Annotated in this window: 49 protein-coding genes (1 of these 49 running past the window's edge); 40 read left to right on the forward strand and 9 right to left on the reverse strand. The window is 60.5% G+C overall.

What is annotated here, in order from left to right; genetic code table 11:
• The first annotated feature begins 560 nt into the window (after positions 1-560).
• The 8 genes from yajC to B2696_RS09035 all read left to right on the forward strand — a co-directional run bounded on the left by yajC (position 561) and on the right by B2696_RS09035 (position 12,034).
• A complete protein-coding gene (gene yajC, locus B2696_RS09000) occupies positions 561-941 on the forward strand; it encodes a preprotein translocase subunit YajC (protein ID WP_286955055.1) in 381 nt (126 codons plus the stop codon).
• Between the two features lie 202 nt (positions 942-1,143).
• Positions 1,144-3,066, forward strand: a complete 1,923-nt coding sequence (gene secD, locus B2696_RS09005) for a protein translocase subunit SecD (protein WP_286955056.1) — start codon at positions 1,144-1,146, stop codon at positions 3,064-3,066.
• A 3-nt stretch (positions 3,067-3,069) separates the two neighbouring features.
• Positions 3,070-4,275, forward strand: a complete 1,206-nt coding sequence (gene secF / locus B2696_RS09010) for a protein translocase subunit SecF (protein ID WP_286955057.1) — start codon at positions 3,070-3,072, stop codon at positions 4,273-4,275.
• Between the two features lie 254 nt (positions 4,276-4,529).
• Positions 4,530-6,089 (forward strand): ABC transporter substrate-binding protein, encoded by a 1,560-nt coding sequence (locus B2696_RS09015; RefSeq protein ID WP_286955058.1) that lies wholly within the window; start codon positions 4,530-4,532, stop codon positions 6,087-6,089.
• Positions 6,090-6,094: 5 nt separating this feature from the next.
• The gene (locus B2696_RS09020; RefSeq protein WP_286955098.1) at positions 6,095-6,640 is read left to right on the forward strand and encodes an adenine phosphoribosyltransferase; all 546 of its coding nucleotides are present in this window, start codon (positions 6,095-6,097) and stop codon (positions 6,638-6,640) included.
• A gap of 89 nt (positions 6,641-6,729) precedes the next feature.
• Positions 6,730-9,024, forward strand: a complete 2,295-nt coding sequence (locus B2696_RS09025; RefSeq protein WP_286955059.1) for a RelA/SpoT family protein — start codon at positions 6,730-6,732, stop codon at positions 9,022-9,024.
• 182 nt (positions 9,025-9,206) lie between these two features.
• The gene (locus B2696_RS09030; protein ID WP_286955060.1) at positions 9,207-11,330 is read left to right on the forward strand and encodes a bifunctional metallophosphatase/5'-nucleotidase; all 2,124 of its coding nucleotides are present in this window, start codon (positions 9,207-9,209) and stop codon (positions 11,328-11,330) included.
• A 110-nt stretch (positions 11,331-11,440) separates the two neighbouring features.
• The gene (locus tag B2696_RS09035) at positions 11,441-12,034 is read left to right on the forward strand and encodes a DUF421 domain-containing protein (protein WP_286955061.1); all 594 of its coding nucleotides are present in this window, start codon (positions 11,441-11,443) and stop codon (positions 12,032-12,034) included.
• Between the two features lie 146 nt (positions 12,035-12,180).
• On the opposite strand, the gene B2696_RS09040 is transcribed toward B2696_RS09035, so the two are convergent.
• Both B2696_RS09040 and B2696_RS09045 read right to left on the reverse strand, forming a co-directional pair.
• Entirely contained in the window at positions 12,181-12,492 is a 312-nt protein-coding gene (locus tag B2696_RS09040; RefSeq protein WP_286955062.1) for a hypothetical protein, read from the reverse strand.
• 135 nt (positions 12,493-12,627) lie between these two features.
• Positions 12,628-13,488, reverse strand: coding sequence for a peptidylprolyl isomerase (locus B2696_RS09045; RefSeq protein WP_286955063.1), 861 nt, complete (start codon positions 13,486-13,488; stop codon positions 12,628-12,630).
• Between the two features lie 137 nt (positions 13,489-13,625).
• Between B2696_RS09045 and tpx the strand changes: the two genes are divergently transcribed.
• The 3 genes from tpx to hisS all read left to right on the forward strand — a co-directional run bounded on the left by tpx (position 13,626) and on the right by hisS (position 16,237).
• Entirely contained in the window at positions 13,626-14,135 is a 510-nt protein-coding gene (tpx, locus tag B2696_RS09050; RefSeq protein ID WP_286955064.1) for a thiol peroxidase, read from the forward strand.
• 165 nt (positions 14,136-14,300) lie between these two features.
• Complete coding sequence (locus tag B2696_RS09055) at positions 14,301-14,948, forward strand: MBL fold metallo-hydrolase (RefSeq protein WP_286955065.1); 648 nt, start codon at positions 14,301-14,303, stop codon at positions 14,946-14,948.
• 5 nt (positions 14,949-14,953) lie between these two features.
• The gene (gene hisS / locus B2696_RS09060) at positions 14,954-16,237 is read left to right on the forward strand and encodes a histidine--tRNA ligase (RefSeq protein WP_286955066.1); all 1,284 of its coding nucleotides are present in this window, start codon (positions 14,954-14,956) and stop codon (positions 16,235-16,237) included.
• A 78-nt stretch (positions 16,238-16,315) separates the two neighbouring features.
• On the opposite strand, the gene B2696_RS09065 is transcribed toward hisS, so the two are convergent.
• On the reverse strand, positions 16,316-17,725 hold the full coding sequence (locus tag B2696_RS09065; RefSeq protein WP_286955067.1) for an L-serine ammonia-lyase: 1,410 nt from the start codon (positions 17,723-17,725) through the stop codon (positions 16,316-16,318).
• A gap of 316 nt (positions 17,726-18,041) precedes the next feature.
• Here B2696_RS09065 and B2696_RS09070 point away from each other — a divergent pair, with 316 nt between their 5' ends.
• Positions 18,042-20,375 carry a carbon starvation CstA family protein gene (locus tag B2696_RS09070; RefSeq protein ID WP_286955068.1) on the forward strand — a complete coding sequence of 778 codons (2,334 nt, stop codon included), beginning with the start codon at positions 18,042-18,044 and terminating at the stop codon, positions 20,373-20,375.
• Complete coding sequence (locus B2696_RS09075; protein ID WP_075729898.1) at positions 20,375-20,557, forward strand: YbdD/YjiX family protein; 183 nt, start codon at positions 20,375-20,377, stop codon at positions 20,555-20,557. Before B2696_RS09070 ends, B2696_RS09075 begins: the two co-directional genes overlap by 1 nt.
• Positions 20,558-20,589: 32 nt before the next feature.
• On the opposite strand, the gene B2696_RS09080 is transcribed toward B2696_RS09075, so the two are convergent.
• The 3 genes from B2696_RS09080 to ypfJ all read right to left on the reverse strand — a co-directional run bounded on the left by B2696_RS09080 (position 20,590) and on the right by ypfJ (position 23,514).
• Positions 20,590-21,276: an FMN reductase gene (locus tag B2696_RS09080; protein WP_286955069.1), complete on the reverse strand. Its 687-nt coding sequence runs from the start codon at positions 21,274-21,276 to the stop codon at positions 20,590-20,592.
• A gap of 3 nt (positions 21,277-21,279) precedes the next feature.
• On the reverse strand, positions 21,280-22,392 hold the full coding sequence (locus B2696_RS09085) for an LLM class flavin-dependent oxidoreductase (RefSeq protein ID WP_286955070.1): 1,113 nt from the start codon (positions 22,390-22,392) through the stop codon (positions 21,280-21,282).
• A 213-nt stretch (positions 22,393-22,605) separates the two neighbouring features.
• Complete coding sequence (ypfJ, locus tag B2696_RS09090; protein WP_286955071.1) at positions 22,606-23,514, reverse strand: KPN_02809 family neutral zinc metallopeptidase; 909 nt, start codon at positions 23,512-23,514, stop codon at positions 22,606-22,608.
• A 344-nt stretch (positions 23,515-23,858) separates the two neighbouring features.
• Here ypfJ and aspS point away from each other — a divergent pair, with 344 nt between their 5' ends.
• The 15 genes from aspS to nusB all read left to right on the forward strand — a co-directional run bounded on the left by aspS (position 23,859) and on the right by nusB (position 40,759).
• Positions 23,859-25,676 (forward strand): aspartate--tRNA ligase, encoded by a 1,818-nt coding sequence (gene aspS, locus B2696_RS09095; protein ID WP_075729894.1) that lies wholly within the window; start codon positions 23,859-23,861, stop codon positions 25,674-25,676.
• A gap of 146 nt (positions 25,677-25,822) precedes the next feature.
• Complete coding sequence (locus B2696_RS09100; RefSeq protein ID WP_276622321.1) at positions 25,823-26,977, forward strand: phosphotransferase family protein; 1,155 nt, start codon at positions 25,823-25,825, stop codon at positions 26,975-26,977.
• 14 nt (positions 26,978-26,991) lie between these two features.
• A complete protein-coding gene (locus B2696_RS09105; RefSeq protein WP_286955072.1) occupies positions 26,992-28,374 on the forward strand; it encodes a replication-associated recombination protein A in 1,383 nt (460 codons plus the stop codon).
• Positions 28,375-28,522: 148 nt separating this feature from the next.
• The gene (gene alaS, locus B2696_RS09110) at positions 28,523-31,216 is read left to right on the forward strand and encodes an alanine--tRNA ligase (RefSeq protein ID WP_286955073.1); all 2,694 of its coding nucleotides are present in this window, start codon (positions 28,523-28,525) and stop codon (positions 31,214-31,216) included.
• Between the two features lie 125 nt (positions 31,217-31,341).
• The gene (gene ruvX / locus B2696_RS09115; RefSeq protein ID WP_286955074.1) at positions 31,342-31,866 is read left to right on the forward strand and encodes a Holliday junction resolvase RuvX; all 525 of its coding nucleotides are present in this window, start codon (positions 31,342-31,344) and stop codon (positions 31,864-31,866) included.
• A 67-nt stretch (positions 31,867-31,933) separates the two neighbouring features.
• Positions 31,934-33,175 (forward strand): endolytic transglycosylase MltG, encoded by a 1,242-nt coding sequence (locus B2696_RS09120; protein ID WP_286955099.1) that lies wholly within the window; start codon positions 31,934-31,936, stop codon positions 33,173-33,175.
• An 85-nt stretch (positions 33,176-33,260) separates the two neighbouring features.
• Positions 33,261-34,094 (forward strand): shikimate dehydrogenase, encoded by an 834-nt coding sequence (locus tag B2696_RS09125; RefSeq protein WP_286955075.1) that lies wholly within the window; start codon positions 33,261-33,263, stop codon positions 34,092-34,094.
• A 155-nt stretch (positions 34,095-34,249) separates the two neighbouring features.
• Complete coding sequence (locus B2696_RS09130) at positions 34,250-34,717, forward strand: prepilin peptidase (RefSeq protein WP_141255853.1); 468 nt, start codon at positions 34,250-34,252, stop codon at positions 34,715-34,717.
• A 53-nt stretch (positions 34,718-34,770) separates the two neighbouring features.
• Positions 34,771-35,991 carry a chorismate synthase gene (gene aroC / locus B2696_RS09135; RefSeq protein ID WP_286955076.1) on the forward strand — a complete coding sequence of 407 codons (1,221 nt, stop codon included), beginning with the start codon at positions 34,771-34,773 and terminating at the stop codon, positions 35,989-35,991.
• 3 nt (positions 35,992-35,994) lie between these two features.
• Positions 35,995-36,531, forward strand: coding sequence for a shikimate kinase (locus B2696_RS09140; RefSeq protein ID WP_286955077.1), 537 nt, complete (start codon positions 35,995-35,997; stop codon positions 36,529-36,531).
• 101 nt (positions 36,532-36,632) lie between these two features.
• Entirely contained in the window at positions 36,633-37,706 is a 1,074-nt protein-coding gene (gene aroB, locus B2696_RS09145) for a 3-dehydroquinate synthase (RefSeq protein WP_075729887.1), read from the forward strand.
• A gap of 90 nt (positions 37,707-37,796) precedes the next feature.
• Positions 37,797-38,228, forward strand: coding sequence for a type II 3-dehydroquinate dehydratase (gene aroQ / locus B2696_RS09150; RefSeq protein ID WP_075729886.1), 432 nt, complete (start codon positions 37,797-37,799; stop codon positions 38,226-38,228).
• A 90-nt stretch (positions 38,229-38,318) separates the two neighbouring features.
• Complete coding sequence (locus B2696_RS09155) at positions 38,319-39,410, forward strand: M24 family metallopeptidase (protein ID WP_286955078.1); 1,092 nt, start codon at positions 38,319-38,321, stop codon at positions 39,408-39,410.
• Between the two features lie 137 nt (positions 39,411-39,547).
• Complete coding sequence (gene efp / locus B2696_RS09160) at positions 39,548-40,111, forward strand: elongation factor P (RefSeq protein ID WP_075729884.1); 564 nt, start codon at positions 39,548-39,550, stop codon at positions 40,109-40,111.
• Between the two features lie 57 nt (positions 40,112-40,168).
• Complete coding sequence (gene nusB, locus B2696_RS09165) at positions 40,169-40,759, forward strand: transcription antitermination factor NusB (RefSeq protein ID WP_286955100.1); 591 nt, start codon at positions 40,169-40,171, stop codon at positions 40,757-40,759.
• A gap of 86 nt (positions 40,760-40,845) precedes the next feature.
• Here the strand turns inward: nusB and B2696_RS09170 are convergent, their stop codons facing one another.
• The 3 genes from B2696_RS09170 to B2696_RS09180 form a co-directional block, all read right to left on the reverse strand.
• Positions 40,846-41,325, reverse strand: a complete 480-nt coding sequence (locus B2696_RS09170; protein WP_286955079.1) for a YbjN domain-containing protein — start codon at positions 41,323-41,325, stop codon at positions 40,846-40,848.
• The gene (locus tag B2696_RS09175; protein WP_286955080.1) at positions 41,318-41,824 is read right to left on the reverse strand and encodes a YbjN domain-containing protein; all 507 of its coding nucleotides are present in this window, start codon (positions 41,822-41,824) and stop codon (positions 41,318-41,320) included. The genes B2696_RS09170 and B2696_RS09175 overlap by 8 nt, the downstream gene beginning before the upstream one ends.
• Positions 41,825-41,893: 69 nt before the next feature.
• Entirely contained in the window at positions 41,894-43,246 is a 1,353-nt protein-coding gene (locus B2696_RS09180) for a TIGR01777 family oxidoreductase (protein ID WP_286955081.1), read from the reverse strand.
• A gap of 161 nt (positions 43,247-43,407) precedes the next feature.
• Here B2696_RS09180 and pyrR point away from each other — a divergent pair, with 161 nt between their 5' ends.
• The 12 genes from pyrR to B2696_RS09240 form a co-directional block, all read left to right on the forward strand.
• On the forward strand, positions 43,408-43,992 hold the full coding sequence (gene pyrR, locus B2696_RS09185; protein WP_276622291.1) for a bifunctional pyr operon transcriptional regulator/uracil phosphoribosyltransferase PyrR: 585 nt from the start codon (positions 43,408-43,410) through the stop codon (positions 43,990-43,992).
• Positions 43,992-44,945 (forward strand): aspartate carbamoyltransferase catalytic subunit, encoded by a 954-nt coding sequence (locus B2696_RS09190; protein WP_286955082.1) that lies wholly within the window; start codon positions 43,992-43,994, stop codon positions 44,943-44,945. Before pyrR ends, B2696_RS09190 begins: the two co-directional genes overlap by 1 nt.
• A gap of 13 nt (positions 44,946-44,958) precedes the next feature.
• The gene (locus tag B2696_RS09195) at positions 44,959-46,329 is read left to right on the forward strand and encodes a dihydroorotase (RefSeq protein ID WP_276622293.1); all 1,371 of its coding nucleotides are present in this window, start codon (positions 44,959-44,961) and stop codon (positions 46,327-46,329) included.
• 44 nt (positions 46,330-46,373) lie between these two features.
• Complete coding sequence (gene carA, locus B2696_RS09200) at positions 46,374-47,558, forward strand: glutamine-hydrolyzing carbamoyl-phosphate synthase small subunit (protein ID WP_075731136.1); 1,185 nt, start codon at positions 46,374-46,376, stop codon at positions 47,556-47,558.
• 30 nt (positions 47,559-47,588) lie between these two features.
• Positions 47,589-50,924: a carbamoyl-phosphate synthase large subunit gene (gene carB / locus B2696_RS09205; protein ID WP_286955083.1), complete on the forward strand. Its 3,336-nt coding sequence runs from the start codon at positions 47,589-47,591 to the stop codon at positions 50,922-50,924.
• On the forward strand, positions 50,908-51,771 hold the full coding sequence (pyrF, locus tag B2696_RS09210; protein ID WP_286955084.1) for an orotidine-5'-phosphate decarboxylase: 864 nt from the start codon (positions 50,908-50,910) through the stop codon (positions 51,769-51,771). Before carB ends, pyrF begins: the two co-directional genes overlap by 17 nt.
• Before the next feature lie 280 nt (positions 51,772-52,051).
• Positions 52,052-52,372: an integration host factor, actinobacterial type gene (mihF, locus tag B2696_RS09215; protein WP_075729875.1), complete on the forward strand. Its 321-nt coding sequence runs from the start codon at positions 52,052-52,054 to the stop codon at positions 52,370-52,372.
• Positions 52,373-52,380: 8 nt separating this feature from the next.
• Positions 52,381-52,950 (forward strand): guanylate kinase, encoded by a 570-nt coding sequence (gene gmk, locus B2696_RS09220; protein WP_286955085.1) that lies wholly within the window; start codon positions 52,381-52,383, stop codon positions 52,948-52,950.
• Positions 52,951-52,988: 38 nt separating this feature from the next.
• A complete protein-coding gene (gene rpoZ, locus B2696_RS09225) occupies positions 52,989-53,291 on the forward strand; it encodes a DNA-directed RNA polymerase subunit omega (RefSeq protein WP_075729873.1) in 303 nt (100 codons plus the stop codon).
• Positions 53,292-53,571: 280 nt separating this feature from the next.
• Positions 53,572-54,840: a bifunctional phosphopantothenoylcysteine decarboxylase/phosphopantothenate--cysteine ligase CoaBC gene (gene coaBC / locus B2696_RS09230; protein WP_286955086.1), complete on the forward strand. Its 1,269-nt coding sequence runs from the start codon at positions 53,572-53,574 to the stop codon at positions 54,838-54,840.
• 136 nt (positions 54,841-54,976) lie between these two features.
• Entirely contained in the window at positions 54,977-56,209 is a 1,233-nt protein-coding gene (gene metK, locus B2696_RS09235; RefSeq protein WP_075729872.1) for a methionine adenosyltransferase, read from the forward strand.
• Between the two features lie 11 nt (positions 56,210-56,220).
• Positions 56,221-57,671 carry the 5' portion of a primosomal protein N' gene (locus B2696_RS09240; protein WP_286955087.1) on the forward strand. Its footprint extends 589 nt past the window's final position, so the window shows 1,451 of its 2,040 coding nt (coding positions 1-1,451); the start codon lies at positions 56,221-56,223; its stop codon lies beyond the right edge, outside the window.

The raw sequence follows: 57,671 nt of genomic DNA on the forward strand, positions 1-57,671 counted from the left end.
ATGCGCCACCACGCCGCGGGCGTCTTACCCGCAACGGCGGGACAATAGTGTGGCAGCCCCCGCATACTAGCCGTTAGGACAACAAGCCTAACGGCGGCTTAGCAAACCCCAAAACCAGCCGGGCCTGAGTGCTTTCGCCGTGGCCGACATGCCCATTGGGTCGATGCGCGGTGGGGAAAACAACAACGGGCAAGTCTAGGACTGTGCGGTGGAGATGATCCCGGAAAACACCGACATCATCGCAGGTAGGGCACCAATCAGTGCAGGCTGACGGCGCCAGCTTTGATAAAGGTGAAGTCCCCTTGGTGGTATTGGCTAGATTCGACACCTCAACCACTACCGACAAGGGGACCCACCTCTTTCCCTGTCACTCCCCACCATGCACTCCAAAACCGCAAGAGCCCTTTTTGTAGTGCACTCAGCGAAGCTATCGAGGGGCGTCGAAATCGAGGCTTGTCTTGGTGCTTCCTTGCCAGGAAAGCGGACTCCTCGTGTGTGGGGGTAGAGTTTGGGGGAGAGGCAAGCGGGTCTTATTAGCACTTCTGGCAAACTCGATCCCCATGGGATCATCTGGAATTGGAACTTTTTTCGTCATCGCGCTCGCAGCATTGCTTCTCCTGCAAGCAGTGTTCATGATGCGCAAGCAGAAACAACAGCGCAGCAAGATGATAGACTATCAAGCCGCTCTTTCCGTGGGCCGAAAGGTCATCACTGTAGGTGGCATGCACGGAACCGTGGTTCGCGTTAGCGAAGGCAGCGTGGACCTGGAGGTTGCACCGGGGACCATCATTACCTTTGACAAGCTCGCAGTTGTGCGCGATCAAGCCGCTGTTCCCGCCACAAGCCATCCTGAGGTTGAGCCGGAGCGGCCCTCCACTGCGCCCGAGGCCGCGCAGCAGGACAGCACTGAGAATGGGTCTGCACACCGCGATCGGGACTAGCTTTTCTTTCGCACCCGAGTCTGCCTGACCGGTGTCACAACGTGATCGAGAGTTCTTCTGGTCACAGTGGCGCCGGTATTTTTAGGTCTTCTTAAGGTAGCGAGAACCTTATGACGTACGATGGTGGATCGTGCTGGCCCCTTGAGCACTCAAGGGGTCGTCTTATATTTTCCACCTGTTTCAAGTTGCACAGGAGATTTCCTTGTCCGCACCAAATCGTGGCGCTATTTCGCATAGCAACCGTAAATGGCCCCAACGCGCGATCGCACTCTTTGTCCTGATCGTCGTCATTATCTATGCCCTCATCTTCTTCACCGGAGGTCGTACCGGTACGCCAAAGCTCGGCATTGACCTCCAGGGAGGTACGCGCGTCACCCTCGTCCCGCAGGGCGATGACCCTACCCAGGATCAACTCCAGCAGGCTCGCACGATCTTGGAGCAGCGCGTCAACGGCATGGGAGTCTCAGGCTCTGAGGTTGTTATCAACGGCTCGACCTTGGTCATCACCGTTCCTGGTGAGGATGCCTCGCAGGCCCAAGCTGTAGGCAAGACCTCGCAGCTGCTCTTTCGCCCAGTGGCGCAATCGCCCATGCCGGACATGAGCAAGCTGGAAGGTGACGTCCTTGACATGGCTAATCGCTGGGTCGAGTACGGAGTGCTCACCCCAGATCAGGCTAATACTTCCTTGCAGCGCGTGGCCGATGCCATCGCGCAGGGTGAGGCACAAGGCAACGGCGGTCAGGCCCCCAAGACAGAGGGCAAGAAGGTCACGGCCAAGCCGCGTCCCGAGCCCGGCAACTCGCTCGAGGAGAGCCAGCGGCGCACCGAGGTCACCGACATGCTGTTGGCGGACCGCCAGTCCTCTGATCCCACCGTCTTGACTGCGGCCTCGGCTCTCTTAACTTGTGATGCCGGATCGGATCCACTGGCTGGCTCCGACGATCCTGCCAAGCAGTTTGTCACCTGTGACTATTCCAACCAGACTCCCTATATCTTGGATCCTGCTCCGCTGCTAGACGGCATCACGGATGAAAACGGCACCCGCTTGACGGGTAATGAGATCGACACGAACTCGCCGATTAGCGGCGGGCTCAATGCCCAGACCGGGCAAATGGAAATAAGCTTCGCCTTCAAGACCGGTGACGGGCCGAACGGTTCGCAGACGTGGGCCAACCTGACCCAGGAATACCTGCAACAGCAGATTGCCATCACCTTGGACTCGGCGGTTATCTCCGCCCCGCAGATTCAGGGCGCAACCCCAGTGGGTTCGGCTACCTCGATTACTGGTGACTTCAGCCAAGAGGAAGCCACCAGCCTGGCCAATAACCTGCGCTATGGCGCGCTGCCTTTGTCCTTTACCGGTGCCAACGGTGAGCCCGGTGGCACCGTGGAGACCGTTCCGCCTTCACTCGGCAAAGCGGCCCTTAAGGCCGGCCTCATCGCCGGCATCGTGGGTCTCATCCTGGTTGCCTTGTACTCGCTGTTCTACTTCCGGGCTCTCGCCGGGGTTTCGCTTATCACGCTCGTCGCCTCCGGAATCCTCACCTACGGCGCTTTGGTTCTTCTTGGGCGCTGGATCGGATACTCGCTGGATCTTTCCGGTATCGCCGGTTTGGTCATCGGTGTTGGCGCAACGGCGGACTCCTTCGTGGTCTACTACGAGAGAATCAAGGACGAGATGCTGGAGGGAAGAACCTTCCGTTCTGCCACGGTCAAGGCTTGGGAACGCTCGCGAGCCACCATCGTCACCGGTAACGCCGTCACACTTATTGGCTCGGTCATTGTGTACTTCCTCGCCATCGGCGAGGTAAAAGGCTTTGCCTTCACCATGGGTCTTACCACGGTCTTCGACCTTGTAGTTTCCTTCCTTATCATGGCGCCGCTCATGCAGATTCTGGGCCGCAAGCCCGCCCTGGCCAAGGCCTCCCTCAACGGTTTGGGCGGAATCTATGGTCTCATCGAGGAACGCCGTGCCCGCGGATACTATGCCAAGGAAGAGCCTGCGAAGGCGGCGTCGTTAAGTACGCCAGCGCCGGCATCCGGCAACAACACCGATACCCCGAGCGAAGACATTTCCGGAAACGAGCCCGCCCAGGGGTCGAAGCCCGAGGGCGAGGAGAAGTAAAACATGTCAGTCAATACCCAAAAAGACACCAAGAAGAAGTATCGGATCTCTCGCCTCGATCGCCTCTACGAGGACGAGGGCGGATTCGATTTCATTGGGCGCACCAAGCTCTGGTATTCCATTACCGCCGGGCTGGTTATCGCCTCGATCCTCTTCATCGCCATCCGCGGCTTCACGCTTTCCCTCGACTTTGAGGGCGGCACGAAGCTGACAATGCCTGCCGACGACCTCGTGACAGAACAGGTAGGCCAGACCTTCGAGGATGCCACCGGGGTAGAACCCGAGCTGGTGCAGATCGTGGGTGCCGGCGATTCCGAGACTCTGGAAATTACCTCGGAGCGCCTTAGCCAAGATCAGGTCAATAGCGCGCGCGAGGCCATCTACGAGACCTATGACACCAAGGACGAGAACGGGGAAGTCACCCCTGACGCCATCGGTTCCTCTACCGTCTCCGAGTCGTGGGGATCTTCCATTACCTCCCGCATGCTGCTCGCGATGGGTGTGTTCCTCGTGGTAGCCACCATCTACGTGGCGATCCGCCTGCAGCGCACGATGGCTTTCGCCGCCATCGCAGCGCTTATCATTGACGGCATCATCATCGCCGGCATCTATGCCGCCTTTGGTTTCGAGGTCTCTCCGGCCGTCATCATTGGTTTGCTCACCGTGCTGACCTTCTCCATCTATGACTCCGTCATCGTATTCGACAAGGTCAACGAAAATACCGAGGGACTAAGTGGGCAGAGACAATATACCTACGGGGAGGGGGCGAACCTAGCGGTTAATCAGACCATCATGCGTTCCATATCCACCTCAGTGATTTCTGCGCTGCCGATTATCGCGCTCTTTGTCGTGGCGGTGTGGCTCATGGGTATCGGTACCTTGCGCGATCTGGCCCTTATCCAGCTTATTGGTGTCATCGAGGGCATCTTCTCCTCGCTGTTCTTGGCCACCCCGCTCGTGGTCAGCTTTGCTAACCGGACGAAGAAGGTCAAGGAGCACAACGCCGAGGTTGCCGCTTATCGTGCTGCTCAAAGTGGCAACTCTTCAAGCGCAGGCGAAGATACGCCAGAGACTGAGCCGGCTTCCGCACCCGGTAGCCGCAAGGTAGCCTCGCCGATAAGTCCCACCTCTACTCCGGCTAACCCGCAGCGTGAGGGCGAGGATTTCCCTGGCGGCTCCGGTGGAGCAACATGGCGGCCAGGTCGCTAAGAATCTAAGAAAGAAGTTTTGCCACGATGCACGGGAGCTTTAAAGAAACGTTAAATCCCGCGATTGGAAAGGGCGCAGTGTGTTTTTCAGGCTCACGGCTTCTCGCTGTGCGACGGGTCGGGGCGCTGGCCTGTGCCCTCTTTTTAGGCTCTGCTAGCCTTGCTGCCTGCAGCTCGGAGGACGGGACAGAGAAGCCAGGAGCCCCAAGCGCGCCGGCTAGTACCGACTACTTCGGTTACCTTCTCAATACCAAGGTGTCCACGTCCAACGCAGGTACGGCTTTTGGCGCCGCGGCTGGTGCCGCGCAGCAATCCAACCGGCTTTATCCGGCAGTGTTCATGCCCGGCCCTTCTGGCCAATTGATCCCCAACACGGATCTGGCTGAGACGGAAGAGCTCGCCCCAGCGCCGGACAGCAACCAACGCAGGATCCTCTACACGCTCTCCGATAACGCGAACTTTTCTGATGGCACCCCGGTAACCTGCGATGACTTCCTCCTGTCCTATAAGGCAGGCAGCATGGACGAGGAGTTCGGCTCCCACCTGCCGCTGGCGAAGGAAGTCTCTGGATTCTTCTGCGAGCCCGGAAACAAGAAGTTCATGGTTGCGTTTAATGAGAATCAGGGCGAGCGCTGGCGTTACCTATTCGGTCCGGGAACCGTCATGCCTTCCCATGCACTGGCGGCCAAGGCCGGATTGAGCCAAGAACAACTCTACGAAGCCCTCGTGGCGGAGGATGCGGCGACTCTCGAGCCTGTGGCACAGGCCTGGCGCGATGGGTTTAGCCTCCAGCGCGATGACTTCGATCCGCAGCTGCAGGTTTCCTATGGCCCCTTCGTGATTGAGCGGATCGGGGAAGACGGCGAGATAGTATTCAAAGCCAACAAGGAGTACTACGGCGATCAACCAGAGCTCGATCACGTCGTTGCCTGGCCCGCTGATACCGATGCACAGCGTTTGTTAAACGCCGGTGCGTTGAAAGTCGCCGATGCTCCCAGCACCACGCCAGCCTGGCTTTCTTCAGTCCAAGGCGCACAAAGCAACACAGATGACGCCGCAAGTGGCACCACGGATAAAGCCGCAGATGGCACAGACGATAACTTTGAAGTCACTCCGGAGACGGGTTTTCTCACCGATACACTCTCGCTGTCGAAATCGGGAGTGTTTACTCAAGCATCGGCCCGCCAGGCCTTCGCAGCCTGCATCGATCAGCCGCAGCTGGCCAAAGTGAGCTCTCAGAAATCTGGGGTCGAGGTTCCGCCCGTCCTTGTGCGCACTCTGCGCAGCTCTGATCCGCTTGCGGCCTCAGTCTCTGCAGTGGGTGAGGGGCACAAGGCTACGGATATGTCTGCGGCGGCCAGCCTGGCCGGCCAGACCATCCGCATCGGATACCTAGGCCCGGATGAGCGTTATGCCGCCATGGTGGAGGAAATCCGCAAGGCCTGCGAGCCTGCCGGAATCACCGTCGAGGATAAGTCAGCCGAATATATGTCACGAGCCTTCCTTGAGCTTGATCCTGCCACGTCCTTGCCCACTATCGACGCCTTCTTGGGCCCGGTTGATCCTATGAGCGAGTATCCCGCTGCTGATGCGGACATCCGCAAGGTCAACGAGCTCCGTGCGGCGGAGGAGGCCCTGTGGGAGGATGTATCCACCATTCCCATTGCCGCGCAACCGCGCGTCTTCGTGGTGGATCGCTCCGTGGCGGGCGTGGTTCCCTACACCGGATTAGCCGGCATTGGCTGGAACATGGATCGCTGGCGTGACACCGGAACTCAAGAAACTGAATCTACTCAAACGAGGACTAAGCCGTGAACAACATGAGCAGCAAGTACGCTTCCGCGAGCGAGGCATTGAAGGATAAGGTTCGCCTCGTCCCAGATTTTCCGGAGAAGGGCATCCTCTTCGAGGACCTCACGCCGGCGTTGGCGGATCCGGACGCCTTTCGCACGATCGTCGACGGCCTTGCCGCCGCCTGCGAGGAACTCGGCGCCGATTTGATTGGTGGTTTGGATGCCCGCGGATTCTTGCTTGGATCTGCGGTGGCCTACAAGATGGGGGTGGGCATCCTCGCGATTCGCAAGAAGGGCAAGTTGCCGCCGCCAGTGCTGACGGAGGAGTACGAGCTCGAGTACGGCAGCGCCGCTCTGGAGATCCCCGCCGTGGGCATCGACATCAAGGGCAAGCGGGTTGCTTTGGTCGATGACGTGCTAGCAACCGGTGGAACACTTTATGGTGCCAAGGTCCTCCTTGAGTCCGCCGGAGCTGAGGTTGCCGGCAATGTGGTCGTCCTTGAGGTTGACGGTTTGGGTGGTCGCGAGCGCTTAGCGGGACCACCACTTATTGTGCTCAACGCCACAGACTAGAATGAACAGTCTAAGCTATGTACATGTCCCATTAACCTTTGAGTAGATGGGCGGCAGGTACTGCTAGCGACGAGTAGAAGGGCGGCGCCATGACCACGGAGAAGTCGACCAAACGCCCCGGCGGGGGCGGAATGCGCAGCATGTCTGCGCGTTTGGCTAGGTCGCTGACGGGCGGGCGGGTAAAGATTAATCCCGTCCTCGATCCCCTCATGTCCATTCACCGCAAGTTTCACCCGAAGGCGGATGCGGAGCTCCTCAACAACGCTTATAACACCGCCGAGCGGCTTCATGCAGGCGTCTTCCGCAAGTCCGGGGAACCTTATATCACGCACCCCTTGGCGGTGGCGACCATCGCCGCGGAGATCGGCATGGATACCACCACCATCGCTGCGGCTTTGCTGCACGATACCGTGGAAGATACGGACTACTCACTCGATGACCTCACCCGAGATTTCGGCCCAGAGGTTGCACGCCTCGTAGACGGCGTGACCAAGCTGGACAAGGTGGCGCTCGGCGCGGCTGCGGAGGCTGAGACCATCCGCAAGATGATCGTGGCCATGGCCACCGACCCCCGCGTCTTGGTCATCAAGGTCGCCGATCGCCTCCACAACATGCGCACCATGCGCTTCCTACCTCCCGAAAAGCAGGCCAAAAAGGCTCGCCAAACCCTCGACGTTATTGCGCCTCTGGCACACCGCTTAGGCATGGCGAACGTCAAGTGGGAGCTCGAGGATCTGTCCTTCGCCATCTTGTACCCCAAGAAGTATGACGAGATCGTCCGCATGGTCGCTGATCGCGCGCCCTCGCGCGACCGTGCTCTCAAGGAGATCAAGGCTGATGTGGCCAAGGCTCTCAAGGAGAACGGCATCGATGCGGAGGTCATGGGCAGGCCGAAGCACTACTGGTCTATTTATCAAAAGATGATGGTGCGCGGCCGCGACTTCGCAGAGATCTTCGATCTCGTCGGTATCCGCATCTTGGTCGATGACATCAATAGCTGCTATGCCGCCATCGGCGTGGTGCACTCCATCTACCAGGCCTTGCCGGGGCGCTTCAAGGACTATATTTCTTCGCCGCGTTTCGGGGTTTATCAGTCCCTGCACACCACGGTGATGGCCGCGGGCGGATCCACTCTTGAGGTCCAGGTGCGCACGCATGAGATGCACTACAATGCCGAGTTCGGCGTGGCCGCTCACTGGCGCTACAAGGAAACCAAGGGCAAGAACTCCGGTCACCAGGATGAGGTCGATCAGATGGCGTGGATGCGTCAGCTGCTTGACTGGCAAAAAGAGGCTGCGGATCCCAACGAGTTCCTTGACTCCCTGCGCTATGACCTGACCACTAAGCAGATCTTCGCCTTCACCCCTAAGGGGGACGTGGTCAACCTTCCGGCCGGTTCAACGCCGGTGGACTTTGCCTATTCGGTGCATACCGAGGTGGGCCACCGCTGTATCGGTGCAAAGGTCAACGGCAAGCTCGTGGCCTTGGAATCGCAGCTAAAGTCCGGCGACAAGGTTGAGATTTTCACCTCCAAGGACCCGAATGCGGGCCCTTCCTTGGACTGGCAGGACTTCTTGGTCTCGCCGCGTGCGAAGGCCAAGGTGCGCCAGTGGTTCGCCAAGGAGCGGCGCGAGGAATACCTCGAGGTGGGCCGTGACGCGCTGGCCAGCGAGGTGCAGCGCGGTGGACTGCCGCTTTATCGCCTCTTTACTGCGTCTTCGATGAAGCAGGTGGCTGAGCAGTTGCACTACGTCGACGTCGACGCGCTTTATACGGCGATTGGCGCGGGCCATGTCTCCGCACAGCACGTTGCGCACCAGCTCATGGCGCTTTTCGGCGATCAGGATGACGCGGTCGATGCTTTGGCTTCGCGCACTCCTTTCTCCGAGTTGGAGAGCTCACGCAGCCAACACACCCAGGACTCCGCACACGGCACGGGAATCCTCGTCGAGGGCAGCCCGGATGTCATGGCGAAGTTGGCCAAGTGCTGTCAGCCTGTTCCCGGTGACGCGATTTTCGGCTTCGTCACACGCGGCGGTGGGGTGTCTGTGCATCGCGCGGATTGTACCAACGCGGAGAAACTCAAAGCGGAGCCGGAGCGCATGCTGAACGTCGAGTGGTCCTCTAATAAATCTGCCGGCGGCGCCTTCTCGGCTACGCTGCAGCTCGAGGCCCTTGACAGACAGGGACTGCTTTCTGAGCTCACCCGTGTCTTAAGCGATCAAAACCTCAATGTCTTGTCCATGACCTCGAACCGCGGGGATGATCATATCGCCACCGTGCGCTTTACTTTCTCGGTCTCGGATACCAAGCAGCTGGGCCAGCTGATGACCACACTGCGCAACACAGAAGGGGTCTTTGACGTCTACCGCGTTACCGCCTGAGTCTCGCCGGCAGGGGGTTAAGGCAGCGTCGACGGATAGTGGCAATTGCGTGAACTTTTTCTGCTCTAGATCTTAACTGCCTGTTCGACTGGGAAGCCTCATCCTGCGCGGATACCGCAGAGCAGATAGAAAGAACGTTTGTACACGTTCTCTCTTTCTACCTTGTGGAGTTTCCCTTGAAAATGTTTAGACTAACTAGGCGGCGCTTTGCCGTCTCGACCACGGTGACAGCCATGGGTACCGCGGCCGCAGTTGCCTTCAGCGGCAGCTCGGTCGCCTTTGCTCAGGAAGACGCCGATTCTCAGGCCCCTGCCGCGGATAGCGTGACCATCTCGGTCTCCAATATCACCGATCTGCACGGGCACCTTTCCAACGGCCTGTCCAAAGGCGAAAATGGGGCAGTAGCTCCTAAGTCAGGCGATGAGATGGGCGTTGCACTCTTGCAGTCCCTCATCAAGAAGGTCAACGAGGGCCAGGAGTATGCGCTTACCACCTCGGGCGATAACGTCGGTGGCTCTGCCTATATCTCCGCCATCTCGGAGGATGAGTACACCCTGAACGCCCTCAACGCGATGGACGTTACTGCCTCGGCCGTGGGCAACCACGAGTTCGATAAGGGCACTGAGGACCTCATGGACCGCATCGTCCCGCGCTCTGACTATCCGGTTCTGGGCGGCAACGTATTCAAGGATGGCCAGCCCTTGCTCGATGCCTCCTACGTCCAGGACATCGGTGGCGTCAAGGTTGGCTTTATCGGCACCGTGACCCAAAATACTGAGAATAAGGTCGCCCCAGCCCTCATTCCTGGAATCACCTTCACTGATCCGGTTGCCGTCACCAACGAAGAAGCTACGCGCTTGAAGCAGTCGGGTGAAGCCGACGTTGTCGTAGCTTTGATGCACGAGGATGCCGCGAAGTTCGCCCCAGGACTCAATAATGACGTTGACGTTCTCTTTGGCGGCGATAGCCACGTTCGGAGCGCAGGCGAGATAGAGCGCCAGGATGCGCTTCCTTTGCAGTGGGCACAGGGCCACGAGTATGGCAAGCTGCTTAACGATGTCGATATAACCTTCGACAAGTCACAGGACAAGGTCACCGACATTGAGCTAAAGCAATACGATGCCACCAACTTGGACGGGGTCACTGAGGATCCTGCTTTGGCAGCGATTGTCTCTGAGGCAGCCGCCAAGGCGAAAGAACTCGGCTCCGCAATCGTCGGCACCACCCCGCAGGCGCTCTATCGCGGTTCGGACGAGGGCAAGGCCACAGGCTCCAACCGTGGCGTCGAGTCCACCCTCAACAATTACATTGCAGAGGCCCAGCGCAGCTCCATGGCCACGATGGTGGATAAGACCATCGACATCGGTGTCATGAATGCAGGTGGCGTGCGCGCGGACCTAAAGGCGGGCGAGGTTTCCTACGAGGATATCTTCACCGTGCAGCCTTTCGGAAACGCTGTTTCCTATGGTCAAGTTTCCGGCAAAGACTTCATTCAGGCCCTGGAGAACCAGTGGCAGCCAGGCAAGTCCCACCCGCGTTTGGCTCTCGGTGTGTCCAATAACGTGCAGGTCATCTACGACCCAGCTGCGGAGCAAGGCCACCGCGTAACTTCTGTCACCATCAACGGTGAGGAAATCGATCCGGCCAAGGATTACTCCATCGCTGCCTCCACCTTCCTCATCGGCGGTGGCGATAGTTTCTTTGCCCAGGGTGCCATCAAGGACACAGTGGATGTGGGCTACATGGACACCCAGGCCATGATTGATTACATCAAGACAAACAAGACCGAAGTCCGTACAGGTCAGGCGCAAGTTGGCGCGCATATCACCGGTGAAGCTAAAGCAGGCGAGAGGATCACCGTTGCTCTTTCCTCCCTGAACTATTCCTCACAGGGGGAGCCAATGGCGAAGGCGGCCACGCTTAAGCTGGGTGATGCCAAGGCCAGCGCAGATATTGACAATGCTGCACGTGAAGGAGACGAGAAGTTCGGTGAGCGCGGACGCGCCACCATGGAGCTGACCATTCCCGCGAATCTTAGCGGCAAGCAGAACCTGGATATCACCACGGATGCCGGAACGCACGCCGTCCTGGTGCTCGATCTTGGGGGCAATTCACATGGCGATGGCTCCAGCATCATTGATGGCTCCTCCGGCAGCTCCAACAACAGCGCCCTCGGCGGCGGCATCTTGGCAGCCATCCTGGCGGCCTTCGTCGGCGTCGTCGGCGTAGTCGGTCTCAACCCGCAGCTTCTGCCTGCACCCGTGCGCCAAATCATCGAGAACTTCCGCAGCCAGTTCGCCCGCTAGGAAACTCCCAAAGCTGCACTGAAGCAATACAGAAGCAATACAGAAGCAGCAATTAATCCATCCCGGGACCCTTTAGCCTGGCCTGCCAGCGGCGGGTAGGCTAAAGGCTCGTGGAAACTCTCAGACTCATCCTCGTCGATGCGCAGTATCAGCTCACCGTAGCCCCGTATCGCATCCCCGTCGTCATCGCGGCTACGGTGGGCATCTACCTGGCATTCATGGTGCTGGTCAAGCTCTTTGGATCGCGCGTGCTGACGTCAATGACGGCGTCCGACGCCGTAATTGTCATCATGTTCGGCGCCGTGTCAGGCCGTGTCATCGTGGGCAATCCTCCCACGTTGGCCTCCGGCATCATCGGGCTATTGACCCTCATGCTGCTTGAAGCGGCTTTTGGCACCATTCGCCGCTACATCGGCTTGTCCCGCTTCCTCGATCGCCGCCCCGTGCTCTTGCTCTATCAGGGAGAGGTTATTGAGAAGAACCTTAAGTTTTCTCATGTCAGCCAGAGCGACATCAACTCCGCACTGCGCAAGGCCGGCATTGGCCAACGCAGCGGCGCCCAGGCCATGATCCTCGAGCCCACCGGGCAGATCTCTGTCATCCGCACCGGTCAAGCCATTGACCCCGAGCTCTTTGCAGACGTCTTGGGCGCCGAGGAGGCTCTCAACTCCACTTCGCATGAACGCGAACGCGAGAGCGAGTAGCACGGCTAAGCAGTAGGAGAGTCAAGAGGGCAACAAGTAGGCGAGCGCTCACCGAAGAGAAGCCTCATAGTATTAGACAAAACGTAGAACCGCCTCGCACCAATAACTGGTGCGAGGCGGTTTCTTTCAGCAAGCCTCAGTTGAAATTACTTGGAGATCTTGTTGACGAAAGAGTAGATAGCAGAGAGGGCACCGACTACTGCGGTGATGATGCCGATCCAAGCCTTGATGTCCTCAGCGGAAAGGTCGGAGCTACCACTCTCGGCAGGCTTCGTCGTGGTAGTTGAAGTGCCGTCTTTGCCGTCGGTGTTATCGTCATCACCTGCGGTAGCTGCGGGAGCTGCGGTGGTGGAAGAAGAAGGAAAGCTGCTCTGTGCGGAAGCAACGTTGACGCCAGCGAAAGAGACTGCAATTGCGGTGGCACCTGCGACGAGGGCCTTGCGGGAGAAGAACTTCATGTGTGTTCGATCCTTAGGGTGAGGTTTTAGACTCCCCAGATGCTAATCAGCTTTGTCAGGTTTCGCAATACTTAGGGGTGAAAACTGATAAATCTCTGAAAATTGTGTCTGGAGGGGTCTAAGTGGCGGTTGGGTCTAGGAGTTCTTGACTGTGGCCTTGGTGATCTTGACTTCCTCGGCAGGTGCGCCGTCGGAAGCGCCGCCCTCGACGCCGGTTTCGGCGATCTTATCCAAGGTCTTCAGACCCTCGTCGCCGACGTTGCCGAAGTAGGTGTAGTCAGGGGCCAGGGTAGAATCCTCGTAGTTGAGGAAGAACTGCGAGCCGTTGGTGCCTGCGCCGGCGTTGGCCATGGCGACGGAACCGCGTGGGTAGATGACTGGCTTGCTGGCAGCCGCGTCATCGGCCTCGTCGGTGGGGTACTCGTTAGCGAACTGGAAGCCCGGACCGCCGGAACCCTTGCCGCTGGGATCGCCACACTGCAAGACGTTGAGCTGGCCGGAGGTCATGCGGTGGCACACGGTGTCGTTGTAGTAGCCGGACTCAGCCAGCGAGGCAATGGCGTTGGTGGTACACGGTGCCACAGCGCGGTCGAGCTCCATGTCGATGGGGCCCTGCGAGGTCTCAAAGTTCACGGTGACCGTTCCCTTGGTGGACACGTCCTTGCCTGAAGGCTTGGAGGCTTCCTTGGCGGCCTCACCGGCGCTGTCGTAGGTGCACTGCACGGTTGCGGGCAGGGCCTTGGCGCGTTTGCCCGTCAGGGCGGTGGCGGTGGGCGTCTCAGGGGTGGTGGCGGTCGAGGACTCCTCGGCCTGGACCTTGTCCTCAGAGCTATCACGGGTGGAGAGGAAATAGATTCCGCCGACCAGGGCCAGGATGACCACGGCGGAGGCGGCTACTACGCCCAAGGGGCGGATCTTTTCCTTGCGGTCGCGAGCCTTGAGCTCCCGGCCGAGGTGGGCGAGTGCTTCCTCGCCGCGCTTTTTATTATCAGGCACCGTAAAACTTCCCTCTAGTATCGGAGTCTTTGCATTGATCTGGAATGATTCTAGCGCCAGGCAGTCTCCTGGGGTGAAGTACCCACGCGGTGCGGGGGTCGTAGCGATCGTGCTCACTAATCAGTAGGCTCGGGCGCATGGCTACAGTTAAATTTGATAATCAACCCGCCCAGACCGTTGGAGACCTCCCCGCAGTAGGGGATGCTTTCCCTGATGTTGAGCTCGTAGGTACCGATCTTTCCCCCGTCAAGTTGTCTGATTTTGCAGGCAAGCGCGTCGTGGTTTCCCTTTTCCCCTCCGTTGACACTGGTGTGTGCGCGGCCCAGCTGCGTGCCTTCAATGAGAAGGCCGCGGGCCTGGAGAACACCGTCGTGCTTTCCGTCTCCCGCGATTTGCCCTTCGCACAGGCCCGTTTCTGTGCAGCCGAGGGTATCGAGAACGTAGTTTCTGCCTCAGACTTCCGCTCCGACCTGGGTGAGAAGCTCGGCATCACCCTTGCGGACACCCCGCTAAAGGGTCTGCTGGCACGTTCAGTCTTTGTTCTCGATGAGAACCATAAGATCGTCTACGTCGAGCTCGTACCTGAGGTAACCACCGAGCCGAATTATGATGCAGCCCTAGAAGCACTGCACAAGCTCGATAGCTAGAAGCTTCATTTTTCCAGCGCCCCTTATCTCACATCTTTGTTGTGGAAACGGGGCGCTTTTGCATGCCTGGGGTGTGGTGCGGCGTTGTGGCGGCGTCGGTATGAGGCGGCTTCGCCAAGCACAGGCTATACAGAAACGGAAAGGGGAGCGGCTAGGCTAGAAAGCATGGAAATATTGGGTTTTGGGGCAGGTCCTTATAAGACGAATACCTACGTGGTGGCCAATGGCACCCGCGCCTTCGTGGTGGATCCGGGGATGCATGCCATGCGCCGCGTACTAGACCTTGCCAAAGAGCACGAGCTTAGCTTTGAGGCCATCGTGCTCACGCACGGTCACATCGACCACACGCGCGAGGCCGGGGACCTGGCCGCGCGTTTGCAGATTCCGGTATATATCCACCCCGAGGATGCCTTCATGTTGGACAAGGGGGCCGGGGTTTCGCCCCAATCGCAGGTGCTTTTCGACGGCGAACATATGACCCCCATCACCGACTTGCGGGATCTCCCCGGCGAAGGAGAAATTGAGTTGATAGGGGGTTCCTTCGGGCTTGCCCACGCCCCTGGGCACTCGCCCGGATGCACCATCATCGTGGGCGAAGACTTCGCCCTCACAGGGGATGTGCTCTTCCGTGGCTCCATTGGGCGCACGGACCTCGAGCATTCCGATCCGGAAGCAATGGCGGCCAGCCTGCGCGGACCCGTGTGGAACCTGTCGGACAAGCTCTCCATTCTGCCTGGGCACGGACCAACCTCGACGATGCGGATGGAGCGGGCGACCAATCCCTTCTTGCGATCTATCGGGAAGGTAATCTAGAGCGCGTGAGTGATAAAAAGCAGTTCCAAGCCCTTTCGGCGCCCAAGGGCGTCCCGGATTATGTCCCGCCGCAGTCCGCTACCTTCTATAAGGTGCGCGAAACCATGGTGGAGCAGGCTCATTTATCTGGTTTCCAGCACATCGAGCTGCCCATTTTTGAGGACACTGCCCTCTTTGCCCGTGGCGTAGGGGAGTCCACCGACGTGGTTTCCAAGGAGATGTACACCTTCGCAGACCGTGGGGAGCGCTCGGTGACCCTGCGGCCTGAAGGCACAGCAGGCGTCATGCGGGCTGTCATCGAGCACAACCTGGACCGCGGGCAGCTGCCGGTCAAGCTCAACTACTTCGGTCCCTTCTTCCGCTATGAGCGCCCCCAGGCTGGGCGCTACCGTCAGCTGCAGCAGGTCGGCGTCGAGGCCATCGGCGTTGATGATCCCGCTTTGGATGCTGAGGTCGTAGCCTTGGCTGATCGTTCTTTCCGTGCCTTGGGCCTGAAGGGGTTCCGCCTTGAACTCACCAGCTTGGGTGATAACAACTGCCGTCCGGCCTACCGCGAGAAGCTGCAGGAGTTCTTGTTCAAGCTCAACCTGGATGAGGAGACCCGTCACCGCGCGGAGATTAACCCGCTGCGCGTTCTCGATGACAAGCGCCCAGAAATCCAGGAAGCCACGGCCGACGCCCCGCTCATGCTCGACTACCTCGACCACGAGTGCCAGGAACACTTTGAAACGGTCACCGGGCTACTGCAGGACATGGGGGTGCCTTTTGAAATCAACCCGCGCATGGTGCGTGGGCTGGATTATTACACCAAGACTTGCTTCGAGTTTGTCCACGATGGCCTCGGTGCCCAATCTGGCATCGGCGGCGGCGGGCGCTATGACGGCCTGATGGCTCAGTTAGGCGGCCAAGAGCTCTCCGGCATTGGCTATGGCCTCGGCGTCGACCGCGCCTTGTTGGCACTGGAAGCAGAGGGCATCACCCTCGACGGCGTCAACAGTCGCGTCGATGTATTCGGCGTGCCCATGGGTGCGAACGCCAAGAGGCACATGGCAGGGCTCATCAACGAGCTGCGCAAGGCTGGCATTGCCAGTGACATGTCCTTCGGTGACCGCGGCCTCAAGGGTGCGATGAAGGGCGCCGACCGCGCGGGTGCACGCTTCGCCCTCGTCATCGGTGACCAGGAACTGGAATCCGGCACCGTGGCCCTCAAGGATCTCGCCGCCCACGAGCAGCACGAGGTGGCCCTGGACCAGGTTGTCGCCGAGGTTGCGCGGCGCCTTTTGGTCTAGGCCTGGGGGCTCTGAGGCCCGGTGTGTGTCTGTTGCTGAGCCAGAGGCTCTGGCTGGGTTGTGTCTGGGATTAGGGTGCTAGCACTCCACCTGGGACACGCTAAAGCCCAGAGTTTTGGCGAGTCCTCCGATGGAGGTCTCCTTGTACTTGGAGAGCATGTCCCGCCCAGTCTCCGCCATGGTCTGCACTGCGGCATCCAGGGTGACGTAGTGGGTGCCTTCGCCGATCTTGGCTAGGCGTGCGGCGTTGATTGACTTGACCGCGCCGATGGCATTGCGCTCGATGCATGGGATCTGCACCAACCCGCCCACCGGATCGCAGGTCAGGCCGAGGTTGTGCTCAAGGGCAATCTCAGCGGCGTTTTCTATCTCTGCAGACGTCCCACCGAGTAGTTCTGTCATACCTGCGGCTGCCATGGAGGAAGCGGAGCCGACCTCGCCTTGGCAGCCCACCTCGGCCCCAGAGATGGAGGCGTTTTGTTTGATGATCATCCCGATGGCCCCAGCCGTAAGCAGATAACGGCGCGCTGATTCACGGGTGAAGTTGGCCTGAAAGTCCCTGGCATAGTGCAGGACGGCGGGGATAATTCCGCAGGCGCCGTTGGTTGGAGCTGTGACTACGCGCCCACCGGCCGCGTTTTGCTCGTTGACCGCGAGAGCATACAGGTTGACCCATTCCATCGCGGAGAAGCCGCTGGCTTGGTCTTGGTAGCTATTGAGAAGCTGCTCGTACATGTGCGGAGCCCGGCGCGAGACATGCAGGCCGCCGGGTAAGATCCCGCGCGTTGAAATGCCGTCGGTGACACATTCGCGCATGACATCCCAGACGCGGTCGAGATGGTGCAGCACATACTCGGCGCCGCCCTCATCCTTGTGGAGAACCTCCTCGTTGGCCAAGACTAGCTCCCAGATAGCCAGGCCCGTCTCCGCGCTGAGCTCAAGTAGGCGCTGCGCGGTACTGAACTCATAGGGAACTGGCTCGGAGACCTGTGCAGCCGCGACACCAGCGGGAACCTCATCGCTGGCACTGAGCTCGGCATCGAGCTCTGCGCGGGAGAGGATGAATCCGCCTCCGACGGAGAAGTACTCGGATTCTATGGCGAGGGCATTGCCTGCAGAGTCCCAAGCGCTGAAGATAAGGCAATTGGGGTGCTCGGCCACGGGAGTGCTGTTGAAGGAGATCGAGTAATACATCGCTCCGGCAGGTCCTTCGACATGGCCCTGTTCTGGGATGGGGTGACCCGCCTGCGGCTCGGCGTCGATAGCGACGGTGAGTGGATCCCATCCGGCCAGACCCAAGATGACCGCGCGGTCGGTGGCGTGGCCACGGCCGGTGGCTGCGAGGGAGCCCCGCAATTCGGTGTGCACCCGGGCAGGAACGTGTGGAAGTGACTCTATAAAGGCCTTTGCCGCGCGCATCGGTCCCACCGTATGGGAAGAGGAGGGGCCGATTCCAATGGAGAAGATATCGGTGACGCTAATTGCCATGCGGGGTGAGAACTTCTTTCTTTGTGCCTGGGATGTTCTTTGTGCCTGGGATAAGTCCGCGATGTTCTAGCCGGAGCCTGCGGGTATCGCTGCAGCCCTTCATCTTACAACTGCCTCTAACTTGAGCTCGGCAGCTGACGTTGGTGCTGACATAGCCCGTGTGTTTGGAACTGCCTCGTGAAGATGTTTGGGAAGTTTGTGAAGCGAATATAGCGAAACCTATTGTGTGTGAATTATGTATAGGTGATACTAGTCTGTATCGTAGCTCACACCGTCAAGTGCGTGGGGTAGCACAGGCCTACTTCTATGCATCTGCATGCGGGGCGAGCCACGAGTTTTTATTTATCCGCCCAGTTTCGTCGAGGAGAAGAGCGTGAGTATAAAAGTCGGCCCACAAGCAGACCCGGACAAGTCTGATATTGACTTCGTCGAGGTCAAGGGTGAAAAGAAGCCCATTAACGTGCGCCCGCAGCGCGTCATAGGCAAGGTTGAGACCTTCGTCATCCTCGTAGCAGCCGTGGTGGCAGCCGCTGGATGGGGAGTATTGGCACTGCACCGCGGGGAAACAATTAGTTCAGTATGGCTAGTTTTAGCCGCCATTGGCTCCTATGTCATCGGATATACGCTTTATGCCCGCCTCATCGAATACAAGGTGGTCAAGCCCCGCAACGATCGTGCCACGCCGGCTGAGTACGTCAATGATGGCAAGGACTTCGTGCCTACTGACCGCCGAGTCCTCTTTGGACACCACTTCGCAGCGATTGCTGGCGCCGGCCCCCTCGTCGGCCCGGTCATGGCGGCGCAGATGGGTTACCTGCCAGGAACCCTGTGGATCGTCTTAGGCGTCATTCTGGCAGGCGCTGTGCAGGACTACCTCGTCCTGTGGGTGTCCACGCGTCGCCGTGGGCGCTCGCTGGGCAAGATGATCGAGGACGAGATGGGCAAGGTCGGCGGCATAGCCGGAATCATCGCCACGATCGCCATCATGATCATCATCATCGCGGTGCTTTCCCTCATCGTGGTCAATGCCTTGGCAGAATCGCCCTGGGGTGTTTTCTCCATCTCCATGACGATTCCGATTGCCTTGCTCATGGGCTTGTACCTGCGTTACCTGCGCCCAGGCAAGGTCTCAGAGGTCTCCCTCATCGGCATCGTCTTGCTGCTGGCTGCCATCGTCGGCGGCGGCTGGGTGGCGGATACCGCCTGGGGAGTAGAGGCCTTCACCTGGTCTAAAGAGACCCTTGCCTTCGCGCTTATTGGCTACGGCATCGTGGTCTCCGTCCTTCCTGTCTGGCTATTGCTCGCACCCCGCGATTACCTGTCCACGTTCATGAAGATCGGCGTCATCGTCTTGTTGGCGCTGGCGATTGTCATCGAGCGTCCCCTCATCCAGATGCCAGCGGTGACTTCTTTCGCGATTGAGGGCAACGGGCCGGTCTTTTCCGGCAACATGTTCCCCTTCCTTTTCATCACGATTGCCTGTGGTGCGCTCTCTGGCTTCCACGCGCTGATTTCTTCCGGCACCACCCCGAAGCTGGTGGAGAAGGAATCTCACATGCGTTCCATCGGCTACGGCGGCATGATCATGGAGTCCTTCGTGGCCGTCATGGCCTTGGTCACCGCGGTGGTCATTGACCGTCACGTTTATTTCGCCATGAACTCTCCCGCTGCCGTCACCGGTGGAACCGAGGAGGGTGCCGCCAGCTTTGTGGCCACCCTACAGCTGCCGGGGCAGCCAATTAGTGCAGACCAGCTTAATGCCGCAGCCGAGGCTGTCGGCGAACATACCATTGTATCTCGCACCGGCGGAGCTCCTACCTTGGCCTTTGGTATGTCGGAGATTATGACGGACCTCCTCGGCTCGCCGGCCATGCAGGCCTTCTGGTACCACTTTGCCATCATGTTCGAGGCGCTATTCATCCTCACCGCAGTCGACGCCGGAACTCGCGTCGCCCGCTTTATGATGTCTGATTCCCTCGGGGCGATACCGGGACTGGGCCGCTTCCGTGACCAGACCTGGCGCCCGGGCGTGTGGATTTCCACCGTTGTGGTCTGTGCCCTGTGGGGAGCCATCCTGTTGATGGGTGTCACCGACCCGCTGGGTGGAATCAACGTTCTCTTCCCGCTCTTCGGCATTGCCAACCAGCTGCTGGCGGCGATTGCCCTTTCCCTCATCCTTGTCGTGGTGGTGAAGAAGGGCCTCTACAAGTGGGCGTGGATTCCGGCCATTCCCTTGGCCTGGGACTTGGTCGTGACCATGACTGCTTCCTGGCAAAAGATCTTCAGCTCCGACCCAGCGGTGGGATACTGGTCCAACCACGCTCGCTTTAAGGACGCGATGGACCAAGGTCTCAATGAGTTCGCCACGGCTACCACGCCGGAGGCCATCGCGGCCGTGGTGCGCAACACCGCCATCCAAGGCAGCCTCTCCATCCTCTTCGCGGTCTTGGCGCTCATCGTGGTGGCCAATGCGCTCGTGGTCTGCTACCAGTCCGTTCGTGAGCGCGCAGCGGGCCAGGAACCGGAAACCTCCGAGGAACCCTTCCGGCAATCGGAGATGTTCCTGCCACGCGGCCTCATGTCCACGAAGCGCGAGAAAGAGGTCGCCGCCGCGTACGGGGAAACCTTCGAAGCAACAGGAGCCCACTGATGCTGGCGCTACTGAGTTCCGTCAAGTGGTACTTCTGTGAGCTGATGGGGGACCACGACTATAAGAAGTACGTGGCCCACCTCAAGGCCCATCATCCCGAGGAGGCGGTGCCCAGCGAGCGCGAGTACTGGCGCGCGCGTTATGCCGAGCAAGACGCCAATCCCGGTACCCGCTGCTGTTAAAGCAATGTGACGAGTTCTAGGACTCGCACGCTCTAGGCCCTATCGGAATCGCTCGCCGTGCCGTCGTGGCCGGCGAGTAGGGATCCGAAGTCGATGAGGTCTTCTTCGAGGTCGAGCCCGGTCTTGCGCGGGGCCTGGTCGGTGGCGTTGATGCCGCTGAGCCCGCCCACGCGGTCGGTCGGGGCGACCATGAGATCGGCGAGTTGGCCTGCAGCTACGCCGATGCGCTCGTTCGTGCTTGCCCCGTGCTGCGTGCCATAGTCCTCCGTAGCTTGATAGATGCCGGTGGGCACCACCACGGCATGGAGATAGTTAAACAGCGGGCGCAGGGAGTAATCAAGCATCAGCGCGTGGCGCGAGGAGCCCCCGGTCGCGGCGATGAGCGTGGGAAGCCCCTCGAGGGCATGGGGAGTCAAGGTGTCGAAGAACATCTTGAACAGCCCCGAGTAACTGCCCTGGAAGGCCGGGGTGACGGCGATGAGCCCATCCGCGGTGGACAGCGCGCGCTTGGCGGCATCCAGATTTGGAGTATCCGCCCCCCAGTTGACCATCGCCGCGGCGAGCTCGGTGGCGAGCTCACGCAACTCGATGACCTGGACCTCCACGCCCTCGCCACGGGCGGTGATGTGGGCCTCGGTGGCCTCGCAGAGGGCTTCGGCAAGCTTGCGGGTCGAAGATGGCGTGGACAAGCCAGCCGTGACTACGACCAAAGAACGCATGTCCTAGTCCTCCTTTCCAGGGTTGACCAAAAAGTGCGGGGAATCCGGGTGAGCCTTGAGCCAAGAATGAGTCGGCGGATCCGAGGGTACGTGATCTGGGCGCCGTGCCTCCATGCGGCGACGCAGCTCGGGGACAACTTGCGTTCCTAGGAGCTCCACCTGCTTGAGCACGACCTCCTGCGGGAGGCCTGCGTGGTCGATGAGGAAGAGCTGACGCTGGTAGTCGCCGACCCAGTCCGCAAACTGCATGGTGCGCTCGATGACTTGCTCGACCGTGCCGACGGTAAGCGGGGTCTGTGACGTGAACTCCTCGAGGGAAGGGCCGTGGCCATAGACCGGCGCGTTATCGAAGTAGGGGCGGAAGAACTTCTTGGCCTCGGCCTCCGTATCCGCCATGAATACTTGTCCGCCTAGGCCAACGATGGCCTGGTCCGCTCGCCCGTGTCCGTACTTTTCGTAGCGGTTGCGGTAGAGCTGAACCATCTTGGCGGTGTGCTCCTTGTTCCAGAAGATGTTGTTGTGGAAGAAGCCATCGCCGTAGTATGCGGCCTGCTCAGCGATCTGCACAGAGCGGATCGAGCCGTGCCAGACAAAGGGGGCGACTCCATCAAGCGGTGCCGGGGTGGAGGTATATCCCTGCAGCGGAGTACGGAATTTGCCGGACCAGTTCACCACCGGCTCGCGCCACAGGCGGCGCAGAAGGTGGTAGTTCTCCACGGCCAGGGGGATGCCTTGGCGGATGTCCTTGCCGAACCACGGATAGACAGGACCTGTGTTGCCACGGCCCATCATGAGATCGACGCGGCCACCGGAGATGTGCTGCAGGAAGGCGTAGTCCTCGGCGATCTTGACCGGATCGTTAGTGGTGATAAGCGTGGTCGACGTCGACAGCAGCAAGTTCTTGGTCTTCGCCGCGATATAGCCCAGGTGCGTCGTGGGGGAGGAGGGAATGAAAGGCGGGTTGTGGTGCTCGCCGGTTGCGAAGACGTCGAGGCCTACCTCCTCGGCCTTGAGGGCTATTTCCGTCATGCTGGCGATGCGCTGCGCCTCGGTGGGCGTGGTGCCGATGGTGGGATCGGTGGTTACGTCGCCGATTGTAAAGATTCCGAATTGCATGATTCAACCTCTTTCTGGTGTCTGAAAGTATCTTATATGACATGACAACAAAAAGGAACAGGGTTTATTCCATGGAAGGATAAGCCCTGCTCAGGGGTGGGGGTGAGGTGCGCGTTGATAAGGTCAACGCGCCCTGACTAGCTGGGGGATTGGGGCTGGGTGTTGGGGCTGGGGGATTGGGCCCTGCGAGATTAGGAAAGTCGGCGACTAAGTCTAGGAGGAGTAGACCCCACGGCCCAAGAAGTCGCAGGAGGCCATCTTTCCGCTTTGGTAACCGCTCAAGAAGGCCTGTGCGCGCTGCTCGGAAGAACCGTGTGTCCACTGGTCCGGGCGCACCTGACCGCCCGAGCGTTCCTGAATGTTGTCATCTCCCACTGCGCGTGCGGCATCGATAGCTGAGCGAGCCTGCTGGTCTGTGATTGGATCAAGGAGCGCGTCAGCACCGTCATCGGCGTGATGCGCCCAGATGCCGGCATAGCAATCGGCTTGCAACTCGATCTTCACCGCGTTCGAGTCCTCGCCGGGCTCGTTGTAGTTGGATAGACCCAGGGTGCCTTCGAGCTGTTGGATGTGGTGGCCAAACTCATGGGCCACGATGTACATCTGGGCAAGCGGGGCATCCTCGGCGCCGAACTGGTGGAGCTGCGAGAAGAAAGCGGTATCGAAATAGGCCGTCTGATCAGTGGGGCAATAGAAAGGCCCCGTTGCGCCTGAAGCTATGCCGCAGCCACTCTGCGTGGAATCGTGGAAGATAACCAAACCCGGCTTGGCGTACTGCAGGCTCGCCTCGCGCGGAAGGAGGGTTTCCCAGACTTGGTCCACGGACTGTGCGGCGTACATGACGCGGCAATCATCATATTTGTTGCCATCCTCCGCGGTGCGGCAATGGGCAAACTCATCGCTGGAATCGCCCCCTGTAATCTCTCCCTGGGACTGCTCCTGGCCCTGATCCGAACCGAGAAACTGGCCAATGTCCGAGGGGCTGCCGCCCAGCAGCAGGAAGAGGCCAATGAGGACGACGGTGCCGATACCGCCACCGGCAGCGATGGTGCCGCCACGCCTCCCACCGCCACCGGATCGCGCGCGGGTGTTGTCGAACTCTGCGCCTGAGCGAAATGTCATGAATCTGATAATGCCATAAGCGCAACGCGAATCCGCAGAGCATTCACCGAACACGCACGGACTACGCACAGAAAGCCGGTGCGGTGGTTGGCGCAGTGTGCGGTATTACCCTCTTTTGCGTCTGAATGGTTCTGCAACGCGTTTGAAGAGGGAGATGGAAGTTGCCCTTAGGGATAGCTGTTGTGATGCTTGCCTGAGATTATTGCGCCTGATAGTTCCCGCTGCGGGGTGCGGACTGTAGACTTGGGCCGTTCATGTTTTTTAAGCCGCCCTCCGCGCGCGCCGTTTACGCGGGGCGGGGGGTGAGCGTTAAGGCAAAAAATTCAGGAAGGGACTGAACAATAGTGCTGCGCACTCATTTGGCAGGCGAGCTACGCAAGGATCTTGCGGGCGAGACTGTAACTCTGACGGGCTGGGTTTCCCGTCGTCGCGACCACGGTGGCGTTATCTTTATCGATCTGCGCGACCGTTCCGGAATTGCCCAGGTTGTATTCCGTGAATCAGCCGTGGCGGAGCGCGCGCACGATCTGCGTTCCGAATACTGCATCAAGGTAACCGGCGTGGTCGAACCGCGTCCGGAAGGCTCGGAGAACCCGAACCTGCCCTCTGGTGATATCGAGGTCAACGTCGCAGACCTCGAGGTTCTCAACAAGTCTGCAGCACTGCCATTCCAGGTGGATGATCCCGCGGCTTCAGGCGAGGTGGGTGAAGAAACCCGCCTGCGCTACCGCTACCTCGACCTGCGCCGCGCGCGCCAGGCCGCAGCACTGCGCTTGCGTTCCGCAGCTAATCGTGCCGCACGCGAGGTGCTCGATGCCGAGGACTTCACCGAGATCGAGACCCCGACCCTGACGCGTTCCACCCCTGAGGGTGCGCGTGACTTCTTGGTCCCCGCCCGCCTAAAGCCGGGCTCTTGGTACGCACTGCCGCAGTCCCCGCAGCTGTTCAAGCAGCTGCTCATGGTGGCTGGCATGGAGCGCTACTACCAGATCGCTCGCTGCTACCGTGACGAGGACTTCCGCGCTGACCGTCAGCCGGAGTTCACCCAGCTGGACGTCGAGATGTCCTTCGTGGACCAGGATGACATCATCGCCCTCGGCGAGAAGATCTTGGTCGCGCTGTGGAAGCTCATTGGTTACGAGGTTTCCACCCCGATCCCGCGCATGACCTACGCGGATGCCATGAAGTACTACGGCTCTGACAAGCCGGACCTGCGCTTCGACATCAAGATCGTCGAATGCACCGACTTCTTCAAAGACACCACCTTCCGCGTGTTCCAGAACGAGTATGTCGGCGCAGTAGTCATGGAGGGCGGAGCTTCCCAGCCGCGCCGTCAGTTTGATGCCTGGCAGGACTGGGCCAAGCAGCGCGGCGCCAAGGGCCTGGCCTACATTACTGTTGCTGAGGACGGCACCCTCGGCGGTCCAGTGGCCAAGAACATTACCGATGCCGAGCGCGAGGGCATTGCAGCCCACGTGGGCGCGCAGCCCGGTGACGCGATCTTCTTCGCCGCAGGTGATACCCGTTCTTCCCGTGCGCTGCTCGGCGCTGCCCGCGGCGAGATTGCTTCCAAGTTGGGCCTCATCAAGGAAGGGGACTGGGCCTTTACCTGGGTCGTTGACGCGCCGCTCTTCGAGCCGGCCGCTGATGCCACCGCCTCCGGTGACGTAGCCCTGGGCCATTCCAAGTGGACCGCTGTGCACCACGCCTTCACCTCTCCCAAGCCGGAGTGGATGGATACCTTTGATAAGGATCCAGGCTCTGCCACCGCCTATGCTTATGACATTGTCTGCAACGGCAACGAGATTGGTGGCGGTTCCATCCGTATCCACCGTCGTGACGTGCAGGAGCGAGTCTTCGAGGTCATGGGTATCGGCGAGGAAGAGGCGCAGGAGAAGTTCGGCTTCCTCCTCGACGCCTTTGCCTTCGGCGCCCCGCCCCACGGCGGCATCGCCTTTGGCTGGGACCGCATTGTTTCCCTGCTGGGAGGCTTCGAGTCCATCCGTGACGTCATCGCCTTCCCCAAGTCCGGTGGCGGAGTCGATCCGCTTACCGACGCCCCCGCACCGATCCCCGCGGCACAGCGCCGCGAGACCGGCGTGGATTTCAAGCCGGAAAAGAAGAAGGCTGCCAAGCAACCGGAAAAGCAGCCAGAAAAGTAATCGGAGGATGAGCGTAGCCTCCTAGGTTCGCTATATCCGTGGCGCCCAGCGCCTAAATCCCGGTGTTACTAGTGCGAGGAGAAAGAGTGAATTCGGAAGAATCGCTGAGTCAAGACGAGGTCATCAAGGTTGCAGCTGAGCTGCTGATGAGCCGCTATGGTGGCGAGCCTGATATGACCGCAGTCGAAGACCTCGGCGGCTCCGGGCATGCCCTGGTGCTGCGCGTGCGAATTTCTCCGAGCGCCTTCTTGCCGCAGCGCTCCGTCGTCATCAAATACAGCCCGGTTACCGGCCACGCCATTGATGATGCCGCGCTGCTGCGCGAGGTGGTGGCTTACCAGTTCACTACTTCCTTGTCCGAAGATGTTCGTCCGGGGCCGGTTCTGTTGGCCCATGACTTAGATCGCCGGATTCTCGTTCTCAGCGATCTGGGGGAAGGCGATACCCTGGCTGATACCCTCATGAGCGCGAAAGATGAGGAGCGGCTTAAAGTCGTGCGCTCTTTGGGCACGGCCCTGGGGCAGATGCATGCCGGAACTGCTGGGCGTGAGCAGGACTATGATCGGCTCCTTCACCGCCTGCTGCGCCAGTACCCCGACTATGCCGAGCACCAAGCGCTGCGTGATGAGTCGCTGCAGCGCTCCATCCTCATCGGGCGCGATATTCTGCGTGAGGCCGGCTTGGAGGCTCCCGAGCACTTCGTTCGCCTAGCCGAGCACGCCACCTCGACCCTGCGCTCGGGGAGTAACCGGGCCTTTACGCCCTTCGACCTCTCCCCGGATAACATCGTTATCTCCCAGCGTGTGTTCTTCTTGGACTACGAGTGGGCTGGTTTCCGCAACGTCGGTTTCGACGTGGCCTGCGTCATTGCGGGATTCCCGCAGTTCCTCTTCTCGCGGCCCATCTCCAACGAGGAGGCCGATGCCTTCATCAACGCTTGGGTCCGCCAAGTCGTCGAGGTGTGGCCGCGTTTCGGTGATTCGGACTACCTGCATGAGCTAATCGTCGCCTCGCTCATTGGTTGGGCGCTCTCGAGCGTGACCACCATGTATGCGGGCGGCATTGAGGGCGTTGTAGCCCTGGCTCGCGGCGAGGCAGAGATCAACCACGATTCGCAGCACTCCTTGTTGCGCCCAGGGGACTCCGGTCACTTCGAGCCAGAGGAGCTCCTCATCCGGCGTGACCTCTATGAAACTTTCGAGGCTCTAGCCCGCTACGCGGGTCAGTGCGGAAGCGCGGTGTGTACACCCGTGGCCGAATTCGGCACCACGGTGGCCCAGCGCTTGCACGATAAGTCTTAAACGGAGAAGCTTAAGTGGCACAAGACGCACTCTTCGGCCAGAGCTCGCCAGACTCAGCGCAGCCAGGACTGGGCGGAGTGGGCCAAGACCTCTTTCGCACCCACGCCGATTCGCCCCTGGCAGCGCGTATGCGCCCGCGCACGCTCGACGAGGTCGTGGGACAGGATCACCTCTTAGGGCCTGGGCGGCCTTTGCGCAGGCTGGTCGAGGGATCGGGGGAGGCCTCAGTCATTCTCTACGGCCCGCCCGGCACCGGAAAGACCACGATAGCCTCGCTGGTGGCGCGCGCCATGGGACAGAACTTCGTCGGCCTATCGGCCCTAGATTCCGGGGTCAAGCAGGTGCGCGAGGTCATTACGCACGCGCGCCGCGAACTTGTGGCCGGGCGGCGCACGGTCTTATTCATCGATGAGGTGCATCGTTTTTCCAAGAACCAACAGGATGCTTTGCTGGCCGCAGTAGAAAACCGCACTGTGCTCCTCGTGGCGGCCACCACGGAAAACCCTTCCTTCTCGGTGGTCGCGCCGTTGCTGTCACGCTCTTTGTTGCTCCAGCTCAATTCCCTGGGCGAGGAGGACCTCAAGGGGCTTATCCGCCGCGCCGTGGAGGATCCGCGCGGAATTGGCGGGGGCGTCTCCCTTAGCGAGGATGCGCTCGATCAACTGGTATTGCTGGCCGGCGGAGACGCGCGGCGTGCTCTGACCTACCTCGAGGCCGCCGCCGAGGCGGTCGAGGATGGCCAGGAGCTGAGCACGCAGACCATCAAAGACAACGTTAACCGAGCGGTCGTGCGCTATGACCGCGACGGCGACCAGCACTACGATGTCGTCTCCGCCTTCATCAAGTCCATCCGTGGCTCCGACGTCGACGCGGCACTGCACTACTTGGCCCGCATGATCGAGGCGGGAGAGGATCCGCGCTTTATTGCGCGCAGACTCATGGTCCACGCCTCGGAGGACATCGGCATGGCGGATCCCACGGCTTTGCAGGTGGCGGTGGCCGCCGCGCAGGCAGCTCAGCTCATTGGTCTGCCGGAGGCGCGCATCCCGCTGGCCCAGGCCACCATTCACCTGGCCACCGCTCCCAAGTCCAACTCCGTCATCGAGGCAATCTCCGCTGCCCAAGCCGATGTCCAGGCAGGCAAGAGCGGGCACGTCCCGCCGCATCTGCGCGATGGGCACTACGAAGGAGCCAAGAAGCTGGGTAATGCCGTGGACTATGTTTACCCGCATGATGATCCGCGCGGCGTCGTCAGCCAGCAGTACCTGCCGGATTCCCTGGAGGGCGCGCAGTACTACCAGCCCAGCGATCATGGCGCGGAGAAGCGCATCTTTGATTACCTAGGACGCCTGCGCGAGATTATCCGCGGCAAAGGTGCACGCGGGCGCGGCAAATAGCTAGGATTGTCCTCGACTGCGTTTAGCCCACTCTTCAAAGCCTGCTCTTTTAGGCACACTCTTTTTAGCCAGCTTTGCTGACACGAGTAGAGTTGGAGCAGCATTTATTTAGTTCGCAAGCCTTTTTCAACAGTAAGGAAAATAGATCGTGGAGACACATGAGATCCGGGAACGTTTCACCCAGCACTTCGTTAAGGCTGGTCACGAGGCGGTGCCCAGCGCCTCTTTGATCCTGGATGATCCTAACCTGTTGTTCGTCAACGCCGGCATGGTGCCCTTCAAGCCCTACTTCTTGGGGCAGCAGAATCCGCCTTTCCCGAATGGCACTGCCACCTCGATCCAAAAGTGTGTGCGCACCCTCGATATCGAAGAGGTGGGCATTACCACCCGCCACAATACTTTCTTCCAGATGGCCGGAAACTTTTCCTTTGGTCAGTACTTCAAGGAAGGGGCCATCACGCATGCTTGGGCCCTGCTGACCGGCTCGCTGGAGGAGGGTGGCTTTGGCCTCGACCCCCAGCGCCTGTGGGTCACTGTCTACCTCGATGACGATGAGGCCGCCACTATCTGGCACGAAAAGATTGGCGTGCCCAAAGAGCGCATCCAGCGCCTAGGCATGGAGGATAACTACTGGTCCATGGGCATCCCCGGCCCCTGTGGTCCTTGTTCCGAGATCTACTACGACCGTGGCCCGGAGTACGGCGCCGAGGGCGGCCCAGTGGCGGATGACAACCGCTACATGGAGCTGTGGAACCTCGTGTTCATGCAGAATGAGCGCGGCGAGGGCATTGGCAAGGACAACTATGAGATCCTCGGCCCGCTGCCGAAGAAGAACATCGATACCGGCCTGGGCATCGAGCGCGTCGCCTGCATCCTGCAGGGTGTGGATAATGTCTACGAAACGGACCTGCTGCGTCCTGTCATCATCGAGGCGGAAAACCTGACCGGCTCTAAGTACGGTGAAGGAGTTGCCCACGAGGACAACATTCGTTTCCGCGTCATCGCCGATCACTCGCGCACGGGCATGATGCTCATCCTCGACGGTGTTACCCCTGGCAACGAAGGCCGCGGCTACATTTTGCGCCGCCTGCTGCGCCGCATCTCGCGTTCGGCCAAGCTTCTGGGCGCTACTGAACCCACCATGGAGCGTTTCATGAACACCATCATGGACGCCATGACGCCTTCCTACCCGGAGATTGCAGACAACCGCGAGCGCATCATCCGCGTCGCCGTCAACGAGGAGAAGGCATTCCTCAAGACCCTGGAGTCCGGCACCAAGCTTTTTGATGAGGCTGTGGAGGAGCTCAAGGCCACCTCGCGCGCTAAGACGCCGAAGGTTTTGTCCGGTTCCAAGGCCTTCGAGCTGCATGATACCTATGGTTTCCCCATCGACTTGACCCTTGAGATGGCCCATGAGGCGGGCCTCGATGTGGACATGAAGGGCTTCGATGCGGCAATGAACGAGCAGCGCAGCCGTGCCAAGGCCGATAACCGCGCCAAGAAGCACGGGCACACCGATCTCTCCCTCTACCGCGAGTGGGTGGACAATGATCCGACGGTATTCACTGGATATGATGAGCTCAGCTCTGCCTCGAAGGTCATTGGCCTCGTGCGCGACGGTCAGAAGGTCAACGAGGTACACGAGGGCGAGCACGTCGAGGTCATTTTGGATCAATCCCCGCTCTACGCAGAGTCTGGCGGACAGGTCGCAGATCACGGCCGCATCGTGGCAGGGGATACCCTGCTCGAGGTTGGGGACGTGCAGAAGATCGGCAAGCGCCTGTGGGTTCACAAGGCTACCGTGACCTCCGGCGGACTGGACCTAGGTTCCTCCGTCGAGGCCATCGTGGACGAGAAGTGGCGCCACGGCGCTGTCCAGGCGCACTCGGCCACCCACCTCATTCACGCAGCTTTGCGTCAGGTGCTTGGCCCCACCGCAGTCCAGGCAGGTTCCTTGAACCGCCCCGGCTACCTGCGCTTCGACTTCAACTACACCGAGCAGCTCACCCCGCAGCAGCTCCAAGAGATCGCCACGATTACTAACCAGGCAGTAGACGCAGACTTGGAAGTAACCACCATCGAGACCACCCTGGATAAGGCCAAGTCGATGGGCGCCATGGCGCTCTTCGGCGAGAACTATGGCTCGCAGGTCCGTGTCGTCGAGATCGGCGGCCCTTTCTCTATCGAGCTCTGCGGCGGCACCCACGTCAAGCACTCCTCCCAGATTGGCCCCGTTTCCGTCCTGGGAGAGTCCTCCGTGGGCTCCGGCGCGCGCCGCATCGAGGCCTATTCCGGGCTCGATGCCTTCCGTTACTACTCCAAGGAGACCGCTTTGGTGGAGGGCGTGTCGCGAGAGCTGAAAGTGCAGTCGACTGACCTGCCCGAGCGTGTCAGCAGCTTGGCCGAAAAGCTCAAGGCTGCAGAGAAGGAGATTGAGAGCCTGCGCAACGCACAGCTAGCTGCGCGCGCTGCCGAGCTCATCGCTTCTGCTCAGGAAGTCAACGGCTTCAAGGTCGTGGCACTCCAGCTTCCACAGGGCACCGCTGGTGGGGATCTGCGCACCATCGCCACTGATGTGCGCAATCGCCTGCGCGAGCAGGACGCGGTTGTCTTGTTGGGCGCGGTATCTAATGGCAAGTTCCCCTTCATTGCGGCTGCCACCCCGAGCGCGGTTGAGCGCGGGGTCAAGGCGGGCGACATCGTTAAGCAATTCGGCCAGTACGTCGATGGACGCGGTGGTGGCAAGGCGGACATGGCGCAGGGATCGGGCGCGAATGCTGCCGGCGCCGAGAGCGGATTTGCGGCAGTCAAGGATGGCCTATCAAAGCTGGCGGCCCGCTAAGGACAGAAGTTTGTGGGCGGCTGCCCGCGTGAGATGTTAATTAGTGTTGCAATACGTGTTATCTTAAGTTGTTGCCTAAACTTAACCGTCTTGTTATCAATTACAGTCTCTCGCGAAAGGTCACCATGGCGCAGGTTTCACCAGATAGTCCCGGGGTCAATGATCCCGGGGAGGGACGCCGCCTAGCGCTGGACGTGGGGACTGTGCGCATCGGTGTGGCGGTATCTGACCGGGATGCCAAGCTCGCCATGCCCCTAGAAACCGTGGCACGCGAAACCGGGCTGCGTGACTCGGACAAGGGTGACATCGACGCCATCCTGGCGCTCATTGAGCAGTATCAGGTGGTAGAAGTCGTTGTTGGCCTCCCGCGAGACTTGCATGGCAATGGCTCAAAGAGCGTCAAACACGCAAAGGAAATCGCCTTCCGTATAAATAGGCGCCTGAGTCGCGCCGCGAACCCTAACGCGGGCGCAATTCCGGTGCGCATGGCAGATGAGCGGCTGACCACTGTGGTGGCCGCCCAAGCGCTGCGTAGCTCCGGAGTTTCAGAGAAGAAGGGCCGTAGCGTCATTGACCAAGCGGCGGCCGTGGAGATTTTGCAATCGTGGCTGGATGCTCGCCAGCGGATTCTCAACTCGTCCCAGGCCTAGAAAATCAAGCCCCAACCCATAGGAGATCAAGTACGTGAGCCGGAATCAAACCCGCATCGGCAGATCGATGGAACCGAAGTACGTCAAGCGTCGCCAGCGCGGCGTTGCTGTGCTCCTTGCCTCCATCGTGCTCATCGTCGGGGCGCTGGGCTACATCGGCTTCCGACTGTTGGGAGGAGGAAATACCTTGGACTACGAGGGAACCGGTAATGGCGTGACGCAGCTGATCGAGATCCCAGAGGGCTCCTCGATGTCGGAGCTTGCCCCCGACCTCGTGGAGAAGAACGTGGTCAAGACCGCGGAGGCCTTTACATCTGCTGCATCCTCCAACCCCCGAGCCTCTCAGATCGAGCCGGGCTTCTACCGCCTCGAGGAAGAGATGAGTGCCAAGTCCGCCGTGAGCGCTCTGCTCGACAAAGACAACAAGGTTGACTTGCTTGACGTCAAGGGCGGTTCCACCCTTTCCGATGTCAACGTGGTGGGCGGCGATGTCCGCTATGGCATCTACTCCATGATCTCCCAGGTTTCCTGTGGCGATGGGGGTTGCGTCTCCAAGGAGGATTTGGAGAGGGTAGCCGCCGCCGTGGACCCAGCCAAGCTGGGTGCGCCGGAGTGGGCTCTTGATGCCATCCGTGCTCGCGGTGAGGATCCAAAGCGCCTCGAGGGGCTCATCGCCCCCGGCCAGTACGTGATTAACCCGAACATGAGCGCTGAGGAAATCCTCACCGATCTGATCACCCGCTCCACCAAGCGCTACAACGACACCAACATCGTCGATCGCGCGAAGGCTATCAACCTCAGCCCCTATCAGCTGCTTTCCGCGGCCTCCCTCATTGAGCGCGAGGCGCCCGCAGGGGAGTTCAACAAGGTGGCCCGCGTCATCCTGAACCGCTTGGCCGAGCCAATGCGTCTCGAGTTCGACTCCACCGTCAACTACGGCCTGCCCGATGTGGAGCTGGCCACCACAGACGAGGCACGCGCCGAGGTCACCCCGTGGAATACCTACGCCAAGGAGGGACTGCCGGATACGCCAATCGCCTCGCCTTCTGAGGAAGCCATCCTGGCCATGGAGAATCCGGCGGAGGGCAATTGGAAGTTCTTCGTCACCGTCGACCAGCAGGGCACCACGGTATTCACCGATAACTACGATGATCACCTCGCCCGCGTGGATGATGCCATCAACTCCGGTATCCTCAACTCCCAGCGCGGCAACCCCGACCAAGGTGCCGCCGGCGGCACTCCTCTCGACGAGCAGGACCCAGCTGCCGGCGAAGCACCAGCACCGGCTGCGGAGAACCCGGCACCCTAAAGTTAAGTCGCGGCTGGCACTTTCTGGGCTGTGCCTCCGTGCTGGCCCAGTATTGGCATTCGAGTATTAGGAGATTTCATCCACCATGCCTCGCGCAGCAGTTCTTGGTTCACCCATCGAGCATTCTCTCTCGCCGCTCTTGCATAATGCTGGCTATGCGGCCTTGGGGTTGGGGGATTGGTCCTATACCCGCTTTGAGGTGACGGATGAAACCCTGCCGAAGTTTCTAGAGCAAGCCCCAGAGGACTTTCGTGGTTTCTCAGTGACGATGCCCGGCAAGTTCGCGGCCCTCGCGCTTGGCGATGTCGCCACTGATCGCGCTCGCCTCATCGGCTCAGCCAATACCTTGGTGCGCACACCGCAGGGCTGGCTCGCTGATAACACGGACGCCGACGGGGTGCTTGGTGCCCTAGGTGAACTTCTCGGAGATGCCTCCATTGAGCACGCCACCATCATTGGCGCTGGCGGCACGGCCCGCCCGGCGCTGTGGGGGCTGGCACGCTATGGCGCGAAGGCGGTCACCGTGCTCAACCGTAGTGACCGCCTCCAGGAATTGGAACCGTTGGCAGCTATTCTGGGCGTGGAGCTGCGTGGCATGAGCTTCGATGATGATTCAGCAGAGTTGGCGCGCTTGTCGCGTTCTTCCGATGTGGTGGTATCCACGGTTCCCTCGCGGGCGCTGGAAGGGCATCTTCCGGAACTATCCCATGCGCCAGTATTTGACGTTATTTATGATCCCTGGCCCACCCCGCTTACTATCTTCGCGGCCGCCGACGGCTACAGGACTGTCGGAGGGCAGGTCATGCTCGCGCACCAAGCCTTTAGCCAATTCGAGCTTTTTACCGGACAGGCAGCGCCGCGCGAGGCCATGTTTGCCGCTCTCAACGCCGAGCTAGCGCTGCGCGGCGGCATGAAGTAGAGAGAAATACACCATTTAGAGTGCTACGGCGCGCGGCCCATCTCCCTTGGCGCTAGCCTGCTTAATTCATGGGGCAGACATCGTATTTGGGGCAAAGACTACAGCTGAGTGGGGGATTAGCCGGGCTAGAGCCGGTGCCTCAAGTGGCACCGATGATGCTGTCAGCCCTGGTGGTCTTGATCTCGTGCTGGGCTTTAGCCTTGTGCTGGTGGGACCTGCGCCATCGGCGTTTGCCAGACATACTGACCATTCCGGCGGGGGCGGCGTCCTTGTTCTTCCTAGTCTTAGCTCCGCATTTACTTTCTTTCGAGCAGGCTTTTCCAGCTCTTGTTCTTTCAGGTCTTATCTGGCCGGTGCTGTATTTGGCTTTGGCAATCACTAGAGGCGGCATAGGAGGCGGAGACATAAAACTGGCGCTGCCGCTGGGGATCACCTGTGCGGTCTGCGGAGGAGCGCTGGCGGTACTCGGTGCGATAGTCGTTGCGGCGCTGTGGACTTTGGTTCACGCCGCCTTTCTTAGCGCTCGGGGCTCTAGGCGCCCTCCCGCGCACGGTCCGGGGATGCTGCTGGGTAGCGCCATTGCGTCTGGCTGGGCACCCTTTTGGGCACCCTTTATGGTGTGATTAGGCTCCAATCGGGGGCCACATGCCTCGCCTTAAGTGACGCTCGTGCGATAATGACGGGCATGCTTCGTTGGACTACTGCAGGTGAATCCCACGGCCAAGCGCTCATCGCCATGATTGAGCGTATGCCGGCGGGCGTTCCCATCACTAAGGATGACATCGCGCTTCAGCTTTCGCGTCGCCGCCTCGGCTACGGCCGCGGAGCCCGGATGAAGTTTGAAGCGGATGAGTTGACCCTGCTCACCGGCATTCGGCATGGGCTCACCCTGGGAAGCCCTATCGCCATCATGATTGGTAATACCGAGTGGCCAAAATGGACTACTGTCATGTCCCCGGATCCGCTCGATCCACAGGATGGCGAGGCAGCGAAAGCCATGTCCTCCGGGCGGGGTGCGGCGCTTACCCGTCCTCGCCCCGGCCACGCCGACTTCGCCGGAATGATCAAGTATGACCACAGCGAGGCCCGCCCGGTGCTGGAGCGTTCCTCCGCGCGTGAGACGGCCGCTCGTGTTGCTGCAGCAACGCTGGCCCGTAACTTCCTGCGTGAGACGCTGGGCGTGGAGGTATTCTCCCACGTGATTTCCATCGGTGCTTCTGAGCCCTATTCTGGCCCTGACCCCAGTTTTGAGGATCTGGGCGGCATCGATGAGTCACCAGTGCGCGCCTTTTCCACAGAGTCGGAGAAGGAGATGATCGCTGAGATCGAGGCAGCGAAGAAGCAGGGCGATACCCTCGGTGGGGTGGTCGAGGTCATCGTTGAGGGCCTACCCATCGGCCTAGGCTCTCACGTTTCCGGCGAGGATCGCCTTGATGCCCAGCTAGCCGGGGCCCTCATGGGGATCCAAGCTATTAAAGGCGTGGAAATTGGGGACGGTTTTGCGGAGGCGCGGCGCCGCGGCACCGAGGCTCACGATGAGATAGTGCGCACCGCCCACGGCGTCGAGCGGCTTAGCAATCGCGCCGGCGGGCTCGAGGGCGGCATGACTAATGGCCAGCCGCTGCGCGTGCGTGCTGCTATGAAGCCCATCTCCACCGTTCCACGCGCACTGAAGACCGTGGATATGGACAGCGGTGCTGCCGCTTCGGCCATTCACCAGCGCTCGGATGTGTGCGCGGTACCAGCTGCCGGCGTCGTCGCTGAGGCCATGGTGGCCTTGGTTCTTGCCCGCGCGGTACTAGAAAAGTTTGGCAGTGACAGTCTCTCGGAGACTTCCCGCAATATCTCCACCTACAATGACTATGTTTCCCAGCGTTTGGACTTTGACGAGGAGTAAGCAATGACAACACCCGTTGCCGTCACCGGAAACCCCCGACCGCGCATCGTCTTGGTCGGTCCCCCTGGGGCGGGCAAGTCGACCATCGGCCTGCGTCTTGCGCACGCGCTGAACTGCGAGTTGGTTGATTCGGATGATCTCGTCGCCGCAGAATATGGCAAGAGCTGTGGCGAGGTTTTCGCCGAGCTAGGGGAGCCGAAGTTCCGTGAAGTTGAAGCCCGCATTGTAGCCCAGGCACTTGAAAGCAAAGGCGTAGTCAGCCTCGGTGGAGGAGCGGTGCTCAGCGAAGCAACGCGTGAGCTCTTAGATCGTCACACGGTGATCTATCTTGAGATCACTGCTGAGGAGGGCGCCAGCCGCACGGCGGGGGATGATTCACGGCCGGTGCTTCAGTCTGCAGATCCCATAGGCCATTACCGCACTCTCCTCGAAGCGCGGCGCCCGCTCTATACGGAAGTGGCGGACTTTAAGATCCGCACTGGCTCCCGCTCCCCGCAGCAGGTGGTGGGAGAGGTCTTGAGTTTTATGGAGACCCTGTAGTACTTCTCTGGGGCCTTAAGTCACAAAGCCCTTACTCTATGTAAAGCCGGATATAAGTCAGCTAAAAGCCAGCTATAAGCCACTGAAGGAAAGTTCTCTCAATGCTCAAGACCATCAGCGTTAACGGCCCCAACCCCTACGTGGTCCATATTGGCCACGGCCTGACAGATGCCATCGCCGACCGCATCAAGGCCGTGGGAGCCGCACAGGTCGCCGTAGTCTTCCAACCGCCCCTGGCTGCAGCTGCCCGCCACCTGGCGTCTGAGGCCCAGGCACGCAACATCCGCGTCACTCTGCTCGAGATTCCTGACGCCGAGTTTGCAAAGAACCTCGAGGTACTTGGGGGACTGTGGGATCGTCTCGGGGAAGAAGGCTTTAGCCGCAGGGACCTAGTCGTCGGATTAGGCGGCGGCGCTGCTACTGACTTAGCTGGCTTCCTCGCCGCAACATGGATGCGCGGGATCAAGGTTATCCAGGCGCCAACCACGCTGTTGGCCATGGTTGATGCAGCCGTCGGCGGCAAGACTGGCATCAACACGGATGCCGGGAAGAACCTGGTGGGTGCGTTCCACGAGCCGGATTCCGTGTTTATGGATCTTGATCGCTTGCTCACCCTTCCGGAGGAAGAAATCGTGGCGGGCTCAGCTGAGATCATCAAGACCGGGCTCATCCACGATCCCGTCATCGTCGAACGCTATGTAGAGAACCCCGCCGCGTGCCTCGATCCTCTTCAGTATCTGCCTGAACTCATTGAGCGCTCCGTGACGGTCAAAGCCGCTGTGGTTGGCGCGGATTTGAAGGAGTCCGGACTGCGCGAGATTCTCAACTACGGACATACCTTTGGTCACGCAGTCGAGTTGCGCGAGCACTACACCTGGCGCCACGGAAGAGCGGTGGCCGTGGGCATGATGTTTGTGGCCAACCTCTCCTACAACCGCGGATTCATCGATGAGGAGCTTCTCAATCTGCATCGAGATATCTTGCTCTCAGTCGGCTTGCCGGTGACCTATGAGGCCGGGCACTTCCCGGAGCTCTATGAAGCAATGACGCATGATAAGAAGAACCGCGACGGGCACATCAGGTTCGTGGCCTTGACTGGAATTGCGCAGACCACCCGCCTTGAGGGGCCCTCGATGGAGGAACTAGAGGCGGCCTACGCGGCCATCTCCGTCTAAAGCTCATCAACCTAAAGCTCAACAATGCAACCAGCGCCCATCTCCTTGTGGTGGGCAACCGGAAGTACTGCAAGGAACGGAATCCTCGTTATGAAAATTCTCATTCTCAACGGCCCTAACTTGAACCGCCTCGGTAAGAGGCAGCCCGAGGTTTATGGAACAACAACGCTCGCAGATGTTGAGTCGCGGGTTCGCGAGCACGCTGCCCAACACTCGATAGACACGGAGTTCTTCCAGTCCAATCATGAGGGCGAGCTCATCGACAAGGTGCACGAGGCGGCAGATGCGGGCTGGCCCGTCATCATCAACCCTGGCGGCTTTACCCATACCTCGGTGGCGCTGCGTGATGCGCTCGCAGAAGTCGCTGATGGCCGTGGCTTCGTGGAAGTCCATATATCTAACGTTCACGCCCGCGAGGCCTTTCGGCACCACTCCTATCTCAGCCCGATAGCACGCGGAGTCATCGCGGGGCTCGGGGTATTCGGCTACATCGCCGCCGTCGATTTCTTTGCCCAAGACTAAGGCGGTTTGCCAACGCTTAACGGCGGCGTCGACTAGTGTGAAGGGCTAGAAAACGCCCACGCACAGATAAATAGAGATAGAGGAAGTTCAATGGCCTTGGCAGATACCCGTTTTAGCAACCGTCGCCGCAAGCTGGCTTCGCAGTTGGCGGCGCAGCGCATTGATGCGATGTTGGTGACGCACCTTATTCACGTGCGCTATCTGTCCGGCTTCTCCGGATCCAATGGTGGTTTGCTGCTCCGCAAGGACCTTTCTGCAGTGATGGCGACTGACGGGCGCTACACCACGCAGATTGCAGCCGAGGTTCCGGATCTGAAGGCTATCCTCGGGCGTTCTGTCGGGCCTGCCCTGCTCAAGACCCTTGAGGGACCGCAACGCGTCGGCTTCGAAGCGGACTATGTCACTGTTTCCCAGCTACGCGCCCTTGAAAAGGCTCTGCCGGAGGATATAACCCTCGTCCCAGTAAGCGGAGTGATAGAAAAGATTCGGCTCATCAAGGATCCTCATGAACTCAGCCGCCTGGAGGAGGTCGCTGATCTGGCCAACGATTCTTTGGAGTCTTTGCTCGCCGCTGGTGAGTTGGCAGCCGGGCGCACCGAGCGCGAGGTCGCGGCGGACTTGGAGTATCGCATGCGGATGGCGGGTTCGGAGCGCGTCAGCTTCGACACCATCGTGGCCTCGGGCCCGAACTCCGCGATGCCGCACCATAGTGCAGGCGACCGCGTGATTGAGTCTGGCGAACTCGTGACCATCGATTTCGGCGCCCACGCGCGGGGTTTTAACTCCGATTGCACGCGCACCTTCGTTATTGGTGAGGCCAACGATTTCGCACGCGAGATCTATGACCTTGTTCTGCGCGCTCAGCTGGCAGGTGTGGCGGCGGCGACCCCAGGAACCAAGCTGGTCGACGTCGACGCCGCGTGCCGCGACATCATCGAGGAAGCCGGATATGGTGAGGCTTTTGTGCACTCGACTGGCCACGGCGTTGGCCTGGAAGTTCACGAGGCTCCTGCGGCGGCCAAGACCGGCAGCGGTACGCTGGAGGCCGGCATGACCTTGACCATCGAGCCGGGTGTCTATGTGCCTGGCAAGGGCGGGGTGCGCATCGAAGATACCCTCATCATCACCGACGGTGCGCCGAAGATTATCACTAAGGCCTCCAAAGAGCTGCGCATTCTCTAGAGAATTGCGTATTCCCTGGCGTGGCTCCGCGGGTTAAGTGCCAAGCTCCTTGCCCTTTTCGCGTCGCCCGCGGGGGCTGGGGTATGCTAAAACACTGTTTTCATCTTTTCATCCACGATCCCCCGGGAGATTAATCCATGGCTGATACCACCGACTTTAAGAACGGTCTCGTTCTCAAGCTCGATAACAAGCTACAGCAGATCATCGAATTCCAGCACGTTAAGCCGGGCAAGGGCCCCGCTTTCGTCCGTACGAAGCTGAAGGATGTTGTCAGTGGCAAGGTCACGGACAAGACCTTCAACGCTGGCGTCAAGGTGGAGACGGCAACCGTCGACCGCCGCGATATGACCTACCTGTACAACGATGGCACCAACTTTGTTGTCATGGATGATAAGACCTTCGAGCAGTTCGAGATTCCCTTCGATAAGTTCGGCGATGCCGGCAAGTTCCTGCTCGAGAACATGCGCGTACAGGTGTCTTTCCACGATGGCGAGGTCCTCTTCGGCGAGCTGCCTATCTCCGTCGACCTTAAGGTCGAGCACACCGAGCCGGGCCTGCAGGGCGACCGCTCTTCCGGCGGCACCAAGCCCGCCACCCTCGAGACCGGCGCGGAGATTCAGGTCCCGCTCTTCATCGAGATCGGCAACGTCCTCAAGATCGATACCCGCACTGGCGAGTATCTCTCCCGCGTCAACAACTAGGTAGCGTACGTGTCTGAGAACAACGAGTCCCTCGCTGAGCATCCGCGCAAGTCCGGTATTAACCACAAGCGCCATACCGCCCGTTATCGCGCGCGGCGTCGCGCAGCGGATATCCTCTACGAGGCGGAAAACCGCGATGTCGACCCGGTGGCAATCGTGGAAGACCGTATATCTTTGGCCCGTGATCAGCGCAACGGCGTAGCCCCGATCGCGGATTACACCAAAGAAATCGTGGCGGGCGCCGCGGAAGAGCTCGACGCCATCGATGAAACCATCGCGCGTTTCCTCTCGGAGGACTGGGAGTTTCACCGCATCCCTGCTGTGGACCGCGCCATCATGCGCGTATCGGTATGGGAACTGCTCTTCAACCCAGACATTCCTACGGCCACCGCCGTAGTCGAAGGTGTTGAGTTGGCTTCCGAGTACTCCACTGCGCAGGCCGCCCCTTATATTCACGCCGTTTTGGATGACGTTGCCCAGTCGCGTTCAGCTGACAACCCCATGAAAGTCGGCGAAGATACAGAGGGCTCGATTGAAGCTGAGGATTTGGCTGATGTGGTTGATCCTGCTGATTCTGTAGATTCTGCCGAGGGCGCGGCAGCGCAGGAACCTGCGGAGAACCAAGATTCGCAGGCTCAAGAGTCTTAGGGCCCGCGTAGCTTTCATCCCCAGTACCTTTCCCATGATGAGGAAAGGTACTGGGGATGATTGCTTTTGGGGAGTCGCCTTAAGAGCTATTCTTCGTTGGCGCTGGCAGCGGCGGCCGTTTCTGAGCCGAGCTTGCTCATCTCCTCGGCAGCGGCCACCATGGCATCTTGAGCGCCGATGACGGCGTCGACCGCGGCCTTGAGCGCGGAATTAAGCTGCTCATCGCTGAGTCCGGCGGCGCAAGGAATGTCGCGCTCTGAGCGGACGACGAGCATGTCGTCGTGGTCCGTGATGACAACGCGCGCGCCGAAGGCCACCGAGTTAATCTGATTGGCCGCGAGGAAAAGACCTGCGTCGGCAGCGGAGAAGCTGGCATCCGTGGGTACGTCGCAACGGACGATGACTACGGAGTCGAGCACAGCAAACATGCAGGGGAGTCCGTTGAGGTTGGCCGTTGCGGCATCGAGGCTGCCCGTGGTGGACTCGAGTTCGACGTCGAAAGTAGACATGGCGTCGATGACGCGATCGAGGGTGACAACGGGCAAAGTGAAGTCGGTGTTAGTCATGGTTCGGCTCCTCCCAGGTTACGAGCGCCGGGTATTGATCTTCGAGGAAAGAAAAGGACTGCAGGATGGCGTCGAGCGTGGACATCACGAAGGCGCCAAGCTGGTTGCGCGAAGCCCCGTGGGTCACGTCAAGCTCGCGCACGCCGGAGGCCGCAAGGGTGTTATCGGGGCCTTCAAAAAAGCGCAGTGTGGGCGCAAAGCTCTGTTGATTCCACGAGTTGATAACGCTGAGCAGCTTGGGGCCTTCCGTGGTGGCAAAGGTCCCGCGCCAGACGGAGTCCACGGTAAGTGTGTCGTTGCGCAGCTGGAGAGCGATGGCAGCGTTGGAGAAACCGGTGCGCAGGATGCGGACGGTCTCATCCTCATCTACCGGCTGCTCCTCGATGCGGTATTGGAGGTTCTCTGAATCAAAGATTTCTGCCACGCGCTCGAGCGTTACTGGCTCAACCGGGGTGTCAGGTAGCAAGGTGGGCACTTGTGAGGTGGATTCTTCAGACACTGGAAAATCTCAGTCCATTCGTGTGGTCGGGGAGATAAAAAAACTAAACTCGTGCCAACCCTACCGAAGTCACGGAGTCCACAGTTCTTCGCCACCCAACTCGTGGGCTAATGCTCCCGCCACCTGGGGGTAGCGGAACGTGTGTCCCGCCTCCTGCAAAGCCGTGGGAAGTACCCGCTGATCGGCTAAAGCTAGCTCGCGGGCGCCTTCTTTACCCAGCAGCAGGGCGGGGCCGAAGGAGGGGATGGGAACTAGGGCGGGACGTTTGAGCTCCTCACCGAGCGCGGAGACGAATTCGCGGTTGAGTACTGGGGTGGGGGAGACGGCGTTGATGGGGCCGGAAAGGGCTTCATCAATAATCGCGCGGAAGTAGATGTCGGTGAGATCATCCATGGCGACCCAGCTATACCAAAACTCGCCTTTGCCGAAGGCTCCGCCCAGTCCAGTGGAAAAAAGTGCCCGCAGGATCGGGAGCATCCCGGTGTTTCCTGAAAGGGCGATTCCTGTGCGGATATTGACTGCTCGCTTTCCTGCCTGGCGGGCAGAGGAGGTCGCCTCCTCCCAGTCGGTGACGACATCGGCGAGGAAGCCTTCGCCGCGCTCGGAGTCTTCCGTCAGTTCTTCAGCACCACGGTCGGCGCCGTAGATGCCGATTGCTGAGGCTGTGACCATGGTGCGCACAGAGGAAGTATTGGCAACCAGCTGGGCAAGCAGGCGGGTGGGGTCGACGCGGGAGTCGCGGATGTCTGCCTTGTGGGAGTCATTGAAGCGGCCAAAGATTGGCTCGCCCGCGAGGTGGACCAGCACATCTATTCCCTCGAGGAGCTCGGGTGAAGGGGAGTTGGGGCGCCACCGCCGCTGGCCCTGCTTAGGCTCGGAGCGCACCAACTGGATGACCTCGTGGCCTGCAGTGCGCAGTTGCGCGCTCAGCGCACGGCCGACAGAACCGCGGGAGCCTGTAATCGCAATCTTAAGGCCCGGCGTGCCTTCTTCGAGGAAGGCTCCCATCCGGTTGAGGAAGGAAAAATCCTCAATGAGTTGATGCTGGCGATAGGCAAAGACGGATTCGAGAGCGGAGGAAGGCAGGCGGGTGTCCACGGAATCGGTGACTAAAGTACCCGTGGGGTGATCGGCGAAGTGGTGGTCGTGGCGCCAGTGGGCGAAGCGGCGCATGGGTGCATTGATGCAGACGTCTGCAAAACTGTAGCCCGTTTGATAACGAGAAAGATCGTGGCGGGCAACCCAGCGCAGACCCGCGGGCAGGCCGAGGATAGAGGTCCCATCAGCGAGGCTGGTAGCTTGGGCAATGGGCGTCATAAATGTAAAGGGTGCGTTGAGCCGGCTCAGTGCTCCGGGACGGGTATGCCATGTCCACACCTGTTCGCGGGGGGCGGGAACGACATGCTGTGCGGTGAAGCTCAAAAGGGGTGCACCTCTTCTATTTCGGTTCCAATTCGGATCCACCCACCCATGTGTGAGGAGAGGGTGCTAATATAATCGCTGTCTTCCAATCATAGACATTCATGAGACCATTTACCGGCATCCTTTAAAGACCGCACTGTGAGGCGGGGAAGGAGGTCACGATGAGTGGAAATGACACCGGTGTCGACCAAATCGAGCTTTTAAGCTCCGATGATGTCGCACGCACTGTCGCACGCATCGCGCACCAAATTATTGAAAAGACGGCGCTTGATTCCGCGGACGCATCACGGGTGCTCCTCGTGGGTATCCCCTCTGGTGGAGTACCGCTGGCTAAGCGCCTTGCGCAAAAGATCGAGGAGTTCTCTGAGGTCAAGATACCCTGCGGCTCTCTCGACATCACCCTCTATCGCGATGACCTGCACAATAAGCCGCACCGCGCTTTGCAGCCCACCCGCATACCGGATGGCGGAATCACGGGAGCTACGGTCATCCTCGTTGATGATGTGCTCTATTCCGGGCGTACCATCCGCGCGGCTCTCGACGCCTTGGCGGATTCTGGGCGCCCCGAGATCATTCAGCTAGCGGTTCTTGTTGATCGCGGACATCGCCAGGTACCCATACGCGCGGACTATGTGGGAAAGAACATCCCCACCTCCCGCGATGAAGACGTCACCGTATCTATTGCAGAGATCGATGGCCACGATTCAGTCATCCTGACGCGTAACCGCGGGGAGGAGCAGAACTAATGAAACATCTGCTAGATATAGCTGATCTGTCCCCTGCGGAGATCGTGGCCTTGCTCGATGAGGCCGATCGCTTCCACGAGGCGCTTGACGGCCGCGAGGTGAAGAAGCTTCCCACTCTGCGTGGGCGCACTATCTATACCTTGTTCTATGAAAACTCCACCCGCACGCGCTCTTCTTTTGAAACCGCGGGCAAGTGGATGTCGGCGGATGTCATCAACCTCTCCGCGTCGACGTCGTCAGTCAGGAAGGGCGAGTCCTTGAAGGACACCGGATTGACCTTGAGCGCCATCGGCGCAGACGCTCTTATCATTCGCCACCCCTCCTCGGGTGCGGCCCAGCAGCTTGCGCAATGGGTGTGCCCTGGCGGCCAAGGCCCCAGCGTCATCAACGCGGGCGATGGCGCGCATCAGCACCCCACCCAAGCCTTGCTTGATGCGGTGACCATGCGTCAGCGCCTGGGCATCAAGGGCGGGGACTTTAGCGGGCTGCGCGTCAAGATAGTCGGGGATTGCAAGCACTCGCGCGTGGTGCGCTCCAACGTGGATCTGCTCACCGCGCTTGGCGCCGAAGTAACGCTCGTCGCTCCGGCTACCTTGTTACCCTATGGGGTTGAGACCTGGCCGGTGCGTGTGTCTTATGACTTCGACGCGGAGATCGCCGATGCCGATGTAGTGATGATGCTGCGCGTCCAACAGGAACGCATGCATGGAGGTTTCTTCCCTTCACACCGCGAATACGCCAGCCTTTATGGCCTGTCCAAGCAGCGGGCGGCGGCTATGCGCCCTGACGCCATCGTCATGCACCCGGGGCCAATGTTGCGCGGTATGGAAATCAACTACACCGTCGCGGACTACGCTAAGACGGCCGTCTTGCAACAGGTCAACAACGGAGTCCACCTGCGAATGGCCGTCCTCTTTACCTTGTTGACCAATGGTGAAAACGCCGGAATCTAGGAGAAAGCTCGCAATGAAAGACAATTATCCACTCACCGGCCAACTGAGCGCTCCTGCCGCGCAGACTCTGCTCATCACCAACGTGCGTCCCTATGGCGAGGGCGAGCCCACCGAAGTATTCATCGAGGATGGCGCCATCGCAGCTATCGGCTCCGAGTTGACGGAAACCCACTCTGCCGATAACACCATCGACGGGGCCGGCAGTGTCTTGCTGCCCGGGCTCGTCGATATGCATGTGCACCTGCGCGAGCCGGGCCGCGAGGATACCGAGACTATCGAGACCGGCTCCCGGGCTGCGGCCAAGGGAGGCTTCACCGCCGTGTTCACCATGGCCAATACCACCCCGGTCACCGATCAGCCTGTTATTGCAGAGTCCGTGTGGGCAAAGGCCCAGGCACTGGGCTTGTGCGATGTTCACCCAGTCGGCTCCATCACCAAGGGCTTGGAAGGCAAGACGCTGACCGAGTTCGGGATGATGAAGAACTCGGACGCGAAAGTGCGTATGTTCTCGGACGATGGAAAGTGCGTTCAGGATCCGCAGATCATGCGCCGCGCCCTGGAATACGCCAAGGGGCTCGACGTGCTCTTGGCCCAGCATGCGGAGGATTCCCGTATGACCGAGGGGGCTTGCGCGCACGAGGGGCCTACCTCGGCCAAGCTGGGCTTGCATGGCTGGCCGCGTGTGGCAGAGGAATCCATCGTCGCTCGCGACGCACTTCTGGCTCGTGACTACGGCAACCGCCTGCACATCTGCCACGCCTCCACCACCGGAACCGTCGAGCTGCTCAAGTGGGCCAAGGAGCAGGGCATTCCGCTCACCGCCGAGGTAACTCCGCACCACCTGCTGCTCACTGATGACAAGCTGCGCACCTACGACGGGGTCTACCGCGTCAACCCGCCACTGCGCGAGGAGCATGACACTCTAGCACTGCGCCAGGCTTTGCTCGACGGGCTAATCGATGTCGTGGCTACCGACCACGCCCCCCATGGCTCGGAAGACAAGTGCGTGGAGTTCGAGATGGCCAAGCCCGGCATGCTGGGGTTGGAGTCCTCCTTGGCTGTCATCGCCAAAATTTTTGTCGAATCGGGCTTGGCAGATTGGCGCTTCGTCGCTCGCGTCATGTCCGAGCGACCCGCCGAGATCACCAAGCTGCCCGGCCACGGCCGCCCCATTGCGGTGGGCGAGCCGGCGAACCTCACCATCGTCGACCCGCATAATTCTTGGGTCTCCGATTCCACGCAGCTGGCCTCCAAGTCCGAAAACAACCCTTACGAGGGCGAGGAATTTGGCGCCCGAGTCACGCACACCATCTTGCGGGGAAGGCTCACCTACAACCTCGCCACCGACGGGGCCGCGTCCTTGGCACAAGAAGAAGCGAAGTAACCTTGAACACACAGATTAATTCTCAGGCTCAGAAAGGCCACGCAGTGACTGAAACCACCCCGGCTAACAACCCGGCACCCATCCCGGCCATCCTGGTACTGGCTGACGGCCGCGCTTTCCGCGGATACGGCTTTGGCGCCACCGGCACTTCTCTAGGAGAGGCCGTGTTTAACACCGCGATGACCGGCTACCAAGAAACGCTGACGGATCCTTCCTACCACCGCCAGATCGTCGTGAGCGCGGCTCCCCACATCGGCAACACCGGGTGGAACGACGAGGACAATGAGTCCCACGGAAACAAGATCTGGGTCGCTGGCTTGGTTATCCGCGACTTGGCACACCGTGTGTCCAACTGGCGTGCTGCGCGTTCCCTTCCGGAGGAGATGAGTGCCCAGGGCATCATCGGCATCCGCGGCGTAGATACCCGCACCCTCGTGCGCCACCTGCGCAACTACGGTTCCATCGCCGCCGGAATCTTTTCTGGCGAGGCCGCACAGCGCCCCGTCGATGAACTCGTCGCCGAGGTCAAGGGGCAAGAGTCCATGCAGGGCGCGGATCTTTCCGCACAGGTGAGCACCACCGAGCCATATACCGTTGCCGCCGAGGGCGAGAAGCGCTTCAAGGTCGTGGCCTATGACATGGGTATTAAGACCGCAACCCCGCGCCACTTTGCTAAGCGCGGCATCGAAACCATCGTGGTCCCCGCAGGTACTTCCTTCAAGGACATCATGGCTTATGAGCCGGACGGCGTATTCGTCTCCAATGGCCCAGGAGATCCCGCCACGGCCGATGACATGGTCGCGGTCGTGCGAGACATCCTCGCGGCGAAGGTTCCTTTCTTCGGCATTTGCTTTGGCAACCAGATTCTGGGCCGCGCGCTCGGGCTTGGCACCTATAAGTTGAAGTTTGGTCACCGCGGCATCAACGTCCCAGTGCTCAACCACAAGACCGGCAAGATCGACATCACCTCCCAGAACCACGGCTTCGCGCTGGAGAATCCGGCAGGGGAGGGCAAGCCTGCTGGAGGTGCTGCATTCACCTCAGATTTCGGCCCTGCCACCGTCACGCATACCTGCCTTAACGATGACGTTGTCGAGGGCGTGGCGCTCGATGACGGAATGGCCTTCTCGGTGCAGTACCACCCGGAGTCTGCCGCCGGCCCGCACGATGCGAACCCGCTTTTTGATCAGTTCATTGAGCTGATGACTCAGCACACCCCGAATAAGTAGAAACAACCAGGAGCAAGGAAGAAAACACTCATGCCAAAGCGCACCGACATCAACCACGTCCTGGTCATCGGCTCCGGCCCGATCGTCATCGGCCAAGCCTGCGAGTTCGACTATTCCGGAACCCAGGCCTGCCGAGTCCTCAAGCAAGAAGGACTGCGGGTGACCCTGGTCAATTCCAACCCGGCCACCATCATGACTGACCCCGAGTTCGCGGATCACACCTACGTGGAGCCCATCGAGCCGGAGTTCATCGAAAAGATCCTGGCCAAGGAAATCGCAGAGGGCCACCCCATCGATGCCGTCCTGGCCACACTCGGCGGCCAGACCGCACTGAATGCGGCCATTCAGCTCGACCGCCAAGGCATTCTTGAAAAGTATGACATCGAGCTCATCGGCGCGGATATTGCTGCTATCGAGCGCGGCGAGGATCGCCAGAAGTTCAAAGACATCGTTGCCTCCATCGGTGGCGAGTCGGCCCGCTCCCGCGTGTGCCACAACATGGACGAGGTGCATGAAACGGTAGCCGAGCTCGGACTGCCCGTCGTGGTCCGCCCCTCCTTCACCATGGGCGGCCTGGGTTCCGGCCTGGCCTATAACCACAAGGACCTCGACCGCATTGCCGGTGGCGGACTAGCAGCCTCTCCCGAGGCCAACGTCCTCATCGAGGAGTCCATCCTCGGGTGGAAAGAGTTTGAGCTAGAGCTCATGCGTGACCATGACGATAACGTCGTTGTCATCGCCTCCATCGAAAACGTTGACGCTCTGGGTGTGCACACGGGAGATTCCGTCACTGTCGCTCCCGCGCTAACGCTGACGGACCGTGAGTATCAGAACATGCGTGACCTGGGCATCGACATCATCCGCGCGGTGGGCGTCGATACCGGCGGATGTAACATTCAGTTTGCGGTCAACCCCAGCAACGGGCGCATCATCGTCATCGAGATGAACCCGCGCGTCTCCCGTTCTTCCGCGTTGGCGTCGAAAGCCACCGGCTTCCCCATTGCCAAGCTGGCGGCCAAGCTGGCCATTGGCTATTCCTTGGATGAGGTCACCAATGACATCACCGGCGTGACCCCAGCGGCTTTCGAGCCCACCTTGGACTACGTCATCGTCAAGGCCCCGCGCTTTGCTTTCGAGAAGTTCCCCGGCGCCGATGACACTCTGACCACCACCATGAAGTCTGTCGGTGAGGCCATGGGCATTGGCCGCAACTACATCGCGGGCCTCAACAAGGTCATGCGTTCCCTGGAGAACAAGCCTTCTGGCTTCTGGACTCAGCCGGATGAATACTTCGCGGGCGAGCGTGCCACCAATGTCGCTGCTGTGCTCGAGGACCTCAAGCGTCCTACCGAGGGCCGCATGTATGACATCGAGCTAGCGATGCGCCTGGGTGCCACCGTCGATGAGATTCATGAGGCCTCCGGAGTGGATCCGTGGTTCCTGGCCGAGCTAGAGGCATTAGTGGAGATGCGTCAGGTGCTCGTCGAGGCACCCGTGCTGGATGCGGCGTTGTTGCGCCAGGCCAAGGTCTTCGGGCTTTCCGACGGCCAGATTGCCGCACTGCGCCCCGAGTTCGCCGGGGAAGAGGGCGTGCGTTCCCTGCGTTGGTCGCTGGGAATCCGCCCCGTTTATAAGACGGTGGACACCTGTGCCGGCGAGTTCGAGGCACAGACTCCTTATCACTACAGCGCTTATGAGCTTGACCCGGATGCTGAGTCCGAGGTAGCGCCACAGCACGAGCGCGAGAAGGTCATCATCTTGGGCTCTGGGCCTAACCGCATCGGCCAGGGTATCGAGTTCGATTACTCCTGCGTACACGCAGCCTTGGAGCTTTCCCGCAAGGGTTATGAGACCGTCATGGTCAACTGCAACCCAGAGACCGTGTCGACGGACTATGACACCGCGGACCGTCTCTACTTCGAGCCACTGACCTTCGAGGACGTCATGGAGGTCTACCATGCGGAGAAGGCGTCCGGCACCGTGGCGGGCGTCATCGTCCAGCTCGGCGGCCAGACCCCGCTCGGCCTGGCTGAGCGCCTGCAGGAGGCTGGGGTTCCCGTGGTGGGCACGTCGCCCGAGGCCATTAACCTGGCAGAGGATCGCGGCGAGTTCGGAAAGGTCCTGGACAAGGCCGGGCTGCCCGCGCCGGAGTTTGGCACCGCTACCTCCTTCGCGGAGGCACGTGCCGTGGCCAACGAGATTGGCTACCCGGTCCTCGTGCGTCCTTCCTATGTGTTGGGTGGCCGCGGCATGGAGATTGTTTATGACGAGTCCGCGCTGCATGACTACATCGAACGCGCTACCGAGCTCTCCCCGGACCACCCGGTCCTCGTAGACCGCTTCTTGGATTCCGCCATCGAGATCGACGTTGATGCGCTCTGTGATGGCACCGAGGTCTACCTCGGCGGCGTTATGGAGCACATCGAGGAGGCCGGAGTTCACTCGGGCGACTCCTCCTGTGCGCTGCCGCCGATGACCCTGGGACCCCAGGACATCGACAAAGTACGTGAGTCCACTCGCAAGCTGGCAGAGGGCATCGGCGTCAAGGGCCTGATGAACGTCCAGTACGCGCTCAAGGACGATGTGCTCTATGTTATTGAGGCCAATCCGCGCGCCTCGCGTACCGTGCCCTTCGTCTCGAAGGCGACGGGTGTCCCGCTGGCCAAGGCCGCGGCCCGCCTCATGCTGGGCTCGAGCATCGCCGAGCTCAAGGAAGAGGGCATGATTCCTACCGACTATGACGGTGGTTCCCTGCCTATGGAGCACCCCATTGCAGTCAAGGAAGCGGTCTTGCCCTTCAACCGCTTCCGCACCCCGGACGGCAAGTTGCTTGACACGCTCTTGTCCCCAGAGATGAAGTCCACCGGTGAGGTCATGGGCTTAGCCGATAACTTCGGTGCTGCCTACGCCAAGAGCGAGATTGCTGCCTTTGGCACGCTGCCTACCGAGGGAACCGTGTTCGTCTCGGTGGCCAACCGGGACAAGCGCACGCTCATCTTCCCGATTCAGCGCCTCTACAGCATGGGATACAAGATCATCGCCACCGCTGGAACGGCGCAGATGCTGCGGCGTAACGGCGTGCAGTGTGAGGTGGCCACGAAGGTCTCGGATGCCAAGGCCGGCCAAGAAGACATCGTTGACCAGATTCTCGGTGGCAAGATTGACCTCATCTTGAATACGCCTGCCGGCTCGGCAGGTGCGCGCCACGATGGCTATGAGATCCGCGCAGCCGCGGTTTCGGTCGGCGTTCCGCTCGTGACCACCGTCCAGGGCGTTACCGCTGCGGTACAGGGCATCGAGGCTCTGCGTACCGGGGAGATGCAAGTCTGCGCGCTACAGGAGCTCCAGCATGGCCCTGCACACTAGCGCCGAGGTACAAGCGCCGGGGGAGACCTTCGGCGAGCGCCTAGTTCGTGCCGGACGCCAGAGAGGGCGCCTGTGCGTAGGCATCGATCCGCATCCACATCTCATCCAACAGTGGGGCCTTGACTATAACGTCGACGGATTGCGCACTTTCTCGCGCATCTGTGTGGAGGCTTTTGCTGATACCGCCGCTCTGGTCAAGCCACAGGTCGCTTTCTTTGAGCGTTTCGGCTCGCAAGGCTTCGCGGTCTTGGAGGAGGTGCTTGCCACGCTGCGTGAGGCCGGCTGCCTGACACTGGCGGATGCCAAGCGCGGGGATATCGGTTCGACCATGGCTGGCTATGCCCAGGCGTGGCTGGGGGAGGACTCCCCGTTGCGTGCGGATGCGGTGACGCTCTCGCCCTACTTGGGCGTGGGTGCTTTGGAGCCTGCTTTTGCGGCTGCCCAGGCCGCCGGGCGCGGTGTGTTCGTTCTCGCTGCCACCTCCAATCCAGAGGCAGTGGAGCTGCAGTCCACGCGGCGCGCAGACGGGCGCAGCATCGCTCAGTCGGTGGTTGATGCCTGCGGGCAGGTTAACGCGGACAACAACGCACCTGGCGTACCCGGCAACATCGGTGTGGTCATCGGAGCGACCTTGGACTCTCCTCCGGAGCTTGCTGGGCTCTCAGGCCCGGTTCTGCTGCCGGGAGTGGGTGCCCAAGGCGCCAGTGCAGGCGACGTAGCGAGCATTGTCGGCGCAGCTCCGGAGTTAGGCTTTGCCAACGTGTCTCGGGCCATCTTGAGCCAGGGGCCCAAGGTCTCTGGCCTGCAAGAAGCGATGCATCGCACGGCCGCTGACTTCGGTGCCTAAGCGCTCTTTGTGGCGTGATTAACCTCCGGTTCTCTAACCTGGTAGTTTGTACATGGCAATGCGATGACGTGCTCATATGGGTCGCCTTTAGGCCCTGCAGTACTTCATCTCCGTGTGACCAGTGCTAGGATTGCCAGAAGTCGGTTCGCTACATCCGCGTAATTCGCGGTGAGCGCAGGCGGAAAAAGCCTCGTTTAGCAGCCGGAATCTGGCGCCCAGTACTTGAACTAGTACGTGGTGCTAGACGTAAATTATTCAAACTATGAATCGGAGGAAACCCGTGGCCCTTCCAAAGTTGACTGATGAGCAGCGCAAAGAAGCTCTTGCAAAGGCTGCCGAGGCTCGTAAGGCTCGCGCTGAGCTCAAGGCCGCGCTCAAGCGCGGTGAGACCAACCTGAAGGACGTCTTGGCCAAGGCCGAGTCCGACGAGATCATTGGCAAGACCAAGGTCTCCGCTCTCCTCGAGGCACTGCCTAAGGTTGGCAAGGTCAAGGCAAAGGAAATCATGGAAGACCTGGAGATTGCCCAAACCCGTCGCCTGCGCGGTCTGGGAGACCGTCAGCGTCGCGCCCTGCTCGAGCGCTTCGGCTTCGGCGAGTAAATATCGCTATGCCTGACGCAACTGCACGCGGACGCCTAGTCGTATTGGCCGGACCTTCCGCAGTGGGCAAGTCCACCGTAGTTTCGCGTCTGCGCAATGACGTCAAGGATCTTTATTTCAGCGTCTCCATGACTACCCGCAAGCCTCGCCCGGGCGAGCGGGACGGTGTCGATTATTTCTTCGTTAGCCCGGAGGATTTTCAAAAGCATATCGATGCCGGGGAAATGCTTGAATGGGCAGATATCCACGGAGGGTTGCAGTGCTCCGGAACCCCGGCTCAGCCGGTGGGGGATGCCTTAGCCGCCGGTCGCCCGGTCTTGGTCGAGGTCGATCTTGAAGGCGCTCGCAACGTCAAGGAGCGGCTGCCGGAGGCAGAGACCGTGTTCTTGGCACCGCCCTCGTGGGAGGTACTCGTTGACCGCCTAACGGGCCGGGGCACAGAACCTCAAGATGTCATTGATCGTAGGCTGGAGACCGCCCATGAAGAACTTGCCGCTCAAAAAGAGTTTGACCATGTAGTCGTCAACGAGAATCTCGATGATGCCGTGGCGGCAATCAGTGCTATTCTGCGTGGGTAGCACTATTTTGACCAGATTCAACAAAAGTAAAGGTGCATGTGACTAACGTGACCACCCCAGCTAACACTGAGGCCGCGAAGCCGGAGCCGGTATTCGATCCGCCAACGGGAATTACCTCCCCGCCTATCGATGAGCTGCTCTCCAAGGTCTCGTCTAAGTACGCCTTGGTTATCTTCGCCGCCAAGCGCGCGCGCCAGATCAACAGCTACTACCAAGAGCAAGATGAGGGCGTATTCGAGTTCGTCGGACCCCTCGTCACTCCAGAGCCCGGCGAGAAGCCGCTGTCTATCGCCCTGCGCGAAATTGACGCGGACCTGCTCGTCCACGAAGAGGGCAAATAAGGTTGACGGGGTATTCCCCGCCTTCTTATCGCGAGAGCCCCGCTGCAGACATTCTGCGGCGGGGCTCTCGTTTCCTATCTCACTGCCGCTGGTCGAAGGTGTCTTTAGTGTGTTCACTGCAAGCAGTGGCCAAAAACTTCAAGAAGTTAGCCACTATTTACAGTGAACACGCCGGCCTCGTCCTTAATGGACGTTTAAAGCACTGGTGCGGTGAATGAACCGTGATGCCGACTGAGCCCGCCACTGAGAGGCTTTCAACGCGGTCGGTAGAATCGAGCGCGTGAATAATTCCAGCGCCAGTACTTCGTCCTCTGCTTCTCCCTTGAACATCGTTGTGGGAGTCGCGGGAGGCATCGCCGCTTATAAGGCTTGCCATCTCATCCGGGACTTCACCGAGGGTGGGGACAGCGTCCGGGTGGTTCCGACTCCCACGGCGCTCAACTTTGTGGGTGCCGCAACTTTTGAGGCGCTGTCGGGGCAGTCGGTGTCGACGTCGGTGTTTGACGCGGTAGACAGGGTCCAGCACGTGGACATCGGCCAGCGTGCAGACGCCATTGTTGTCGCCCCCGCCACGGCTGATCTTATTGCCCGCGTAGCGGGGGGACGCGCCGATGATCTTCTCACCGCTACTATTTTGGTGGCGACCTGCCCGGTGGTCATCGCCCCAGCGATGCACACCGAAATGTGGCTTAACCCGGCCACACAGGACAACGTGGCTACGCTGCGCCGCCGGGGGATCGTGGTCTTAGAACCCGCCCAGGGGCGTCTCACCGGCAGCGATAGCGGGCCGGGGCGCCTGCTGGAGCCGGGGCAGATTGCACAGCTGGTGCGCACGGTGGTGGCCGGCTATCCCATCGCCCATGATTGGGCGGGCAAGAAGGTAGTGATTTCTGCCGGCGGAACACAAGAGAACCTAGACCCAGTGCGCTACCTGGGGAACCGTTCCTCTGGGCGCCAAGGCTTCGCGCTCGCTGAGCTGGCGGCGCAACGGGGGGCAGACGTTACCGTCGTGGCCGGCAATGTTGAGCAGCTTCCTACCCCGGCAGGTGCCAAGATACGCTCGATCGTCTCCGCCCAGCAGCTCGAGGAGGTCATGGGAGAGGAGTCCGCTGATGCCGATGTCATCATCATGTCTGCAGCCGTCTCAGATTATCGCCCGCGTTCGGTGGCCGGATCTAAACTGAAGAAGGGCAAGGCGGATGCGCAGTTGGAGAGGCTGGACCTCGTGCTTAATCCGGACGTGTTGGCAGGCCTCGTCGCCAAGCGCGAACGTGCGGAGATCAATCCTGCGGCGATCATCGTAGGATTTGCCGCCGAGACCGGGGACGCAGAGCATTCGGCGCTGGATTTTGCGAAGGCGAAGTTCCAGCGCAAGGGCTGCGATCTGCTCATGGCCAATGCCGTGGGCCAGGGGAAGGTCTTTGGCCAGGCCACCAATGAGGGCTGGTTGCTGCGCAAAGATGTGGAGCCGACGGTTGTTGAGAAGGGCTCCAAGCAGGTGGTGGCAGCACAGATCCTTGACGCGGTAGCCCAGCTCATGGGGCACTAGACTGGGCTAGTTGCTTGCATAGACCGCTTAGTCTATGCTGGGTTACTGTTCGCGCTTTGCCCGCGCCTTTTGCGCGCCGAGCCGCTCCCGATCCCACCACATCGCCACAGGGCGAGAATCTATTAAAGGATTAACCGTGACTGTTAACGCTGCGCAGGCCACGCGCCTGTTTACCAGTGAATCTGTAACTGAGGGGCACCCAGACAAGATCTGTGACGCCATCTCTGATGCCATCTTGGATGCCCTCCTCGATAAGGACCCGCACGCGCGCGTTGCCGTGGAGACTCTGGTTACCACCGGCCAGGTGCATGTTGTGGGGGAGGTGCGCACCGTGGGTTACGTGGAGATTCCCCAGATCGTGCGTAAGACTCTAACCGACATCGGTTTTACTTCATCAGACGTAGGCTTTGACGGGCACACCTGCGGCGTCAATGTCGCCATTGGTGAGCAGTCCCAGGAAATCGGCGCCGGCGTTGATACCTCAACCGAGGCCCGTGATCGCAGCAGTGACTTCGACGAAGAAAACGATCTTTATGGCGCGGGGGACCAGGGCCTCATGTTTGGCTATGCCACCAACGAGACCCCGGAGCTCATGCCTCTGCCCATCGCGGTGGCCCACCGCCTGTCGCGCCGCCTGGCCCAGGTGCGCAAGGAAGACATCGTGGGGCACCTGCGGCCGGATGGCAAGACGCAGGTGACCTTCGCCTACACCCCTGAGGGCGAGCCTTCACACCTGGATACCATCGTCATTTCTACCCAGCACGATCCCGGGGTGACCCAGGAATGGCTGGCCCAGCAGTTGCGCGAGCACGTCATCGAGTGGGTAGTCAAGGATGCGGGCCTGGAGCGGTACTACCGTGGCGATACCTCACTGCTTATTAATCCCTCCGGCTCTTTCATCCTGGGCGGACCAATGGGGGATGCGGGCCTGACCGGGCGCAAGATCATCGTGGACACCTACGGTGGCATGGCCCGTCACGGCGGCGGCGCCTTCTCCGGCAAGGACCCTTCCAAGGTGGACCGCTCCGCCGCCTACGCCATGCGCTGGGTGGCCAAGAACCTCGTGGCGGCAGGCCTTGCCGAGCGGGCGGAGGTGCAGGTGGCCTACGCCATCGGCCGCGCCAAGCCGGTGGGCCTCTACGTGGAGACCTTCGGCACCGCCCAAGGCGGCCTCACCGACGAGCAGATCCAGGCTGCGGTCAACGAGGTATTTGATCTGCGGCCCGCAGCTATCATCCGTGAACTCGATCTTCTGCGCCCCATTTACCGGCAGACGGCAGCATATGGACACTTTGGGCGCACCGACGTTGCGCTGCCCTGGGAGGCAACCAACCGTGCCGATCTACTGCGCGCGGCGGTCGGACTGTAGAATCTGAGCCTATGCCGCACAGAACACCCGCCGCCCACAAACCGGTCGCGCGGGTGTTGCCATTGCTGGGGGTGGCACACCTTGACCGTGGGTTTGATTACCGCGTCAGCGAGGAACAGTCCGCGGAGGCTCAGCCTGGCGTTCGGGTGCGCATCCGCTTCAACGGGCGCCTGAGTGACGCGATTGTGCTCGAGCGGCGCTCCGAGAGTGAGTTTCCTGGTGAGCTGCGTTACCTGGAAAGAGTCATCTCGCCCTATGCAGTCTACCCTCCTCGCCTTGCCCGCTTGGTGGATTCCCTGGCGGATCGATATGGCGGGGTGCGCTCCGACATCATCCGCTCCGCCATTCCACCGCGCCACGCCAAGGCGGAAGAATCCGATCTGGACTCCACGTGGGAGGAGCTCGGCAACGCCGGCGAGCCCGATCTTTCGGGTTGGTCAGCCTATGAGCACGGCGAATCCTTCGTCGATTCCGTTTTGGGCGGCAACGTGGCCCGTGCGGCGTGGCAGATAGCACCCGGTGATGACTGGGCAGGAGCCCTCGCCGCGCTGAGCGTGAAGATCGCCATATCCGGCAAGGGCGTGCTGCTCGTCGTTCCTAATCAGAAGTGCGTCGCACAGCTGGAGGCAGCGTTGCGCGAGTATGTCTCTGCCAAGCAAGTAACCGTCTTGGGCAATTCCATTGGCCCGCAGGCGCGTTACCGCCGCTACCTCTCCGCGTTGGTGGGGCAGTCCCGCATCGTGGTGGGCACCCGCTCGGCCGCCTTTACACCGGTTCATAACCTGCGCCTGGCCGTGATAGTTCACGACGGGGATGACAACCTCGTTGATAGCCTCAAGCCCTATGTCCACGCCCGGGAGGTCCTGAGCACCCGGTGCGCGCAGGAGGGCTGCAGCCTTATCCTCGCCGGGCATTCCCGCACGGCTGAGACCCAGTTGCTCGTGGAATCCGGGTGGGCCCACGATCTGGTGGCCAGCGAGTCCACCATTCGCGCCCGGCGTCCGGCCATTGCGGCGGTGGGGACCTATGGCTTTTCGGTGGCTCGGGATATGCAAGGCGGCACCACCTCTGTTGCGGGCCCGGCCTATCAGGCCGCCGCCTCAGCACTCGAGCGCGGCAAGCCGGTATTGGTTCAGGTTCCGCGAAAGGGCTATGCACCTATACTGGCCTGTGGGCAGTGCCGGGCACCCGCGCGTTGCCGTCACTGTAATGGGCCGCTGGGGCTGGGGTTAAACCCCCAGCATTCCGGCGGACAGGGGCAGGCCTCGCTTCCCACCTGTGCGTGGTGTGGCCGGGTCGATTCCAAGCACCGCTGTAGCGAGTGTGGTTCTCCGCGCCTGCGTGCGATTGTCTTGGGTGCACAGCGCACCGCCGAAGAACTTGGTCGGGCCTTCGCGCGCACACGCATCGTGGTCTCGGGCGGAAACAAGATCATCGATGAGATCGACACCCAGCCCTGTCT

The sequence above is a fragment of the Corynebacterium sp. UBA4397 genome, assembly GCF_002390965.1.
Taxonomy (GTDB): Bacteria; Actinomycetota; Actinomycetes; order Mycobacteriales; family Mycobacteriaceae; genus Corynebacterium; species Corynebacterium flavescens.

Bases quoted from the DNA above. Each gene is read 5' to 3' on its own strand.
- yajC (WP_286955055.1), top strand. From the start codon at position 561: ATGGGATCATCTGGAATTGGAACTTTTTTCGTCATCGCGCTCGCAGCA.
- secF (WP_286955057.1), top strand. From the start codon at position 3,070: ATGTCAGTCAATACCCAAAAAGACACCAAGAAGAAGTATCGGATCTCT.
- B2696_RS09020 (WP_286955098.1), top strand. From the start codon at position 6,095: ATGAGCAGCAAGTACGCTTCCGCGAGCGAGGCATTGAAGGATAAGGTT.
- B2696_RS09025 (WP_286955059.1), top strand. From the start codon at position 6,730: ATGACCACGGAGAAGTCGACCAAACGCCCCGGCGGGGGCGGAATGCGC.
- B2696_RS09030 (WP_286955060.1), top strand. From the start codon at position 9,207: ATGTTTAGACTAACTAGGCGGCGCTTTGCCGTCTCGACCACGGTGACA.
- B2696_RS09040 (WP_286955062.1), bottom strand. From the start codon at position 12,492: ATGAAGTTCTTCTCCCGCAAGGCCCTCGTCGCAGGTGCCACCGCAATT.
- tpx (WP_286955064.1), top strand. From the start codon at position 13,626: ATGGCTACAGTTAAATTTGATAATCAACCCGCCCAGACCGTTGGAGAC.
- B2696_RS09055 (WP_286955065.1), top strand. From the start codon at position 14,301: ATGGAAATATTGGGTTTTGGGGCAGGTCCTTATAAGACGAATACCTAC.
- B2696_RS09065 (WP_286955067.1), bottom strand. From the start codon at position 17,725: ATGGCAATTAGCGTCACCGATATCTTCTCCATTGGAATCGGCCCCTCC.
- B2696_RS09070 (WP_286955068.1), top strand. From the start codon at position 18,042: ATGCGGGGCGAGCCACGAGTTTTTATTTATCCGCCCAGTTTCGTCGAG.
- B2696_RS09075 (WP_075729898.1), top strand. From the start codon at position 20,375: ATGCTGGCGCTACTGAGTTCCGTCAAGTGGTACTTCTGTGAGCTGATG.
- B2696_RS09080 (WP_286955069.1), bottom strand. From the start codon at position 21,276: ATGCGTTCTTTGGTCGTAGTCACGGCTGGCTTGTCCACGCCATCTTCG.
- B2696_RS09085 (WP_286955070.1), bottom strand. From the start codon at position 22,392: ATGCAATTCGGAATCTTTACAATCGGCGACGTAACCACCGATCCCACC.
- ypfJ (WP_286955071.1), bottom strand. From the start codon at position 23,514: ATGACATTTCGCTCAGGCGCAGAGTTCGACAACACCCGCGCGCGATCC.
- B2696_RS09100 (WP_276622321.1), top strand. From the start codon at position 25,823: ATGAGCCGCTATGGTGGCGAGCCTGATATGACCGCAGTCGAAGACCTC.
- ruvX (WP_286955074.1), top strand. From the start codon at position 31,342: ATGGCGCAGGTTTCACCAGATAGTCCCGGGGTCAATGATCCCGGGGAG.
- B2696_RS09120 (WP_286955099.1), top strand. From the start codon at position 31,934: ATGGAACCGAAGTACGTCAAGCGTCGCCAGCGCGGCGTTGCTGTGCTC.
- B2696_RS09125 (WP_286955075.1), top strand. From the start codon at position 33,261: ATGCCTCGCGCAGCAGTTCTTGGTTCACCCATCGAGCATTCTCTCTCG.
- B2696_RS09130 (WP_141255853.1), top strand. From the start codon at position 34,250: ATGCTGTCAGCCCTGGTGGTCTTGATCTCGTGCTGGGCTTTAGCCTTG.
- aroC (WP_286955076.1), top strand. From the start codon at position 34,771: ATGACGGGCATGCTTCGTTGGACTACTGCAGGTGAATCCCACGGCCAA.
- B2696_RS09140 (WP_286955077.1), top strand. From the start codon at position 35,995: ATGACAACACCCGTTGCCGTCACCGGAAACCCCCGACCGCGCATCGTC.
- aroB (WP_075729887.1), top strand. From the start codon at position 36,633: ATGCTCAAGACCATCAGCGTTAACGGCCCCAACCCCTACGTGGTCCAT.
- aroQ (WP_075729886.1), top strand. From the start codon at position 37,797: ATGAAAATTCTCATTCTCAACGGCCCTAACTTGAACCGCCTCGGTAAG.
- B2696_RS09155 (WP_286955078.1), top strand. From the start codon at position 38,319: ATGGCCTTGGCAGATACCCGTTTTAGCAACCGTCGCCGCAAGCTGGCT.
- efp (WP_075729884.1), top strand. From the start codon at position 39,548: ATGGCTGATACCACCGACTTTAAGAACGGTCTCGTTCTCAAGCTCGAT.
- B2696_RS09170 (WP_286955079.1), bottom strand. From the start codon at position 41,325: ATGACTAACACCGACTTCACTTTGCCCGTTGTCACCCTCGATCGCGTC.
- pyrR (WP_276622291.1), top strand. From the start codon at position 43,408: ATGAGTGGAAATGACACCGGTGTCGACCAAATCGAGCTTTTAAGCTCC.
- B2696_RS09190 (WP_286955082.1), top strand. From the start codon at position 43,992: ATGAAACATCTGCTAGATATAGCTGATCTGTCCCCTGCGGAGATCGTG.
- B2696_RS09195 (WP_276622293.1), top strand. From the start codon at position 44,959: ATGAAAGACAATTATCCACTCACCGGCCAACTGAGCGCTCCTGCCGCG.
- carB (WP_286955083.1), top strand. From the start codon at position 47,589: ATGCCAAAGCGCACCGACATCAACCACGTCCTGGTCATCGGCTCCGGC.
- pyrF (WP_286955084.1), top strand. From the start codon at position 50,908: ATGGCCCTGCACACTAGCGCCGAGGTACAAGCGCCGGGGGAGACCTTC.
- gmk (WP_286955085.1), top strand. From the start codon at position 52,381: ATGCCTGACGCAACTGCACGCGGACGCCTAGTCGTATTGGCCGGACCT.